The 56,115-nt window shown below is 59.0% G+C and carries 57 protein-coding genes (1 of these 57 only partly in view); 26 read left to right on the top strand and 31 right to left on the bottom strand.

What is annotated here, in order from left to right:
- A protein-coding gene (gene lnt, locus ACRESH_RS11080; RefSeq protein ID WP_431742031.1) for an apolipoprotein N-acyltransferase crosses the window boundary here: on the top strand, positions 1-829 show its 3' portion. It extends 689 nt beyond the left edge of the window; the window shows 829 of its 1,518 coding nt (coding positions 690-1,518); its start codon lies off the left edge, out of view; its stop codon occupies positions 827-829.
- Here the strand turns inward: lnt and ACRESH_RS11075 are convergent.
- Together ACRESH_RS11075 and ACRESH_RS11070 are read right to left on the bottom strand one after the other, a co-directional pair.
- Positions 826-1,587: a YdcF family protein gene (locus ACRESH_RS11075; RefSeq protein ID WP_431742030.1), complete on the bottom strand. Its 762-nt coding sequence runs from the start codon at positions 1,585-1,587 to the stop codon at positions 826-828. The genes lnt and ACRESH_RS11075 overlap by 4 nt on opposite strands.
- A 121-nt stretch (positions 1,588-1,708) precedes the next feature.
- Positions 1,709-2,026, bottom strand: coding sequence for a hypothetical protein (locus ACRESH_RS11070; RefSeq protein WP_431742029.1), 318 nt, complete (start codon positions 2,024-2,026; stop codon positions 1,709-1,711).
- Between the two features lie 239 nt (positions 2,027-2,265).
- Here ACRESH_RS11070 and leuS point away from each other — a divergent pair, with 239 nt between their 5' ends.
- From leuS to ACRESH_RS11045, 5 genes are all read left to right on the top strand, one after another.
- The gene (leuS, locus tag ACRESH_RS11065) at positions 2,266-4,872 is read left to right on the top strand and encodes a leucine--tRNA ligase (RefSeq protein ID WP_431742028.1); all 2,607 of its coding nucleotides are present in this window, start codon (positions 2,266-2,268) and stop codon (positions 4,870-4,872) included.
- A 65-nt stretch (positions 4,873-4,937) separates the two neighbouring features.
- The gene (lptE, locus tag ACRESH_RS11060; RefSeq protein WP_431742027.1) at positions 4,938-5,546 is read left to right on the top strand and encodes an LPS assembly lipoprotein LptE; all 609 of its coding nucleotides are present in this window, start codon (positions 4,938-4,940) and stop codon (positions 5,544-5,546) included.
- 36 nt (positions 5,547-5,582) lie between these two features.
- On the top strand, positions 5,583-6,620 hold the full coding sequence (holA, locus tag ACRESH_RS11055) for a DNA polymerase III subunit delta (protein WP_431742026.1): 1,038 nt from the start codon (positions 5,583-5,585) through the stop codon (positions 6,618-6,620).
- 87 nt (positions 6,621-6,707) lie between these two features.
- Positions 6,708-6,872 (top strand): alternative ribosome rescue factor ArfA, encoded by a 165-nt coding sequence (arfA, locus tag ACRESH_RS11050; protein ID WP_431742025.1) that lies wholly within the window; start codon positions 6,708-6,710, stop codon positions 6,870-6,872.
- A 61-nt stretch (positions 6,873-6,933) separates the two neighbouring features.
- Entirely contained in the window at positions 6,934-8,250 is a 1,317-nt protein-coding gene (locus ACRESH_RS11045) for a lytic murein transglycosylase (RefSeq protein WP_431742024.1), read from the top strand.
- Positions 8,251-8,280: 30 nt separating this feature from the next.
- On the opposite strand, the gene ACRESH_RS11040 is transcribed toward ACRESH_RS11045, so the two are convergent.
- The 13 genes from ACRESH_RS11040 to ACRESH_RS10980 form a co-directional block, all read right to left on the bottom strand.
- Positions 8,281-9,192 (bottom strand): S66 peptidase family protein, encoded by a 912-nt coding sequence (locus tag ACRESH_RS11040; RefSeq protein WP_431742023.1) that lies wholly within the window; start codon positions 9,190-9,192, stop codon positions 8,281-8,283.
- Positions 9,193-9,373: 181 nt separating this feature from the next.
- Positions 9,374-10,372: a lipoyl synthase gene (lipA, locus tag ACRESH_RS11035; RefSeq protein WP_431742022.1), complete on the bottom strand. Its 999-nt coding sequence runs from the start codon at positions 10,370-10,372 to the stop codon at positions 9,374-9,376.
- 2 nt (positions 10,373-10,374) lie between these two features.
- A complete protein-coding gene (gene lipB, locus ACRESH_RS11030) occupies positions 10,375-11,022 on the bottom strand; it encodes a lipoyl(octanoyl) transferase LipB (protein WP_400171371.1) in 648 nt (215 codons plus the stop codon).
- The gene (locus ACRESH_RS11025; RefSeq protein ID WP_045199865.1) at positions 11,022-11,294 is read right to left on the bottom strand and encodes a DUF493 domain-containing protein; all 273 of its coding nucleotides are present in this window, start codon (positions 11,292-11,294) and stop codon (positions 11,022-11,024) included. The genes lipB and ACRESH_RS11025 overlap by 1 nt, the downstream gene beginning before the upstream one ends.
- A 76-nt stretch (positions 11,295-11,370) precedes the next feature.
- Positions 11,371-12,531, bottom strand: a complete 1,161-nt coding sequence (locus tag ACRESH_RS11020; RefSeq protein ID WP_431742021.1) for a D-alanyl-D-alanine carboxypeptidase family protein — start codon at positions 12,529-12,531, stop codon at positions 11,371-11,373.
- Between the two features lie 119 nt (positions 12,532-12,650).
- On the bottom strand, positions 12,651-13,646 hold the full coding sequence (locus tag ACRESH_RS11015) for a septal ring lytic transglycosylase RlpA family protein (protein WP_431742020.1): 996 nt from the start codon (positions 13,644-13,646) through the stop codon (positions 12,651-12,653).
- A complete protein-coding gene (gene mltB / locus ACRESH_RS11010; RefSeq protein WP_431742019.1) occupies positions 13,646-14,656 on the bottom strand; it encodes a lytic murein transglycosylase B in 1,011 nt (336 codons plus the stop codon). Before mltB ends, ACRESH_RS11015 begins: the two co-directional genes overlap by 1 nt.
- Positions 14,657-14,673: 17 nt before the next feature.
- Positions 14,674-15,777 carry a rod shape-determining protein RodA gene (rodA, locus tag ACRESH_RS11005; protein ID WP_431742069.1) on the bottom strand — a complete coding sequence of 368 codons (1,104 nt, stop codon included), beginning with the start codon at positions 15,775-15,777 and terminating at the stop codon, positions 14,674-14,676.
- Between the two features lie 38 nt (positions 15,778-15,815).
- Positions 15,816-17,705, bottom strand: a complete 1,890-nt coding sequence (gene mrdA / locus ACRESH_RS11000; RefSeq protein WP_431742018.1) for a penicillin-binding protein 2 — start codon at positions 17,703-17,705, stop codon at positions 15,816-15,818.
- 16 nt (positions 17,706-17,721) lie between these two features.
- Entirely contained in the window at positions 17,722-18,189 is a 468-nt protein-coding gene (rlmH, locus tag ACRESH_RS10995; RefSeq protein ID WP_010222895.1) for a 23S rRNA (pseudouridine(1915)-N(3))-methyltransferase RlmH, read from the bottom strand.
- A gap of 9 nt (positions 18,190-18,198) precedes the next feature.
- Positions 18,199-18,624 (bottom strand): ribosome silencing factor, encoded by a 426-nt coding sequence (gene rsfS / locus ACRESH_RS10990; protein WP_431742017.1) that lies wholly within the window; start codon positions 18,622-18,624, stop codon positions 18,199-18,201.
- A 44-nt stretch (positions 18,625-18,668) separates the two neighbouring features.
- Positions 18,669-19,325 carry a nicotinate-nucleotide adenylyltransferase gene (gene nadD / locus ACRESH_RS10985; RefSeq protein ID WP_431742016.1) on the bottom strand — a complete coding sequence of 219 codons (657 nt, stop codon included), beginning with the start codon at positions 19,323-19,325 and terminating at the stop codon, positions 18,669-18,671.
- A gap of 31 nt (positions 19,326-19,356) precedes the next feature.
- Positions 19,357-20,628, bottom strand: coding sequence for a glutamate-5-semialdehyde dehydrogenase (locus ACRESH_RS10980; RefSeq protein WP_431742015.1), 1,272 nt, complete (start codon positions 20,626-20,628; stop codon positions 19,357-19,359).
- Positions 20,629-20,820: 192 nt separating this feature from the next.
- On the opposite strand from ACRESH_RS10980, the gene ACRESH_RS10975 reads away from it, so the two are divergent.
- Together ACRESH_RS10975 and ACRESH_RS10970 are read left to right on the top strand one after the other, a co-directional pair.
- Complete coding sequence (locus tag ACRESH_RS10975) at positions 20,821-21,513, top strand: DNA-3-methyladenine glycosylase (RefSeq protein WP_431742014.1); 693 nt, start codon at positions 20,821-20,823, stop codon at positions 21,511-21,513.
- Positions 21,514-21,517: 4 nt separating this feature from the next.
- Positions 21,518-22,834 (top strand): bifunctional DedA family/phosphatase PAP2 family protein, encoded by a 1,317-nt coding sequence (locus ACRESH_RS10970; protein WP_431742013.1) that lies wholly within the window; start codon positions 21,518-21,520, stop codon positions 22,832-22,834.
- A 4-nt stretch (positions 22,835-22,838) separates the two neighbouring features.
- Here the strand turns inward: ACRESH_RS10970 and ACRESH_RS10965 are convergent, their stop codons facing one another.
- Genes ACRESH_RS10965 through ACRESH_RS10955 form a run of 3 tightly spaced genes read right to left on the bottom strand, consistent with a single transcriptional unit; the run spans position 22,839 to position 24,514 of the window.
- On the bottom strand, positions 22,839-23,429 hold the full coding sequence (locus ACRESH_RS10965) for an LON peptidase substrate-binding domain-containing protein (RefSeq protein WP_431742012.1): 591 nt from the start codon (positions 23,427-23,429) through the stop codon (positions 22,839-22,841).
- A 9-nt stretch (positions 23,430-23,438) separates the two neighbouring features.
- Positions 23,439-24,149 carry an LrgB family protein gene (locus tag ACRESH_RS10960; RefSeq protein ID WP_431742068.1) on the bottom strand — a complete coding sequence of 237 codons (711 nt, stop codon included), beginning with the start codon at positions 24,147-24,149 and terminating at the stop codon, positions 23,439-23,441.
- Positions 24,150-24,151: 2 nt separating this feature from the next.
- Positions 24,152-24,514, bottom strand: coding sequence for a CidA/LrgA family protein (locus tag ACRESH_RS10955; RefSeq protein ID WP_431742011.1), 363 nt, complete (start codon positions 24,512-24,514; stop codon positions 24,152-24,154).
- 169 nt (positions 24,515-24,683) lie between these two features.
- Here ACRESH_RS10955 and ACRESH_RS10950 point away from each other — a divergent pair, with 169 nt between their 5' ends.
- The 3 genes from ACRESH_RS10950 to ACRESH_RS10940 all read left to right on the top strand — a co-directional run bounded on the left by ACRESH_RS10950 (position 24,684) and on the right by ACRESH_RS10940 (position 27,617).
- Complete coding sequence (locus ACRESH_RS10950) at positions 24,684-25,139, top strand: MaoC family dehydratase (protein ID WP_431742010.1); 456 nt, start codon at positions 24,684-24,686, stop codon at positions 25,137-25,139.
- 88 nt (positions 25,140-25,227) lie between these two features.
- Positions 25,228-26,949 carry a C13 family peptidase gene (locus ACRESH_RS10945; protein ID WP_431742009.1) on the top strand — a complete coding sequence of 574 codons (1,722 nt, stop codon included), beginning with the start codon at positions 25,228-25,230 and terminating at the stop codon, positions 26,947-26,949.
- A gap of 26 nt (positions 26,950-26,975) precedes the next feature.
- Positions 26,976-27,617, top strand: coding sequence for an oxidoreductase (locus tag ACRESH_RS10940; protein ID WP_431742008.1), 642 nt, complete (start codon positions 26,976-26,978; stop codon positions 27,615-27,617).
- Between the two features lie 75 nt (positions 27,618-27,692).
- Here ACRESH_RS10940 and ACRESH_RS10935 read toward each other — a convergent pair whose 3' ends face one another.
- The 4 genes from ACRESH_RS10935 to ACRESH_RS10920 all read right to left on the bottom strand — a co-directional run bounded on the left by ACRESH_RS10935 (position 27,693) and on the right by ACRESH_RS10920 (position 31,944).
- Positions 27,693-27,980 carry a YceK/YidQ family lipoprotein gene (locus ACRESH_RS10935; RefSeq protein ID WP_431742007.1) on the bottom strand — a complete coding sequence of 96 codons (288 nt, stop codon included), beginning with the start codon at positions 27,978-27,980 and terminating at the stop codon, positions 27,693-27,695.
- Entirely contained in the window at positions 27,977-28,606 is a 630-nt protein-coding gene (gene ubiX / locus ACRESH_RS10930) for a flavin prenyltransferase UbiX (RefSeq protein WP_431742006.1), read from the bottom strand. The genes ACRESH_RS10935 and ubiX overlap by 4 nt, the downstream gene beginning before the upstream one ends.
- Complete coding sequence (gene mpl, locus ACRESH_RS10925) at positions 28,603-29,952, bottom strand: UDP-N-acetylmuramate:L-alanyl-gamma-D-glutamyl-meso-diaminopimelate ligase (RefSeq protein WP_431742005.1); 1,350 nt, start codon at positions 29,950-29,952, stop codon at positions 28,603-28,605. Before mpl ends, ubiX begins: the two co-directional genes overlap by 4 nt.
- A 66-nt stretch (positions 29,953-30,018) precedes the next feature.
- Positions 30,019-31,944, bottom strand: coding sequence for a sigma-54-dependent Fis family transcriptional regulator (locus ACRESH_RS10920; RefSeq protein ID WP_431742004.1), 1,926 nt, complete (start codon positions 31,942-31,944; stop codon positions 30,019-30,021).
- Between the two features lie 267 nt (positions 31,945-32,211).
- Between ACRESH_RS10920 and exaC the strand changes: the two genes are divergently transcribed.
- The 8 genes from exaC (at position 32,212) to ppa (ending at position 40,427) form a co-directional block, all read left to right on the top strand.
- Positions 32,212-33,732, top strand: a complete 1,521-nt coding sequence (gene exaC, locus ACRESH_RS10915) for an acetaldehyde dehydrogenase ExaC (protein WP_431742003.1) — start codon at positions 32,212-32,214, stop codon at positions 33,730-33,732.
- 109 nt (positions 33,733-33,841) lie between these two features.
- Positions 33,842-35,290 carry an ethanolamine permease gene (gene eat, locus ACRESH_RS10910; protein WP_431742002.1) on the top strand — a complete coding sequence of 483 codons (1,449 nt, stop codon included), beginning with the start codon at positions 33,842-33,844 and terminating at the stop codon, positions 35,288-35,290.
- Between the two features lie 51 nt (positions 35,291-35,341).
- Positions 35,342-36,736, top strand: a complete 1,395-nt coding sequence (locus ACRESH_RS10905; RefSeq protein ID WP_431742001.1) for an ethanolamine ammonia-lyase subunit EutB — start codon at positions 35,342-35,344, stop codon at positions 36,734-36,736.
- A gap of 11 nt (positions 36,737-36,747) precedes the next feature.
- Complete coding sequence (gene eutC, locus ACRESH_RS10900) at positions 36,748-37,569, top strand: ethanolamine ammonia-lyase subunit EutC (protein WP_431742000.1); 822 nt, start codon at positions 36,748-36,750, stop codon at positions 37,567-37,569.
- Between the two features lie 99 nt (positions 37,570-37,668).
- The gene (locus ACRESH_RS10895) at positions 37,669-38,127 is read left to right on the top strand and encodes an N-acetyltransferase family protein (RefSeq protein WP_431741999.1); all 459 of its coding nucleotides are present in this window, start codon (positions 37,669-37,671) and stop codon (positions 38,125-38,127) included.
- Positions 38,128-38,335: 208 nt separating this feature from the next.
- A complete protein-coding gene (locus ACRESH_RS10890; RefSeq protein WP_431741998.1) occupies positions 38,336-38,983 on the top strand; it encodes a DedA family protein in 648 nt (215 codons plus the stop codon).
- A 9-nt stretch (positions 38,984-38,992) separates the two neighbouring features.
- Entirely contained in the window at positions 38,993-39,808 is an 816-nt protein-coding gene (locus ACRESH_RS10885; RefSeq protein WP_431741997.1) for a zinc-dependent peptidase, read from the top strand.
- Positions 39,809-39,899: 91 nt separating this feature from the next.
- Complete coding sequence (gene ppa, locus ACRESH_RS10880; RefSeq protein WP_007933577.1) at positions 39,900-40,427, top strand: inorganic diphosphatase; 528 nt, start codon at positions 39,900-39,902, stop codon at positions 40,425-40,427.
- An 80-nt stretch (positions 40,428-40,507) separates the two neighbouring features.
- Here ppa and ACRESH_RS10875 read toward each other — a convergent pair whose 3' ends face one another.
- The gene (locus ACRESH_RS10875; protein WP_431741996.1) at positions 40,508-40,804 is read right to left on the bottom strand and encodes a DUF3077 domain-containing protein; all 297 of its coding nucleotides are present in this window, start codon (positions 40,802-40,804) and stop codon (positions 40,508-40,510) included.
- A 268-nt stretch (positions 40,805-41,072) separates the two neighbouring features.
- Between ACRESH_RS10875 and ACRESH_RS10870 the strand changes: the two genes are divergently transcribed.
- From ACRESH_RS10870 to ACRESH_RS10860, 3 genes are all read left to right on the top strand, one after another.
- The gene (locus ACRESH_RS10870; RefSeq protein ID WP_431741995.1) at positions 41,073-41,783 is read left to right on the top strand and encodes a LexA family transcriptional regulator; all 711 of its coding nucleotides are present in this window, start codon (positions 41,073-41,075) and stop codon (positions 41,781-41,783) included.
- Between the two features lie 389 nt (positions 41,784-42,172).
- Positions 42,173-43,378, top strand: a complete 1,206-nt coding sequence (locus tag ACRESH_RS10865; RefSeq protein ID WP_431741994.1) for a tyrosine-type recombinase/integrase — start codon at positions 42,173-42,175, stop codon at positions 43,376-43,378.
- A 61-nt stretch (positions 43,379-43,439) separates the two neighbouring features.
- Positions 43,440-44,174: a hypothetical protein gene (locus tag ACRESH_RS10860; protein ID WP_431741993.1), complete on the top strand. Its 735-nt coding sequence runs from the start codon at positions 43,440-43,442 to the stop codon at positions 44,172-44,174.
- Here ACRESH_RS10860 and ACRESH_RS10855 read toward each other — a convergent pair whose 3' ends face one another.
- Both ACRESH_RS10855 and ACRESH_RS10850 read right to left on the bottom strand, forming a co-directional pair.
- Positions 44,175-45,665 carry a YfjI family protein gene (locus ACRESH_RS10855; protein WP_431741992.1) on the bottom strand — a complete coding sequence of 497 codons (1,491 nt, stop codon included), beginning with the start codon at positions 45,663-45,665 and terminating at the stop codon, positions 44,175-44,177.
- A gap of 29 nt (positions 45,666-45,694) precedes the next feature.
- A complete protein-coding gene (locus ACRESH_RS10850) occupies positions 45,695-45,925 on the bottom strand; it encodes an AlpA family phage regulatory protein (protein WP_431741991.1) in 231 nt (76 codons plus the stop codon).
- Positions 45,926-46,416: 491 nt separating this feature from the next.
- On the opposite strand from ACRESH_RS10850, the gene ACRESH_RS10845 reads away from it, so the two are divergent.
- Both ACRESH_RS10845 and ACRESH_RS10840 read left to right on the top strand, forming a co-directional pair.
- On the top strand, positions 46,417-46,746 hold the full coding sequence (locus ACRESH_RS10845; RefSeq protein WP_431742067.1) for a hypothetical protein: 330 nt from the start codon (positions 46,417-46,419) through the stop codon (positions 46,744-46,746).
- Between the two features lie 54 nt (positions 46,747-46,800).
- Positions 46,801-47,769 carry a DUF932 domain-containing protein gene (locus ACRESH_RS10840; protein WP_431741990.1) on the top strand — a complete coding sequence of 323 codons (969 nt, stop codon included), beginning with the start codon at positions 46,801-46,803 and terminating at the stop codon, positions 47,767-47,769.
- A 448-nt stretch (positions 47,770-48,217) separates the two neighbouring features.
- Here ACRESH_RS10840 and ACRESH_RS10835 read toward each other — a convergent pair whose 3' ends face one another.
- Positions 48,218-48,565 (bottom strand): helix-turn-helix domain-containing protein, encoded by a 348-nt coding sequence (locus ACRESH_RS10835; RefSeq protein WP_431741989.1) that lies wholly within the window; start codon positions 48,563-48,565, stop codon positions 48,218-48,220.
- 132 nt (positions 48,566-48,697) lie between these two features.
- Here ACRESH_RS10835 and ACRESH_RS10830 point away from each other — a divergent pair, with 132 nt between their 5' ends.
- Positions 48,698-49,237, top strand: coding sequence for a DUF4339 domain-containing protein (locus ACRESH_RS10830; protein WP_431741988.1), 540 nt, complete (start codon positions 48,698-48,700; stop codon positions 49,235-49,237).
- Positions 49,238-49,410: 173 nt separating this feature from the next.
- Entirely contained in the window at positions 49,411-49,890 is a 480-nt protein-coding gene (locus ACRESH_RS10825) for a hypothetical protein (protein WP_431741987.1), read from the top strand.
- 111 nt (positions 49,891-50,001) lie between these two features.
- Here ACRESH_RS10825 and ACRESH_RS10820 read toward each other — a convergent pair whose 3' ends face one another.
- The 5 genes from ACRESH_RS10820 to ACRESH_RS10800 form a co-directional block, all read right to left on the bottom strand.
- Positions 50,002-50,658 (bottom strand): inovirus Gp2 family protein, encoded by a 657-nt coding sequence (locus ACRESH_RS10820; protein ID WP_431741986.1) that lies wholly within the window; start codon positions 50,656-50,658, stop codon positions 50,002-50,004.
- A 380-nt stretch (positions 50,659-51,038) separates the two neighbouring features.
- The gene (locus ACRESH_RS10815; protein WP_431741985.1) at positions 51,039-52,244 is read right to left on the bottom strand and encodes a hypothetical protein; all 1,206 of its coding nucleotides are present in this window, start codon (positions 52,242-52,244) and stop codon (positions 51,039-51,041) included.
- Positions 52,241-53,245 carry a nucleoid-associated protein gene (locus tag ACRESH_RS10810; RefSeq protein ID WP_431741984.1) on the bottom strand — a complete coding sequence of 335 codons (1,005 nt, stop codon included), beginning with the start codon at positions 53,243-53,245 and terminating at the stop codon, positions 52,241-52,243. Before ACRESH_RS10810 ends, ACRESH_RS10815 begins: the two co-directional genes overlap by 4 nt.
- A gap of 95 nt (positions 53,246-53,340) precedes the next feature.
- Entirely contained in the window at positions 53,341-56,010 is a 2,670-nt protein-coding gene (locus ACRESH_RS10805) for a type III restriction-modification system endonuclease (RefSeq protein WP_431741983.1), read from the bottom strand.
- 12 nt (positions 56,011-56,022) lie between these two features.
- Positions 56,023-56,115: transposase domain-containing protein (locus tag ACRESH_RS10800; protein ID WP_431742066.1), on the bottom strand; the 93-nt coding region annotated here is incomplete at its 5' end.

Below are 56,115 nucleotides of genomic sequence, written 5' to 3'. Positions count from 1 at the left end.
GCAGGGTAACGTCGAGCAGGAGCTGAAGTGGAACCCCGAACACGTCAACGCTCAGTTAGCCCTGTACCGGGACATGAGTTTCAGCTCCAAGCCGGTCGATCTGCTGGTCTGGCCGGAGACCGCGGTACCGGTCCTCAAGGATCAATCCCAGGGCTACCTGGACATGATGGGCAGTTTCGCCGCCGACCGTCATTCGGCACTGATCACGGGGATTCCGGTACGCGAAGTCGTGCACCAGCAACGTCGCTACTACAACGGCATTACCGTGACCGGTGAAGGCGACGGCACCTACCTCAAACAGAAGCTGGTGCCCTTTGGCGAATACGTGCCCTTGCAAGACATGCTTCGCGGCCTCATCGCCTTCTTCGACCTACCGATGTCGGACTTTGCCCGCGGCCCTGCGGATCAGCCGCTGCTGCAGGCCAAGGGCTATCAGATCGCGCCCTACATCTGCTACGAAGTGGTCTACCCGGAGTTCGCTGCGAGCCTGGCAGCCCGTAGCGACATCCTCCTGACCATCAGCAACGACACCTGGTTCGGCACCTCGATCGGCCCCCTGCAACACTTGCAGATGGCTCAGATGCGCGCGCTAGAGGCCGGTCGCTGGATGATTCGCGCCACCAACAATGGCGTCACCGGGCTGATCGATCCATTCGGACGCATCACCACGCAGATTCCGCAGTTCGAGCGCGGCATCCTCTACGGTGAAGTGGTGCCGATGCAGCAGCTCACGCCTTACCTGCAATGGCGCTCCTGGCCACTGCTGATTCTCTGCACGCTGCTGCTGGGCTGGGCCCTGCTGGCCAGCCGGATCGCCAAGACCGTTTAGTAGAACAGCCGGTAACCGAGCAGGCCGACTGCCTCATTGAGCAGTTGGCCGCTCTGCCAGATTGACTTGTTTTCCGGCAGCCAGCCGCCGAACGGCCGGGCATGCTCACGGCCGAGAAAGCCGACCGGCGCCGGCACCACGGCAAAACCCGCCTGCTCGAAGCTCCAGCGCGAGCGCTGCATATGCCAGGCCTGGGTCACCACGACCACACGCTTGATACCCTGAGGCAACAGGATCTGCGCACTCATCTGGGCATTCTCCCAGGTGGTCCGGCTGCGTTCCTCCTTCCAGCGCACACTCACGCCCAGATCACGCTGCAGTGCATCGGCCATCAGCTGTGCCTCGCTGGGCGGGGTGCCATAGTGCAAACCACCGCTGATCAACAGCGGCAGGCCCGAGGCCTTGGCCAACTGCGCGGCATACCGCAGGCGTTCCATGGCCACACCCGTGGGTTGGTCAACGAAGTCCCAGGCCGGGTCGCCGCGCTCGCGCCCAGCCCCAAGTACAACAATGGCATCAGCCTGCTTGGCCAGATGCGCCCATTGCTCATGACTCAAGGCCGGCTCGGTTTCCAGCACGCGCGCCGAATGCTCGACGACAATCGGCAGGCTCATCGCCCACAACCCCCCCAGCCCCAGGACAAAACACAGGGCAGACAGGCGCGGCCAGGAACGACGCAGCCACCAGGCCGCGATCAACAGCAGGAACAGCACGCCGGGCGGCAGGATCATTTGCTTGATGAAATAACGAATAGGCACAGGTCACCTCCATGGAGGTGCGCAGCCTAAGAGGATCGGCACCTGGCAACAATAGTCAGATGCCGATCATCTTGTTTTCCGAAGGGGGCGCACTCCACATTGCGCCTAGGAATCCGAGCGGCTACTTGAGTTGCCGCGTCCTGGATTTTGCCGTGGTGGTGGAGCGTGCCTTGTCCTTGAGCCAGACAACCCTGGCCGAAGGTGGCGGCTCCGCTGATAGCCGTGCACCAGCGCATCCATGCCTGCCCTCTGGAAGGGAGTCCAGATAGGCCTTTATCACATCGAATTCAGCGCGGCTAAGGCCACGCAACTCCAATTCAGCAGGCACTTCATCGCGTAACCGAACGGAGGCTCTGGCGATATCCAGGGCGAGCCCCAGACGATCGATCAGCCGTTCGTAAAGCTCCGGTTTTGTTGCTTGCAGCTGTGACTCTCCCATCCGTTCACCTCATTGAAGATAAAGTATCTTCCCCCACAAATGAGCTTAGCGTTACTCGCAAAAGCAGCCGGACGCCGCGACCAACGGCCCGCAGCGCCGCAGGCGGTGCAATCAGGGTTTCCCTCGGTGGACAGGGGTCATGTATGCTAGGGCGTTCACCATACTTGACACCGGATTGCCGATGCAGCGGATTGATCGCTGCCTGGATAAGGTCTCCCATTTCTCAGCGCAAAGTAGCCATGCACGAACTCTATCAGCCCCGCGAAATCGAAGCCGCCGCCCAGTCTTACTGGGACGAGCGAAAGTCTTTTGAAGTCAGTGAACAGCCAGGCAAGGACGCGTTCTATTGCCTATCGATGTTCCCGTACCCAAGCGGCAAGCTACATATGGGCCACGTGCGCAACTACACCATCGGTGACGTAATCGCCCGTTACCAGCGCATGCTCGGCAAGAACGTCCTGCAGCCAATGGGTTGGGACGCCTTCGGCATGCCGGCGGAAAACGCCGCGATGAAAAACAACGTCGCCCCGGCCAAGTGGACCTACGAAAACATCGACTACATGAAGACCCAGCTCAAGAGCCTGGGCCTGGCCTTCGACTGGTCGCGCGAAGTGACCACCTGCAAACCGGATTACTACCGCTGGGAACAATGGCTGTTCACTCGCCTGTTCGAGAAAGGCGTGATCTACCGCAAAAATGGCACCGTGAACTGGGACCCGGCCGACCAGACCGTACTGGCCAACGAGCAGGTCATCGACGGCCGCGGCTGGCGTTCGGGCGCGCTGATCGAGAAGCGCGAAATCCCGATGTACTACTTCAAGATCACCGACTATGCCGACGAGCTGCTGGAAAGCCTCGACGAGCTGCCGGGCTGGCCTGAACAGGTCAAGACCATGCAACGCAACTGGATCGGCAAGTCCCGCGGCATGGAAGTGCAGTTCCCCTTTGATCAGGCCAGCATCGGCCACGCCGGGGCGCTGAAGGTCTTCACCACCCGCCCTGATACCCTGATGGGCGCCACCTACGTGGCCGTTGCCGCCGAGCACCCGCTGGCCACCCAGGCCGCCCAGGGCAACCCCGAACTGCAAGCGTTCATCGATGAATGCAAGAGCGGCAGCGTCGCCGAAGCCGATGTCGCCACCCAGGAGAAAAAGGGCCTGGCCACCTCGCTGTTCGTCGAGCACCCGCTGACCGGTGAAAAGCTGCCAGTATGGGTCGCCAACTATGTGCTGATGCACTACGGTGATGGCGCGGTAATGGCCGTTCCGGCCCACGACGAGCGCGATTTCGAGTTCGCCAAAAAATACAACCTGCCCTTCAAGGCCGTAATACGCACCAGCCTGGGCGACGAAGTCGCCGCAGAATGGGATGCCGCCTGCGGTGAGAACGGTCAGTTGATCAACTCCGGCGAATTCGACGGTCTGGACTTCCCAGGCGCCTTCGACGCCATCGAAGTGGCCCTGATCAAGAAAGAGCTGGGCAAATCGCGTACCCAGTTCCGCCTGCGTGACTGGGGCATCAGCCGCCAGCGCTACTGGGGCTGCCCGATCCCGATCATCCACTGCCCATCCTGTGGCGATGTGCCGGTACCGGAAGACCAGTTGCCCGTTAAGTTGCCTGAAGACGTGGTACCGGATGGCGCCGGTTCGCCACTGGCACGCATGCCTGAATTCTACGCGTGCACCTGCCCGAAATGCGGCACTGCGGCCAAGCGCGAAACCGACACCATGGACACCTTCGTCGAGTCGTCCTGGTATTTCGCCCGTTACGCCTCGCCGAACTACGAGGGCGGCCTGGTCGACCCGAAAGCGGCCAACCACTGGCTGCCGGTAGACCAGTACATCGGTGGCATCGAACACGCCATCCTGCACCTGCTCTATGCACGCTTCTTCCACAAGCTGATGCGTGACGAAGGCCTGGTCACCTCCAACGAGCCATTCAAGAACCTGCTGACCCAGGGCATGGTCGTTGCCGATACCTACTACCGCGTAGCCAGCAACGGCGGCAAGGACTGGTTCAACCCGGCCGACGTCGAGGTCGAGCGCGACGCCAAGGCCAAGATCATCGGCGCACGCCTGAAAACCGACGGCTTGCCGGTCGAGATCGGCGGCACCGAGAAGATGTCCAAATCCAAGAACAACGGCGTTGACCCGCAGGCAATGATTGATGCCTACGGTGCTGACACCTGCCGCCTGTTCATGATGTTCGCCTCGCCGCCAGACATGAGCCTGGAATGGTCCGACTCCGGCGTCGAAGGTGCCAACCGCTTCCTGCGTCGCGTCTGGCGCCTGGCCCATACCCATGTAACCCAGGGCCTGCCGGGCAAGCTGGACGTTGCCGCCCTGGACGATGCGCAGAAGGTGATTCGCCGTGCCATTCACGCGGCCATCAAACAGGCCAGCACCGATGTCGGCCAGTACCACAAGTTCAACACCGCCATCGCCCAGGTGATGACCCTGATGAACGTGCTGGAAAAGGCCCCGCAAGCCAGCGAACAGGACCGCGCCCTGCTGCACGAAGGCCTGGAAACCGTCGCTTTGCTGCTGGCCCCGATCACCCCGCACATCAGCCATGAATTGTGGCACCGCCTCGGTCACCAGGGTGCGGTGATCGATGCTGGCTGGCCGGTGCTGGACGAAAGCGCCCTGGTTCAAGACAGCATCGTCCTGGTCATCCAGGTCAACGGCAAACTGCGCGGACAGATCGAAATGCCGGCCGCGGCTAGCCGCGAGGACGTCGAAGCCGCTGCCCGCAGCAACGAAAACGTGCTGCGTTTCACCGAAGGCCTGAGCATCCGCAAGGTCATCGTGGTACCGGGCAAGCTGGTCAACATCGTCGCCAACTGACAGGAAGACCGGCCCGCATGAATAGCGGGCCGGTACACAGAATCGGCCCACAAGGGAGCAACAAGATGATCAAACGCAATCTGCTGGTAATGGGCCTGGCCGTGATGCTCAGCGCCTGCGGTTTCCAGCTGCGCGGTACCGGCACCAACGAACTGGCGATCAAGGAACTGGACCTGAGCGCGCGCAACGCCTACGGCGAAACCGTCACCCAACTGCGCCAGGCCTTGCAGAGCAGCGGTGTCAACGTCCACGCGGGTGCGCCTTACAAGCTGGTGTTGACCAACGAGGCGGAAACCCAGCGTGCAGCCACTTATGCTGGCGGCTCGGGACGCTCGGCCGAGTATGAGCTGACCACCGTGCTGAGCTACAGCATTGAAGGCCACAACGATACCAACCTGCTCAACGACAAGCTCGAAGTGCGCAAGATCTACGTGCACGACGGCAACAACATCACCGGCTCCCAACAGGAAGCCACGCAGACCCGCGCAGAAATGCGCCGCGATCTGGTGCAGAACATGCTTGTGCGCCTGCAACTGCTGACCCCAAGCCAGCTCGACGGCCTGCAACAACAAGCCGACGAGCGCGCCAAGGCCCAAGCCGACGCCCTGGAAGCGGCCCGCCGCGCCCAGGACGAGACGCCCCAGCAGTCGCCCCTGCAATTGCCGATCAACTGAGCCTGAACGGGGCACTTCAGTGCCCCGCCTGCGATCATGAAACTCGCCCCTGCCCAGCTCCACAAGCACCTGCAAGGCAGCCTCGCGCCGGTCTACGTGATCAGCGGCGATGATCCGCTGCTATGCCAGGAAGCCGCCGACGCGGTGCGTGCTGCCGCGCGCCAGCAAGGTTTCGACGAGCGCCAGGTGTTCAGTGCCGATGCCAACTTCGACTGGGGCACCCTGCTCCAGGCCGGTGCCAGCCTGTCATTGTTCGCCCAGCGCCGCCTGCTGGAACTGCGCCTGCCTTCCGGCAAGCCTGGTGACAAGGGCGCTGCGGCGCTGATCGAATACTGCTCGCGCCCCGCCGAAGACACCTTGCTGCTGATCAGCCTGCCCAAGCTCGACGGCAGTGCGCAGAAGACCAAGTGGGGCAAAGCACTGATCGAGGGTCAGCAGGTTCAGTTCGTGCAGATCTGGCCGGTCGACACCCAGCAACTGCCGCAGTGGATCAACCAGCGCCTGTCCCAGGCCGGACTATCCGCCCAGCGCGATGCGGTAGACCTGATTGCCGCCCGGGTCGAAGGCAACCTGCTGGCCGCTGCCCAGGAAATCGAGAAGCTCAAACTGCTGGCCGAAGGCAATCAGATCACCGTCGAGACCGTGCAAGCAGCGGTGGCCGACAGTGCTCGTTTCGATGTTTTCGGCCTGGTCGATGCGATTCTCAATGGCGAGGCGGCCCATGCCCTGCGCATGCTCGAAGGCCTGCGCGGCGAAGGGGTCGAGCCACCGGTGATTCTCTGGGCCCTGGCCCGGGAATTACGCCTGTTGGCCGGCCTTGCTCAGCAGTACAGCCAGGGCGTGCCGCTGGACAAGGCCTTCAGCCAGGCTCGGCCACCGGTCTGGGATAAACGCAAACCGCTGATGAGCAAGGCCCTGCAACGCCATTCGGCACAGCGCTGGAGCCAACTGTTGCAAGATGCCCAGCGCATCGATGCGCAGATCAAGGGACAGGCCCAGGGTTCGCCCTGGACCAGCCTGGCGCGCTTGTCGTTGCTGATGGCGGGGCAGCGCCTGGCTTTGCCGGCCGAATGAAACCATCGCGGTGAGACGACCCGACTTGTCCCGTGATAGTTTCCCCCCTATATTGCGCCCCACACCCAACCCACAGGATCCCCTGTCATGAGCAAAAAGCCTGCAAAGCCGGGTCCCAACAAGGCCAAATCAATCATCGCCCAACCCCTGTTCCGCAGCCGCCAGGAACAAGCAGGCAAAGGCAAAGGCAGCTACCGCCGCGAAGCCTTCCAATCGAGAGATTGGGAGGCTTCTTACTTTTGGGCTGCATAAAAGCAAGAATTCGACAGGCATGGTATGGTCATCCCCTGACCTGAAATACCTGGACCTGTGCATGCCCTTTTGTCTTTCCCGTCGCTGGCAACCTCGCCAGCTGATTGCTGCCTCCAGCCTCATCCTGCTTGTCGCCTGCGCGGAAAAACCCACCGCCGCCGATGCGCTGCCGCTGGCGCCTGCCCAGCCCGCCCCGGTCGTGAGCGTGCCGAACCCCGCTGTCGACACCAGCACTGAAATTCAACCGTTGCAAACCTTTGCCCAATGGCAAGCGGGCTTCCGTCAGCAAGCCATGCAAGCAGGCATCAACGCCAGCACGTTTGACCGTGCCTTCTTCGGCGTCACGCCGGACATGGACGTGATCAAGGCCGACCGTAGCCAGCCGGAATTCGCCCGGCCGGTCTGGGAGTACCTCGACGGCGCCCTGTCGCCCCTGCGCGTGCGCAATGGCAAAGGCCTGCTGGAAAAACACGCGGCCCTCTTGAGCCAGATCGAACAGCGCTACGGCGTCGATCGCAATGTGCTGGTCTCGGTGTGGGGCATGGAAAGCAATTTCGGCCAGTTCCAGGGCAACAAGTCGGTGATCCGCTCACTGGCAACCCTGGCCTATGAAGGCCGCCGTCCGGCCTTTGCCCAGGCGCAACTGATCGCCGCGCTGCAGATCCTGCAAAACGGTGACATCCAGCCCGATGCCATGAAAGGCTCCTGGGCCGGGGCCATGGGCCAGACCCAGTTCATCCCCACCACCTACAACACCCATGCGGTGGACTTCGACGGCGACGGCCGCCGGGATATCTGGAACAGTTCCGCCGACGCCCTGGCCTCCACCGCACATTACCTGCAGCGTTCCGGCTGGAAACGCGGTGAGCCATGGGGCTTCGAGGTGCAGCTGGCACCGGGCTTCGATTACTGGCTGGCCGATGGCGCCCAGCGCAAGAGCGTGTCCGAATGGATGCAACTGGGCCTGAAGCTGCCAGCCGGCGTGCGCCTGCCAGCCGGTAGCGAGCAACTGTCCGCCGCCCTGCTGCTGCCCGCGGGATATCGCGGTCCGGCGTTCCTGGTGCTGGACAATTTCCGCGCGATCCTGAGGTACAACAACTCTTCTTCTTATGCCCTGGCTGTAGGCCTACTCGGTCAGCGTTTTGATGGATCGGGCTACATTGCTGGCCCTTGGCCAAAAGACGACCTGCCGCTGAGCCGCAGCGAGCGCGTCGAGCTGCAGACGCTGCTCAGCGCCAGGAACTACGACGCTGGCGCCGCCGACGGCATTATCGGTGCCAACACCCGCAAAGCCATTCGTACTGCGCAACAGGCACTGGGTTGGCCGGCCGATGGCTATCCGACCCATAAGTTGCTGGAAAATCTGCGCCAGCGCTAAATGAAAACGCCCCTGTTCAGGGGCGTTTTTTTATTCTGCGAACAGATCTTGCTGCAATTGCAGGCACCGCCGATCAGCGTCCAGGTACACCTGCACCCCCAACGGCAAGGCGAGATTGGGGTCACAATGGCCACTGCGCCAGCCGGCCAGCACGGGAATCTGCAACGGCTCGAACATCTCCCGCAATAGCGGTGTCAGTGCCTGCACTGTCAGGCCAGCAAAATCACCGACCAGCACACCGCGCAGCCCTTCGAACTTGCCGGCCAGGCGCAACTGGGTCAACAACCGGTCGATGCGGTACAGCGGCTCGTTCACATCCTCGATAAACAGAATGCCATCCCGACAATCGAGTTCTGCCGCTGTACTCAAGGTTGCGCAAAGCATCGCCAGATTGCCACCCATCAGCCGCCCTGACGCAGCGCCAGAGACGATTGTGCTCAATGGGTGGCTATCCGGGTGCTGCAAGGTGTCGCCACAGCGCAAACGCCCACTGAGCAGCTCGAAGAGTGAGGAAACGCTTGCTGTCTGCTTGTTTGCCAGCAACTCGGACTTCAGCATCGCCCCATGAAAGGTCACGAAACCGGCATGCCGGGCAATTGCGCTGTGCAACGCGGTGATATCGCTGTAGCCGACAAACGGCTTGGGATGCTTGCGCAACAAGGCATAGTCGAGCCCCTCAAGCAGGCGCATACAGCCGTATCCACCACGCAAGCAGATAATTGCATCCACATCATCCGCTGCGAACGCCGCATGCAGGTCCGCCAGCCGCGTCGCATCGCTACCCGCCAGATAACCTTGGACTTCGGTTACCCCAGGGTAGATCCGGCATTGATAGCCACGCGCTTCGAACCACTGAATCGCTTTGAGCGTATCGAGCGGGGCCGGCCCGGCTGGCGCAATGATTGCGATACGGCCATTGCCAGGCAGCACCTTTGGAAGCATTAAACTGCTTGATTGCATCTCTGGCTGCTTATCGAAGGGAAGATTCATCCAGACGACTCCTTGTTTGGACTTGAGCATCAACCCTAGCGTTGTTGACGGTCAAATGGCGTGCGGAAAAATTCCGGAAACAAAAATGCCGATGCCGCTGGCAAGCGGGCATCGGCATTGGACACAGCCGGGATCAGAGCTTGATCTTGGCCTCATGTGCCTGCTGGTCAGCATGGTACGAAGAGCGCACCAAAGGACCGGAAGCAACGTTTTTGAAGCCCATCTTGTGACCTTCTTCGGCGAACCAGGCGAAGGTATCCGGGTGCACGAAACGCTGTACCGGCAAGTGGCTGCGCGATGGCTGCAGGTACTGGCCCAGGGTCAGCATGTCGATGTTGTGCTCGCGCATGCGCTGCATCACTTCGATCACTTCTTCGTCGGTCTCGCCCAGGCCCAGCATCAGGCCGGACTTGGTCGGTACGTGCGGCACCAGCTCCTTGAACTTCTGCAGCAGGGTCAGCGACCACTGGTAGTCGGAGCCCGGACGTGCGGCCTTGTACAAGCGCGGGACGGTTTCCAGGTTGTGGTTGAAGACATCCGGCGGGGTCTCGGCGGTGATCGCCAAGGCCACGTCCATCCGGCCACGGTAGTCCGGCACCAGGGTTTCCAGCTGAACACCCGGCGACAGCGCGCGGATTTCACGGATGCAGTCGGCAAAGTGCTGGGCACCGCCATCGCGCAGGTCGTCGCGGTCCACCGAGGTGATGACCACGTACTTCAGGCGCAGGTCGGCAATAGCGACGGCCAGGTTCTTCGGCTCGTCCACATCCAGAGGCTTCGGACGACCGTGGCCAACGTCGCAGAACGGGCAACGACGGGTGCAGATGTCCCCCATGATCATGAAGGTCGCGGTACCGCCGGAGAAGCACTCACCCAGGTTCGGGCAAGAAGCCTCTTCACAGACGCTGTGCAGCTTGTGCTTGCGCAGCAATTGCTTGATACGGTCGACTTCCGGCGAAACCGGGATACGCACGCGGATCCAGTCAGGTTTCTTCGGCAACTCGTCGGTCGGGATGATCTTTACCGGGATACGCGCGACTTTCTCCGCGCCACGCAGTTTGACACCCGCCTCGACCTTGGGCCGTGGCGCCGGTGTCACGCTTTGCACTGGTTCTTGCACAACAGTAGTCATATTCAGAAGATTCCGCCCGTAAGGGTCGTCTGCTCAGCATAGTCGAGGTGCTTGACCAGCTGCCCGCGCAGCCTTGCCCTTACCTCAGAGAGTTCGATCGAGCCTGCCTGGTCGCGCAGCTGGGTCATGGCCAGCCCCGCATACCCGCAGGGGTTAATCCGGCGGAATGGCGCAAGGTCCATGTCCACGTTCAAGGCAAGGCCATGGAACGAACAGCCATTGCGAATCCGCAGGCCGAGGGAGGCGATTTTCGCCCCATCGACATAGACGCCTGGAGCATCGGCCTTGGCCGCCGCCTCGACGTCATAACTGGCCAGCAACTCGATCAGGCAGCGTTCGATCCGGGACACCAGATCACGCACGCCAAACCCGAGCCGGCGTACATCCAGCAACAGGTAAGCCACCAGCTGGCCAGGACCGTGATAGGTCACCTGGCCGCCCCGATCGGTCTGCACCACCGGGATATCGCCGGGCACCAGCAGGTGTTCGGCCTTGCCCGCCTGGCCCTGGGTGAACACCGCAGGGTGCTCCACCAACCAGACTTCGTCGCAGGTTTCAGGGCCACGCTGGTCGGTGAACCGCCGCATGGCCTCGAGCACCGGCTCGTAAGGCAACAATCCCAGATCGCGAAAGCCGAGGCTGGCCGGCATCAGAGCACCATTTTCACGATTCCGGTCGCACGCAGGGCGCTGTTGATATCGTGCAGCTGGTCTTCACCGGTAGCAATGATGTGCAGTTGCACCGTGGTGTACTTGCCTTCCTTGCTCTGGCGCTCGGCCAGGGTGCTCATGTCGACCGTGGCGTACTTCTTCAGGATCTCGATGACCGTATCCTTGAAATTGACCACGGTGTCACCGATCACCTTGATTGGATAATCGGCGCAAGGGAACTCGATTTTGTGCGATTTGTCAGCTTCGGTCATGGCAGTAACGGCCTCGTAAGCCGTGGCAACAACAACGCCCCCGCGTGAATTGGCGGAGGCGTGGCAGGTCACGATATCAGTTGAACAGCCCGTAGAAGAATAGCCGAATGCTATCCCACACCCGGCCGAAGAAACCAGCCTCCTCAACAGCGTCCAGCGCGATCAGATCGGCGCTGTGTACAACGTTGTCATCCAGTTTGACTTCCACTTTACCGATCACGTCACCTTTGGCGATTGGCGCGGTCAGTTGAGGGTTCATGGTCATGCTTGCAGCCAGTTTCTTCAATTGGCCTTTAGGCAAAGTCATGCTCAGGTCTTGGGCCAGACCGGCCTTAACCTGGTTGGTAGCACCCTTCCAGACTTGAGCCTGGGCAAGTTCGGTGCCCTTCTGGTAGAAGGTCTGGGTTTCGAAGAAACGGAAGCCGTAAGTCAGCAGTTTCTGGGTTTCGGCAGCACGGGCTTGCTCACTGTTGGTACCGAAGACCACAGCGATCAGACGCATGCCATCACGCACAGCCGAAGACACCATGCAGTAGCCCGCTTCGTCGGTGTGACCGGTTTTCAGACCGTCGACGGTCTTGTCGCGCCACAGCAGCAGGTTGCGGTTAGGCTGCTTGATGTTGTTCCAGAAGAACTCTTTCTGCGAGTAGATCGCATAGTGAGCAGGATCTTCGTGGATGATTGCCCGCGCCAGCACGGCCATGTCGTGAGCCGACGAGTAGTGCTCGGGGTTCGGCAGGCCGGTCGGGTTCATGAAGTGGCTGTTGGTCATGCCCAGGTCGGCGGCAGTCTTGTTCATCATGTCGGCGAAGGCGTCTTCGCTGCCGGCGATGTGCTCGGCCAGGGCGACACTGGCGTCGTTACCCGACTGGATGATGATGCCGTGCAGCAGGTCGCTGACGCTGACCTGGGTGCCGACCTTGATGAACATCCGCGAACCACCGGTGCGCCAGGCGTTTTCGCTGACGGTCACCGGATCGTTCTCGCCGATCTGCCCGCGACGGATGTCCAGGGTCGCAATGTAGGCGGTCATCAGCTTGGTCAGGCTGGCCGGCGGCAAACGCTCGTCACCATTGTTCTCGACCAGGATATTACCGCTGGAAGCTTCCATGAGCACGTAGGACTTGGCTGCCAGTTGCGGCGGCGACGGCATCATCTGCTCTGCCGCAAAGGCGGCAGGGGTGATCATCAGCGGTACAAGCAGGCAAAGGCGTTTGGCAAAGGTGGTGATGTTCATCCGTCTCTCGAAATGGCTAATGGGCTCATGCCCTTTTGGGCAAACCGTGTTGCGAGCAAAACCGCCATTGTACATGGCTGTTCTGCCCGCTTGCATGACAAACCGACCAGTCCCCCCGATCAGTCTGCCGTGACGACTTTCGCCGGACCGAGATTGGCCAGACGCACACTGTCCTGCATCTGCTGGGCTTCGCCTTGGCTATTGATCGGCCCCAGGCGTACCCGGTGCAGGGTTTGCTGATTGCGCACGACCGAACTGATGAAGACCGGCGCGCTGACCATGCCGCTCAGCTTGGAGCGCAACAGTTCGGCTGCATCCGGGTTGGCGAAGGCGCCGACTTGCAAGTAAAGACCATTACTGGCCTGACCACTGTTGTTGGCAATCTGCACCGGCACTACCGCCGCGGCATGCTGTTGCGGGGGTGGTGTCCATTGCTCGACGGCGCCGGTGCTGACAGACAACGCCTGGGGCTGGGCAACCTGCGGCTGATCCAGCACCATCGGCGCCGGCTGGCCACGCTGGGCCCACCATTGTTTCGGGTCGATACCCTCGACGCGCACCCGCGCCGTGCCGGTCTCGGCGTAACCGAGTTTCTTCGCCGCAGCATAGGACAGGTCGATGATACGGTCCGAATAGAACGGGCCGCGATCGTTGACCCGCAGGATCACGCTGCGATGGTTGTCCAGGTTGGTGACCTTGACGTAGGCCGGCAGCGGCAGGGTCTTGTGCGCCGCGCTCATGCCGTAGAGGTCATAGACCTCACCGTTGGCGGTGTTCTGCCCGTGGAACTTGGTGCCGTACCACGACGCCGTACCTTCGGCGCGGTAGTTGCGCGACTCCTGGATCGGGAAGTAGGTCTTGCCCAGCACCGTGTAGGGGTTGGCCTTGTAGTTACCGGTATGCACGGTCGGCGTGGCGTCGGGGATCTTCGCGACATCGACGTCCCACCACGGCGCGCCGTCCTTGTGCGCACGGTTGATGTCCAGGCCTGGCTTGGCCCGCACCACATTGGTGCTTTGCGGCGTCGGTTTGCTCGAAGAACAGCTGACCAGCAACAGGCCCAAGGCCGCACAGCCGATCAGTTTGAGAGAGGTATCAGAAAACAATACGCGCATTACTTGGCGCCCCGTGCTTGAACCAGCAGGTCCGATAGCTGATGTACCGCCATCGCGTACATCACGCTGCGGTTGTAGCGAGTGATCGCGTAGAAGTTTTTCAGGCCCAGCCAGTATTCGGGGCCGTTGTCGCCTTCAAGCCGGAATGCGGTGACCGGCAGATCGTCGCGCAGCGCATCATGACTTGACCAGCCCAGTGCCCGCAACTCCCCGGCCGTCTTGACCGCCTCAATACCAAGGCTCAGCCCCTCATCGACGCGCGCGCCACTGACCGTGGCGCGGCTGACCACGGGTTCACCGGCAACCCAGCCATGACGTTTGAAGTAGCTGGCAACACTACCGATGGCATCGTCCGGGTTGTTCCAGATATTGATGTGACCGTCACCGTCGAAGTCCACCGCATAGGCGCGAAAGCTGCTGGGCATGAATTGCGGCAGGCCCATGGCGCCGGCGTAGGAACCCTTGAGGGTCAGCGGGTCGACCTGCTCTTCACGAGCCAGCAGCAGGTACTCGCGCAGTTCTTTACGGAAGAACTCGGCGCGTGGCGGGTAGTCGAAGCCCAGGGTCGAGAGAGCATCGATCACCCGATAGTTGCCGGTGTTGCGGCCGAAAAAGGTTTCAACGCCGATAATCGACACAATCACCTGGGCGGGGACACCATACTCCTGCTCCGCGCGGGCCAGGATCGCCTCGTGCTGGCGCCAGAAATCCACGCCACGGGCTACCCGGGCGTCAGTGAGGAACATCGGACGGTAGTCCTTCCAGGGCTTTACCCGCTCAGCCGGACGGGAAATGGCATCGAGGATCGACTGCTTGCGTTTGACATCGCGAAACACATCGATCAACTGCTCGTCGGCAAAGCCATAATCGCGGGTCATCTCACCGATGAATTCGGCTACCTGAGGCGAGCCATCGTAGTCCCCGGCGGTCGCTTGCTGGCCACCACCGAGCAGGCCGAGCAGGCCAACCCAGGGCACACAACGAGCTGCCCAGCCACGCATTGCTTGCATGTAATTCTTCACCTTATTCAAACCTGCGCAATCCATTTGCGATGCGTATGGATCGACATTAAAACTCCAAACGCTGACAGCAGCGTCACCAACGAAGTTCCACCATAACTAATGAAGGGCAGCGGCACGCCCACCACGGGCAACAAGCCGCTGACCATCCCGATATTGACGAACACATAAACGAAGAAGGTCATGGTCAGGCTGCCGGCCAGCAGCTTGCCGTAGAGGGTCTGGGCCTGGGCGGTAATCACCAGGCCGCGGCCAATCAGCAACAGGTAGATCAGCAGCAGCGCGCAGATGCCAACCAGGCCGAACTCCTCACCCAACACGGCGATAATGAAGTCGGTGTGGCTTTCCGGAAGGAAGTCCAGGTGCGACTGGGTACCCAGCAACCAGCCCTTGCCAAACACACCACCGGAACCGATGGCCGCCTTGGACTGGATGATGTTCCAGCCGGTGCCCAACGGGTCGCTTTCCGGGTCGAGGAAGGTCAGGACACGTTGTTTCTGGTAGTCGTGCATGACGAAGAACCACATGGCTACGGCCACTGGCACCGCTGCAGCGAGCACACTGAAGATCCAGCGCCAGCGCAGTCCACCCATGAACAGCACGAAGGCGCCCGAGGCGAGAATTAGCAAAGCTGTCCCCAAGTCAGGCTGGCGCACGATGAGGATGAACGGCACGCCAATCATGATCAGGCTGATCATTACATGCTTTAGGTGCGGCGGTAGTGAACGCTTGGCCAGGTACCAGGCAATGGTGGCCGGCATGATGATCTTCATGAATTCCGAGGGCTGGAAGCGGATAACCCCGGGAATGTTGATCCAGCGTGTGGCACCCATGGCGTTGTGGCCCATGACATCCACCACCACCAACAGGATCACCCCGCAGATGTAGGCCAAGGGCACCCAGCGCGCCATGAACCGCGGCTCCAACTGGGCGATGACGAACATCGAGACCAAGCCGATGCCGAAGGAACTGGCCTGTTTGAGCAGCAGGTCCCAGTTCTTGCCACTGGCCGAATAGAGGACGAACAGGCTGCCGGCCGCCAGGGTCAGCAGCAGGATCAGCAAGGGACCGTCGATATGGATACGTTGCAGGAAGCTGGCGCGGCGGCGCATCACATCCTCGCTGGAGAGCATGCGATCGAAATTACTCATCACGGGGCCGGTTCCTGGGCAATGGACGGGTTGGCGAATTCAGGCTTCAGATGGCCGTCAGGGCCGAGCAACCAGGCGTCCATGACCTGCCGCACCACAGGCGCGGCAACACCGGAACCGGACTCACCGTTCTCAACCATCACCGACACCACGATCTTCGGGTTGTCTGCCGGGGCGAAGCCGACGAACAGCGCGTGGTCGCGGTGACGCTCCTGCAGCTTGTTGCGGTCGTACTTCTCACCCTGCTTGATGGCCACCACCTGAGCGGTACCACTCTTGCCGGCAATCCGGTACTGCGCACCGACCGAAGCCTTGCGCGCGGTGCCTCGGGCGCCGTGCATCACCTGTTCCATGCCATGGGTGACCTTGTTCCAGTCGGACTTGTCACGCAGGACGATGTCGTCCATAGGGTTGTCATCCACCGGCGGCAGGCCTTCGATGGTCTTGGCCAGGTGCGGTCGGTTCCACTTACCCTTGCTGGCGATCAGCGCGGTGGCCTGGGCCAGCTGCAATGGCGTGGTCTGCATGTAGCCCTGGCCGATACCGAGGATCAGGGTTTCGCCCGGGAACCAGGCCTGGCGGCGGGTGGCGCGCTTCCACTCGCGCGAAGGCATCAAACCCGGCGACTCCTCAAACATGTCCAGCGCGACCTTCTGACCGATACCGAAGCGGTTCATGTAGCGGGACAGGCGATCGATGCCCATCTTGTGCGCCAGGTCGTAGAAGTAAGTGTCGTTGGAACGCATGATCGCCGTGTCGAGGTCGACCCAGCCGTCACCGCTGCGGTTCCAGTTACGGTATTTGTGATCGTAATTGGGCAGTTGGTAGTAACCGGGGTCGAACACCCGGCTCGACGCCGTCACCACACCACTGTCCAGACCGGCGATGGCCACCGCCGGCTTGATCGTCGAACCTGGCGGGTACAGCCCGCGCAGCACGCGGTTGAACAGCGGGCGGTCGATGGAATCACGCAGTTCGGCATAGGCTTTGAAGCCGATGCCGGTGACGAACAGGTTCGGATCGAAGCTTGGCTGACTGACCATCGCCAGCACTTCCCCAGTGTTCGGGTCGAGCGCGACAATGGCGCCGCGACGCCCGGCCAGCGCGGCCTCGGCAGCTTCCTGCAACTTGATGTCGAGACCCAGGACAATGTCCTTGCCAGGGATCGGGTCGGTGCGTTTGAGCACCCGCAATACTCGGCCACGGGCGTTGGTCTCGACCTCTTCATAACCGACCTGGCCATGCAGCTCAGGTTCATAGAAGCGCTCGATACCGGTCTTGCCAATATGATGGGTTCCGCTGTAGTTGACCGGATCAAGGGACTTCAGCTCTTTCTCGTTGATCCGCCCGACATAACCGACCGAATGAGCGAAATGCGCCCCCTGCGGGTAATGCCGGACCAATTGGGCAACCACCTCGACACCGGGCAAGCGGAACTGATTCACGGCAATCCGGGCAATCTGTTCCTCAGTCAGCTCGAACAGGATCGGCACCGGTTCGAACGGCCGACGCCCCTGGCGCATGCGCTTCTCGAAGAGGGTACGGTCGTCCGGGGTCAGCTCTAGCACTTCGACGATTACTTCGAGCACCTGCTGCCAATTGCCGGAACGTTCCCGGGTCATACTCAGGCTGAAGCTGGGCCGGTTGTCGGCGATGATCACCCCGTTGCGGTCAAAGATCAGCCCGCGGGTCGGTGGAATCGGCTGCACATGCACCCGGTTGTTTTCCGACAGGGTCGAGTGATAGTTGTACTGGATCACCTGCAGGTAATACAGGCGCGCGATCAGCACGCAGATCAGCAGGACGATCGCCACGGCACCGACCACGACGCGACTGCGCACCAGACGGGCGTCTTTCTCGTGATCCTTGAGGCGAATCGGCTGCGTCATTGAAAGGCTTACAGGTTCATTTGTGGTAAGGGTGCCCGGACAACACAGTCCAGGCGCGGTACAGCTGTTCGCCGATCAGTATCCTTACCAATGGGTGCGGCAGGGTCAGCGGCGACAGCGACCAGCGCTGTTCGGCACGTGCGCAGACTTCCGGCGCCAGCCCTTCCGGGCCGCCGACCATGAAATTCACGGTACGCGAGTCCAGCCGCCAGCGGTCCAGCTCGACCGCCAGTTGCTCGGTGCTCCAGGGCTTGCCATGGACCTCCAGGGTGACAATCCGTTCCCCTGGCTGGACCTTGGCCAGCATGGCCTCACCCTCCTGACGAATCAGGCGGGCGACATCAGCATTCTTGCCCCGGGTATTGAGCGGTATTTCCACCAGCTCCAGCGACAGCTCCGAGGGCAGGCGCTTGGCATACTCATGCCAGCCGTCCTCGACCCACTTGGGCATGCGCGAGCCGACCGCGATCAGACGCAGACGCACGAGGCTTCCTTATTCCTGGTCTTTATTGAGCTTGGTGAAGAACTCGTGGGTGTTTTCCGGGCTGTGGTGTTTGCCATCGGCCGCACGGCTTTGCTCAGCACCTTTCCACAGACGTTCCAGGTCGTAGAACTGACGGGCAGCGGCAGTCATCATGTGCACAATGACGTCGTCCAGGTCCAGCAGGACCCAATCGCTGTCGCCCTTGCCTTCTTCACCCAGCGGGCGCACGCCCTGGGCTTTGACCATTTCGCGTACTTTGTCCAGCATCGCGCCGATCTGGCGGTTGGAGGTACCGGTGGCGATGATCATGAAGTCGGTGATGCTCTGCTTGTCGCGAACGTCGATGACCAGGATGTCCTGGGCCTTGACATCTTCCAGGGCAGCAACAGCTACCTTGACCAAATCTTCACCTTTAATCATTTCTTGCTTGCTCATATAAAACTCATTCAACTCGTAGGTATGAGGCGCTGTCAGCGCACTCAGTTCGGCGCACGGTACAGGTTGTGCGCATCGATATAGGCCAGTACTGCGTCCGGCACCAGAAACCGCACCGACTTGCCGCTGGCCAGCAGCTGTCGGATCTGCGTGGCCGACACCGCAAGCGGCGTCTGCCAGACGAATGCAATATGTCCCGCCGACCCAACCAGAGCCTGCGGATCACTGACTGTGCGTGCGGCCAACAGGTTGCGCAGGGCATCCGGTGGCTCGACGTCGGCATCCGGGCGTTGCAGCACCAGGATGTGACAGTGTTGCAGCAATTCTTCCCAACGGTGCCAACTGGGCAGGCCGCAGAACGCGTCCCAGCCCAGCAGCAGAAACAGCTGGTCCGAAGCGGCCAGTTCGGCGCGCATCAGTTCAAGTGTTTCGATGGTATACGACGGCGTGTCGCGCGCCAGTTCTCGCGCATCCACCGACAATCTCGGCACGCCTTCGACCGCACAGCGGACCATTGCCAGACGGTCCTGGGCCGATACTTGCGGTGTGTCCCGGTGCGGCGGGCGGGCATTGGGCATCAGCCGCAGTTCGTCCAGCGCCAGCACCTCGGCCACCTCAAGCGCGCTGCGCAAGTGACCGATGTGGACCGGGTCGAATGTCCCGCCGAGCACGCCGATGCGCCGGGCGGGCGACATCGTCATGACTGCAGCGAGCGGTTTGCGCTCGGCCAAGTCAGAGCGACTCCTGCCCGCGCAGTTGACCGTCGCCGATCACCACGTATTTTTCACAGGTCAGGCCTTCCAGGCCAACCGGGCCGCGGGCGTGCAGTTTGTCGGTGGAAATACCGATCTCCGCGCCCAAGCCATACTCGAAACCGTCGGCAAAGCAGGTCGGGGTGTTGATCATCACCGAGGACGAATCGACCTCGGCAGTGAACCGCCGGGCCTGGCCCTGATGTTCGGTGACGATGGCATCGGTGTGGTGCGAGCCATAATGATTGATGTGTTCGATGGCCTGATCCAGACCGTCGACCACGCGGATCGACAGGATCGCCGCCAGGTATTCGGTGTTCCAGTCTTCTTCAGTGGCCGGCACTGCATCGATAATCTGGCGGGTGCGTTCACAACCGCGTAGTTCGACGCCCTTTTCCCGAAATTGCCGGGCCATTTCCGGGAGGAAGTCTGATGCAACCGACTGGTCCACCAGCAGGGTTTCCATCGCCCCACAAATACCATAACGGTAGGTTTTGGCGTTGAAGGCAATGCGTCGAGCCTTTTCCAGCTCGGCATGTTCGGCCACATAGACGTGGCAGATACCGTCCAGGTGCTTGATTACGGGTACCCGTGCATCACGACTGATGCGCTCGATCAGGCCCTTGCCGCCACGCGGCACGATCACATCGACATACTCCGGCATGCTGATTAGCGCGCCCACAGCCGCGCGATCGGTGGTTTCCACTACCTGGACCACGGCCGAAGGCAGCCCGGCTTCAGCCAGGCCGCGCTGGATGCAGGCGGCAATGGCGCGGTTGGAGTGAATGGCCTCGGAACCCCCACGCAGGATGGTGGCGTTGCCCGACTTCAGGCACAGGCTGGCAGCATCGATGGTCACGTTGGGCCGCGACTCGTAAATGATCCCGATCACGCCCAGCGGCACGCGCATCTTGCCGACCTGAATACCCGAAGGCCGGTAGCTCATGTCGCGGATCGCCCCGACCGGGTCCGGCAGGCTGGCCACCTGGCGCAGGCCGACGATCATACCGTCGATACGCGCAGGGGTCAGCGCCAGGCGCTCAAGCATAGCTGGCTCCAGGCCATTGGCGCGGCCAGCGGCCAGGTCCAGCTCGTTGGCGGCAGTCAGCTCGGCGCGGGCTGCGTCCAGGGCATTGGCCGCGGCCTGCAGTGCACGGTTCTTCTGTGCGGTGCTGGCGCGGGCGATGACGCGGGCGGCCTCACGGGCAGCGCGACCCAGGCGGGTCATATAGTCAAGAACGGACTCAGTCATGGGCTCAGTGTCTTGGCGAAGGGGAAATCGGCTGATTATAACTGGCACGCCGCCCCACGCCCAGCGGTGACAGGCGGATGGTCGAAAACAGTCCGAAATCGGCGCCGCGGTGCGGCCCCGGCTCACCTGTTCAGCATCGATTAAGACAGAAATTGCTATCATCGCCGGCCTGACCACCGCGAAACCGCCAGCATGCCCGACTCAGCCCCCTGCCCGCTTCAGGCCCTACCCGACAGTTTCTTTGATCGAGACGCCGTGGAACTGGCCAGGGCCCTGCTGGGCAAGGTCATCCGCCACCGCCACGGCCCTTACTGGCTGTCGGCGCGAATTATCGAGACCGAGGCCTATTACCTGAGCGACAAGGGCAGCCACGCTTCGCTCGGCTACACCGAAAAGCGCAAGGCGCTGTTTCTCGATGGCGGACACATCTACATGTACTACGCGCGCGGTGGCGACTCGCTGAACTTCAGCGCCCACGGCCCGGGCAATGCCGTGCTGATCAAGTCGGCTTATCCCTTCGTCGATGCCATCTCCGACGCCAACAGCCTGGCGCAGATGCAACTGAACAACCTCGACGCCAGCGGCCAACCCCGCCCCGTCGAACGCCTGTGCGCCGGCCAGACCCTGCTGTGCAAGGCCCTGGGCTTGAAAGTGCCACATTGGGATGGCAAGCGCTTCGACCCCGTGCAACTGTTTGTCGAAGACTGCGGTATCAATGTGAAACACATTATCCAGACCACCCGCCTGGGCATCCCCACTGGCCGCGACGAACATCTGCCCTACCGTTTCGTCGACGCCGACTTTGCCCGCCTTTGCACACGGAACCCGCTGCGCCGGGGCCAAGTCGAAGGCCGGGACTACTTTCTACTGACACAAGGAAACTGACACGATGGGCCAATGGCTCGACAGCCTTACCGGTTGGCTTGGTGCCAACCCGCAATGGCTTGGCTTGGCGATTTTTCTGGTGGCCTGCGTGGAGTGCCTGGCCATCGCCGGGATCATCGTGCCGGGCACCGTAGTGCTGTTCGGCGTGGCCGTGCTGGCCGGCAGCGGTGCCCTGTCGCTGGGCGAAACCCTGATGCTGGGGTTCTTCGGTGGCCTGCTGGGTGACGCCATCTCCTACACGCTGGGACGCAAGTTTCATCAGAACATCCGTCGCCTGCCGCTGTTGCGCCATCATCCAGAATGGATCGGTGGCGCCGAGACCTACTTCCAGCGCTACGGCATCGCCAGCCTGCTGGTCGGTCGCTTTATCGGTCCATTGCGCCCAATGCTGCCGATGGTCGCCGGCATGTTCGACATGCCCCTGCCACGCTTTATCGCCGTCAGCCTGCTGGCCGGTGCCGGTTGGTCGGTTGCTTACCTGCTGCCCGGCTGGGCAACTGGCGCGGCCATGCGCTTGCCGCTGCCCGAAGGGTTCTGGCTCGATGCGGGCGTGATTACCGCAAGCCTGGCGTTGCTGGTCGGCATCAGCATCAACTGCAGTCTGCGCAGCCTGCGCCGCGGTACCCGAGTGATCGCCGGCCTCAGCCTGCTGGCCGTGACCGCGCTATTTATCGGCTGGCCGTATTTGCATGAATTCGACCAGGGTTTGATGACCCTGATCCAGGAACACCGCAGCAACGTCATCGATGCCAGCGTGGTACTGATTACGCGCATGGGTGATTTTCGCACCCAGTTCTTCCTCGGCGGCTTGCTGACCGGTCTGTTGCTGCTGGCACGTCAATGGCGTCCGGCGATCTTTGCCGGTACCACCCTGATCGGCACGGCCCTGGCCAACGGCAGCCTGAAATGGCTGTTCGCCCGCGCCCGCCCGGAAGTCCTGAGCGATCCTTTGACTACCTACAGCATGCCCAGCGGTCACAGTTCGGCAGCGTTCGCCTTTTTCCTGGTGCTGGCGGTCCTGGCTGGCCGTGGCCAGCCAGCGCGCATGCGTCTTACCTGGATCTTGCTGGGTTGCTTGCCGGCGCTGGCGATTGCGCTATCAAGGGTGTACCTGGGCGCACACTGGCCAACCGATATCCTCGCGGGAGCCATGCTCGCTTGCTGCATCTGCGCCACCAGCCTGACGCTGATTCAGCGCCGCGAGCCGATCACTGCCCTGCCGTTGAAAGTCTGGTGGTTGGTTTTGCCGGCATGCGTTGCCTTGCTGACCTTCTTCAGCCTGTATTCATTGCCACACGCCCTACTGCGCTACCAGTACTGAGGTGTCAGGCGAGCAACTCGCCCTGCAGCCGATCGAGCAATGCCTGGATGGCGTCCAGGCGTTGCTTCGGGGAATCGATGGCCAGCAGGTCGAGCTTGTCCTCTTCGACAAAAGGCAACAAGTAGGCCAGCTGGTTAGCCAGTGCCTGCTGGCCTGTGACCGCCACCGGCATGCCCAGGGCTTCGACCATCGGATGCTCGCCCAGGGCTTGCAGCAGCGCCAGCAAGTCGTGATGGTCATCCTCAAGTGGCACATCGCCCTGTTCCGGCAACCAGGACACCTCGGCGACGAGCAGTTGGTCTTTCTGCACCTCGAAAGGCCCGACGCGAAAACGCCGGGTACCCTCGACACGAATGCCGAGCAGCCCATTGTCCTGCTGTTGAAAGTCACGAATCACTGCCTCGCAACCTATCTGGGAAAAGCCCGTTGGCGCGCTGCCAACCTGCTGACCTTCGAGAATGCACACCACACCGAAGCCGCCGCCCTGCTTCATGATGCGGCCGATCATGTCGAGATAGCGCGCCTCGAAGATCTGCAAATCAAGGAAGCAACCTGGAAACAACACGGTATTTAGCGGAAACAGGGGTAACGTCATTGCAACTCCTCAAGCAACCAGGCTGACCGCCAGCGGCAGGAACACCGCCGTGGCAACCCCCATCAGGCTCATCGCCAGGGCCGCGAAGGCCCCGCACTCATCACTTTCCTGCAGCGCCACTGAAGTGCCCACTGCGTGGGCAGTCACGCCCAGGGCCATGCCCCGCGCTTCCGGGCTGTGTACACCACAACGCGACAGCAGCCCGGGACCGAAGATCGCGCCGATCACCCCGGTGATCAACACGAACACGGCCGCCAGGGCGGCCACGCCACCGATCTGCTCAGCCACCAGCATGGCGATTGGCGAAGTCACCGACTTAGGCGCCATGGTCATCAGGATCATGTGCTCGGCGCCAAACCACCAGCCCAGCACCAGGCAGGCGCCCGTTGCCACTACCCCTCCGATTACCAGAGTAGTAAAGGTCGGCCAGAACAGCTGGCGAATCCGCCGCAGATTGAGATAAAGCGGCACAGCCAGCGCCACGGTCGCCGGACCCAGGAGGATACTCATGATCTCGGTACTTTTGCGGTACTCGCTGTAAGTCAGGCCACAGGCGAGCAGTACGCCAATGACTACCAGCATCGACACCAATACCGGCTGGAGGAAAATCCAGCGGGTCTTCTCGTAGGCAGCCAGCACCAGCTGGTACGCCCCCAGGGTGATGCCGATACCGAACAGCGGATGGTGAATGACCGCGTCCAGAGCGCCGCCCCAGTCCAGGCTCATGGCTGCTCCTCGCGCTTGATCTGACGGGCGATGAGCTTTTGCATCAAGACCCCGACAAAGGCCAGGGTGATCAGGGCCGAGATCACCAGTGCACCGACGATGGCCCAGAAGTCCGCGGCGATATCCGCGGCATAGACCATCACGCCCACTGCCGGTGGCACCAGCAGCAAGGGCAGGTAACGCAACAGACTGTTGGCCGCCTCGCTCAGCGGTGCGCCCACTTCACCACGTACCATGAGAAACACCAACAGCAGCAAAAGGCCGATGATCGGCCCGGGCAAGATGGGCACACTCAAGTGATTGATCGCCGTCCCAAGCAATTGAAACAGCACCAGCCAGGTCAAACCACGCAACAGCATAAGTATCTCCTTCGGGCCTGGCGGCCATTATAAGCACGCTAACGACCCGCCTATAACCTGATATTCGCCGAAAACATGCCGACTTGACCGCTGTGGGCAGGCGTGCTGATCTTAGACTTTCGAATCTGCCGAAGTCATAAGAAAACCAAAGACAATCTGGAGAGTCACAATGCCCTATGTAGCTGTTGCAGAGCTTTCGCAGTACGTTGGTAAGGAACTGGGACGTTCCGAATGGCTGACCATCGATCAAGACCGCATCAACCTGTTTGCCGAAGCCACAGGCGACTTTCAGTTCATCCATGTCGACCCTGTGAAGGCGGCAAAAACGCCATTTGGCAGCACCATTGCCCATGGCTTTCTCACCCTGTCGCTGATCCCAAAACTCATGGAAGGCATCCTGGTCCTGCCTGAAGGGCTGAAGATGGTGGTCAACTATGGGCTGGATAGCGTGCGCTTCATCCAGCCGGTAAAGGTCGACAGCAAGGTCCGGCTCAAGGTCGACCTGAGCGAAGTCACCGAGAAAAAGCCCGGCCAATGGCTGCTCAAGATCACCGCCACCCTGGAAATCGAAGGCCAGGAAAAGCCCGCCTACATTGCCGAGCCTCTGACACTCTGCTTCGTCTGAGGCGGCCCGGCACTGAAACAGCCCCTGCGGCTGTTTCAGCCAGCACATTGTGCGGCATACTCGGGGCCTTACCCGTCCGGACCCCGTCATGCGCCCACTTGTTCCTCTTGCCCTGACCTTGCTGCTCGCCGCCTGTGGCGATGGCGAACCGCTGTCTCCACCTGACGCCCGCCTGCCCGATGGCGGCCGCTTCCGCGGCCAGGTAGTCGATGGCCTGCTGCAAGGCGAAGGGCGCATCGACTACCCCAACGGCAGTTGGTATGCCGGCAACTTCCAGGGCGGCCAGTGGCACGGCCAGGGCGAGTGGCACGGCAGCAATGGCGAGGTCTACCGTGGCCAGTTCCAGCAGGGCCTGTTCCATGGTCTGGGCACCCTGATAACGCCGGGCAGCAGCTATACCGGCAGCTTCAAGCTGGGCCGTCGCGATGGCGAGGGCACCCTGAAAGAAAACGGCCTGTTATATCGCGGTCAATTCAAGGACGACCAATACAATGGCGCAGGGCATCTGGAACTGGCCGACGGCAGCCAGTACCAGGGCCTGTTTGCCCGTGGCAAACCCAATGGCGAGGGCATTCGCAGCGACGCCAGCGGCAACCAGTTCAGTGGTCACTTCGTCAGCGGCCAGCTCGAAGGCAGCGGCACCTTCAATAGCGCTGAAGGCGACCAGTACATCGGCGCCTTTCGTGACAATCGCCTGGAAGGCCGCGGCCGCTACGAAAGCGCCGACGGCGATGTCTGGATCGGCCAGTTCAAGGACGGCACGCTCAATGGCAAGGGTGAACTGATCGGTGCCGATGGAAGCCACTACAAGGGCAACTTTCAGGATTGGCGCTTCTCCGGCAAGGGTCGCCTGCAACTGGCTGATGGCAGCCTCTATGTCGGCGGATTCGACAACGATACCTATCAGGGCCAGGGTCGCCTGACCTTGACCGATGGCAGCAGCCAGGCTGGCTACTGGGTCAACGGCCAGCGCGTACGCGACGAGCAGGGCCGCCTGTTGCCTGACCCACTGGAACTGGCCTTGCTCAACCAAGGAAGCCTGCTGGAACAGGCACTGAACAAGGTTGTGCCATCGACGCCAGAGATCGAACTGTACAGCCTGGCCCTGGCCGGCGACGGCACGCAAAGCGTGTTTCTGCGCGAAGCCGATTATGTCGGCAGCTTGCTCAAGAGCCGCTTTGGCGCCGTGGGCCAGGTCAGTCTGGTCAATCACCGCGACCACTTGGCCGACCGGCCGCTGGCAACCCGCGAGAACCTTGCCCGGGCCGCACGCACCCTGGCCGAGCGTACCGGCCCCGAAGACCTGGTGTTCATCTACCTGACCAGCCATGGCAGCCCTGAACACGAACTGGTACTGGACCTGCCACGCATGCAATTGGCCGACCTGCCTGCCGATGCCCTTGCCAATTCCCTGGCGCCACTAAAAGACCGCGACAAGGTCATTGTCATCTCGGCCTGTTACTCGGGGGGATACATTGACTCGCTCAAGGACAACAAGACCCTCATCATGACCGCCTCGCGCGCTGACCGCGTGTCTTTTGGCTGTTCTGAAGAGGCCGACTTCACCTATTTCGGTGACGCGCTGTTCGCCCAGGCGCTGAACCAGACCGATGATTTGCGCCAGGCTTTCGACCAGGCCAAAGCCAGCATTGCCGAGCGTGAGGCAGCGGAAGGCTTCGATGCCTCCGAGCCGCAGATCTGGGCGCCCAGCGAGGTATTGGCACACTGGCAGCGGCTGCGTCAGCAACAGGCACGCAAAGCGTTACAGAGCAACGCGACAGGGCATGCAAAAAATGCCGGCAACCACTAAGCTGACTGTATCAAGGGAGAGACATCATGTACTTGACGCCTCAGCACATCCTGCTTGCCGGAGCCACCGGTCTTACCGGTGAACATCTACTCGATCGGCTGCTCAACGAGCCTACGGTCAGCCGAGTATTGGCCCCTACCCGCCGGCCATTGGCCGAACACCCGCACCTGGAAAACCCGGTCGGCGATCCCGCGCTGTTCCTGCCGCAGCTGGCAGGCCGTGTCGATATCGCCTTCTGCTGTCTGGGCACCACCATCAAGCAGGCCGGCTCCGAACCGGCCTTCCGCGCCGTCGACCTGGACATGGTCGTGGCCTTCGGCAAGCGTGCCCGGGAGATGGGCGCACGCCATCTGCTGGTGGTCAGCGCTATGGGCGCCGACCGCAGATCGCGGATTTTCTACAACCGGGTTAAGGGCGAGATGGAAGCAGCCCTGAAGGCCCAGGATTGGCCGCAACTGACCATTGCCCGTCCCTCTCTGCTGCTGGGTGATCGGGTGGAGCCGCGCCTGGCCGAACGGTTTGCCGGCCCCCTGTCGAAGCTGATTCCCGGCAAGTACCGGGGGATCGAAGCCTGCCAACTGGCCCGCGCGCTGTGGCGTCTGGCGCTGGAAGAGCAGGATGGGATTCGCATTGTCGAGTCCGACGAGTTGCGTAGACTCGGGAAGTAATCGCGGGCTTTAGGTGACTGGCAGGAGCGGATTTATCCGCTCCCATACGGTCCCGTGTGGCTTTGAGGTCGCCCGCTACAACCCGCCAGTAGCCTGAAACCCCACCCCCAATGCCGTCAACACCGACAAGGGTAGTAACAGGGTATCAAGCAAAGCGCTACCCGGCAGATCCAGCCCCGGGTAATGCGGGGCCTCGGCGCCGAAACGGTCCATGGCACAGCAACCACCCTGCAAAGCGTACAGATCCAGACGCGTCCCGCTGTAGACCAGCGGTGCACCCGGCTTGGCTGCATCGAGCGTGCGCACCGTGGCGCAACCGCTAACCAGCAAACCCAGCAGGGCCACACCAAGCAGTCGTTTCATTCATCCGCGCCGAAATGATGCTCGCCCCAACGCGGCAGCATGTCCTGGGGAATATTCAGCAGATTGAGAATCCTGGCGACGACGAAGTCGATCAGGTCGTCAATGGTCTGCGGCTGATGGTAGAACCCCGGTGCCGCCGGCAGGATCACAGCGCCCATGTTCGACAACTTGAGCATGTTCTCCAGATGAATGGTGGAGAGCGGCGCCTCACGCGGCACCAGGATCAGTTGCCGACGCTCCTTGAGGGTCACATCGGCAGCACGTTCGATCAGGTTGTTACAGGCACCGCTGGCAATTGCCGACAGGGTGCCCGTAGAGCACGGCACCACTACCATGGCCGCTGGTGCGCCAGACCCGGAAGCCACCGGGGACATCCAGTCTTCCTTGCCATACACGCGGATCTGCCCGGCGGCAGCGCCGGTGTACTCGGTCAGAAAGGCCTGTATCGTCTGAGGCTTGGCCGGAAGCGCCACATCGGTCTCGGTCGACATCACCAATTGCGCCGCCTTGGAGATCAGGAAATGCACCTCGCGGTCCTCGCGCACCAGGCAGTCGAGCAGGCGCAGACCATACTGCGCCCCCGAAGCCCCGGTCATCGCCAGGGTGATGCGATCCGGCCCGCTCATTTCAACGCCTCGGCCAGCTTGCCGTGCAGCCCGCCAAAGCCGCCATTGCTCATGATCACCACCTGGGTGCCGGGCTTGGCCTGGCTCTTGACCCGCTCAATGATTGCCTCAAGGCTGTCAGCGACCACGGCAGGTACCTTGCATTCGGCAGCGGTGGCCGCCAGATCCCAACCGAGGTTAGGCGGTGCGTACCAGATCACCTGATCAGCGTCGTTGACGCTTTCTGGCAAGCCATCGCGGTGGGCACCCAGCTTCATCGAGTTGGAGCGCGGCTCGATCACTGCGATCAGCGGTGCATCGCCGATGCGCTTGCGCAGGCCGTCGAGGGTGGTGGCGATAGCCGTGGGGTGGTGGGCAAAGTCGTCATAGATAGTGACACCCTGCACTTCTGCGACTTTCTCCATACGCCGCTTGACGCTCTTGAACGCACTCAGCGCAGCAATACCCATCGCTGGCACCACGCCGACATGGCGAGCGGCGGCCAGGGTAGCCAAGGCGTTAGCCACGTTGTGCTGACCGGTCAGCTCCCACTCGACCACGCCCTGGGTTTCGCCTTCGAAGCTGACTTCAAAGCGCGAGCCGTCGGCGCTGAGCAGTTTGACCTGCCACTGCCCACCAACGCCTGTGGTCTGCACCGGGGTCCAGCAACCCATTTTGATTACTCGTTCCAGGGCTGGCTCTGTAGTCGGATGAATCACCAGGCCCTCACTGGGGATAGTCCGCACCAAGTGGTGGAACTGCCGCTCGATGGCTGCCAGGTCAGGGAAGATATCTGCGTGATCGAACTCAAGGTTGTTGAGGATCGCGGTGCGCGGACGGTAGTGAACGAACTTCGAGCGCTTGTCGAAGAAGGCGCTGTCATATTCATCGGCCTCGACCACGAAGAACGGCGTGCCGCCCAGGCGTGCCGACACCGAGAAGTTCTGCGGCACACCACCGATCAGGAAGCCCGGGCTCATGCCAGCATGCTCCAGCACCCAGGCCAGCATGCTACTGGTGGTGGTTTTGCCGTGGGTACCGGCCACCGCCAGCACCCAGCGTCCTTGCAGGACGTGATCAGCCAACCACTGCGGGCCCGATACATAGGGCAAGCCCTTGTTGAGGACGTACTCAACCGCCGGGTTACCCCGCGACAGGGCGTTGCCGATCACCACCAGGTCGGGCGCAGGGTCCAGCTGGGCGGCGTCATAACCCTGGGTCAGTTCGATGCCCTGGGCCTCAAGCTGGGTGCTCATGGGCGGATAGACATTGGCGTCGGAGCCGGTGACCTGGTGCCCGAGCTCTTTGGCCAGCACTGCCAGAGAACCCATGAAAGTGCCGCAGATACCAAGAATGTGAATGTGCATTATCGACCTCGCAAAACGTCGAGGCAGGGTAGCCCAGGGCGCAGGAATTCGCATCCTGTGTTTCGCTCAAAGGCTACGGGCGATACCGTGTTTGCGAAGTTTTCGATATAAGGTATTGCGGCTGACCCCCAACTGCGCCGCCACATGGGTCATGTGCCAGCGTTGCTGTTCGAGCACGCTGAGCAAGGTGTTGCGCTCGGCGCTGTCCAGCGGCGGAGCGGGGTCATCCACAGCCACGGCAGGCTTGATTGGCGTCGGCGTGTGGCGCACCACAGCCGGCAACTCGGAAAACTCGATGCGACCGCCTTCGCACAGCGCCACCAGCGTGCGCAGAACGTTGCGCAGCTGGCGCACGTTGCCCGGCCAAGCAAACTCAAGCAAGGCCCGCCGGGCAGCAGGCTCGAGGCTGACCGCTTGACCGCCCGCCTCTTCGGCGAGGATAAAATCGAGCAACTGGGACTTGTCACTGCGCTCACGCAAGGCCGGTAGTTCAACTTCCAGACCGTTCAGGCGGTAATACAGATCTTCGCGAAAACTGCCATCCTCTACCCGCTCCAGCAGGTTACGGTGCGTGGCGCTGATAATGCGCACGTTGACGGCCTGCGGCTCGCCGCCGATCGGCACCACCATGCGATCTTCCAGCACCCGCAGCAGGCGGGTCTGCAGGGCCAGGGGCATGTCACCGATCTCATCCAGCAACAAGGTACCGCCGTCGGCCTGCTGCAGCTTGCCGCGCATGCCCTCCTTGCGCGCACCGGTGAAGCTGCCACCGCGGTAACCGAACAGCTCGCTCTCGATCAGACTTTCCGGAATGGAGGCGCAGTTCAAGGCGACAAAAGCACGGTCGCGGCGCTGGCTGGCCTGGTGCACGGCTTTGGCGAAGGCCTCCTTGCCGCTGCCGGTCTCACCATTGATCAACAAGGGAACGTCGCGTTCGAACACGCGCACGGCACGACGAAATTCATTCTGTAGTAGCGGATCGAGCAGGCAGATCGCCCCACCTTTTTCCACCTTGGCCGCCGGTGCCGGCGCTGGCAACGAAGGTTGCACTGGCGCACGAGCCTGGCCACGCAGGCTGGCGAACAACAAACGGCCATCGCGGGTGCGCAGCGGCCAACTGGTGCTGGCCTGTGCCGTGGCGCGGCTGAACAACTCATCCAGGGCACAGTCGAAGAACATCTCCACCGGCTTGCCTAACACGCCGCCACGAATGGTACCGAGCAGGTTCAATGCGCTCTGATTGACCGCACTGATCCGCCCCTCGCCATCAAAGGCCAGCAACCCTTCGCTGAACAGGCCGACCGATTCGGCCTGCAAGTGAAAGCGCAGCAGCCACTGGTTCTCGAAATAACGCAGGAAATAACAACTCTCGATCATCTTCGCCGAGAGGTTCACCAGGGCCATGGTGTGGAACTGACTCTGGCGCGATACATCCGGGCGAGCCGAAGAGACATCGAGCACCGCCAGCAGCTCGCCGTGCGGATCGAACACCGGACTGGCCGAGCACGTAAGGCCAGTGTGGCGGCCACGGAAATGTTCGTCCTGATGGATGGTCAGTGCCTGACGCTCGACCAGGCAAGTGCCGATACCGTTGGTGCCCTCACAGGCCTCGCTCCAGTCGGCGCCCAACCACAGCCCGGCGCGCTCGAAGATACGCCGCTCAGTGGATGCAGTGACACAATTGAGGATCACCCCGCGGGCATCGGTCAGCAGCACCGCGTGCCCTGCTCCGGACAATTGCTGGTGCAGGCTGTTCATTTCACTGCCGGCAATCTGCAGCACCTGCTGCAGGCGCTCACGACTCTCCAGCACGCGACCATGCTCCAGCACGGTCGGCGCCACACTCAAGGCCGGGTCCAGATGGTAATCCTCAAGACAGCGCAGCCATGAACGGGCAATCGACGGATCGCTGCCCGGCCCCTGCATCTGTGCCTTGCCCTGGGTCACCGTGAGTACTTGCCGGGCGTGCCGGCTGAGATGATTGTTCTGCACTTTTTTATTGTTCTCCGCAGACGAGATAGGCCCAGCATCCTCCACCCGCCCGCGCATTGCAATGCTGGCTTGACCGTTGGGTCACAGCCTGTGCCATTAACGGTACAAAGTGTCACCCATGCTGTACCGGCGCTGCCACACAGCCACCTTCCCTTGCCTGACAAAACCCCGCAACCCCTTGATTTTCATGACCCTGGCAACACTGGCCCAAGCCTTGCTCTATGCTTCATATCCTCCCCAACAAGCACAATAGCCAGGAGACACACCATGCGTTACGCACATCCCGGTACCGAAGGCGCCAAGGTTTCCTTCAAGAGCCGTTATGGGAACTACATCGGTGGCGAGTTTGTAGCTCCAGTCAAAGGGCAATACTTCGAAAACACCTCGCCAGTGAACGGCCAACTGATTGCCGAATTCCCGCGCTCCACTGCCGAAGACGTTGAAAAGGCCCTGGACGCTGCCCATGCCGCCGCTGACGCCTGGGGCACGACCTCGGCCCAGGCGCGCTCGCTGGTCCTGCTGAAAATCGCCGACCGCATCGAACAGAACCTCGAGCTGCTGGCCATCACCGAGACCTGGGACAACGGCAAGGCCATCCGCGAAACCCTCAACGCCGACATCCCGCTGGCCGCCGACCACTTCCGCTACTTCGCCGGCTGCCTGCGCGCCCAGGAAGGCGGCGCAGCAGAAATCGACGGCAACACCGTGGCCTACCACCTGCATGAGCCGCTGGGCGTGGTCGGGCAGATCATCCCGTGGAACTTCCCGATCCTGATGGCCGCGTGGAAACTCGCGCCAGCCCTGGCGGCCGGTAACTGCGTGGTACTCAAGCCGGCCGAACAGACCCCGTTGGGCATCAGCGTGCTGCTGGAAGTGATCGGCGACCTGCTGCCACCTGGCGTACTCAACGTGGTCCAAGGCTATGGCCGCGAAGCCGGTGAAGCCCTGGCCACCAGCAAGCGCATCGCCAAGATCGCCTTCACCGGCTCGACCCCGGTGGGCTCGCACATCATGAAATGTGCGGCCGAGAACATCATCCCGTCGACCGTGGAACTGGGCGGCAAATCGCCGAACATCTTCTTCGAAGACATCATGCAGGCCGAGCCTGCCTTCATCGAGAAAGCCGCCGAGGGCCTGGTGCTGGCCTTCTTCAACCAGGGCGAAGTATGCACCTGCCCGTCGCGGGCGCTGGTGCAAGAGTCGATCTACCCGGCGTTCATGCAAGAGGTGATGAAGAAGATCAAGCAGATCAAGCGCGGCGATCCGCTGGATACCGACACCATGGTCGGCGCCCAGGCCTCCGAGCAGCAGTTCGACAAGATCCTCTCGTACCTGGAAATCGCCGAAAAAGAAGGTGCCGAGCTGCTGACCGGCGGCAAGGTAGAAAAACTCGAAGGCAGCCTGGCGACCGGTTACTACATCCAGCCGACCCTGCTCAAGGGCACCAACGAGATGCGCGTGTTCCAGGAAGAGATCTTTGGCCCGGTGGTCAGCGTCACCACCTTCAAGGACGAAGCCGAGGCGCTGGCAATCGCCAACGACACCGAATTCGGCCTCGGCGCTGGCGTCTGGACCCGCGACATCAACCGCGCCTACCGCATGGGCCGCGGTATCAAGGCGGGCCGTGTATGGACCAACTGCTACCACCTGTACCCGGCCCACGCCGCGTTCGGTGGTTACAAAAAGTCCGGCGTCGGCCGTGAAACCCACAAAATGATGCTCGACCACTACCAGCAGACCAAGAACCTGCTGGTCAGCTACGACATCAATCCGCTGGGCTTCTTCTAACCCGCAAACAGAGCGGTCCCCGTCCGGGACCGCTCTGGCTCGCTTCCTGCAAGACCATCACCAGAGAACCGGCATCCGCCGGGAACGATAAAAAAAACAGGTGAACCCTATGCCAAGCGATCACACCGGCAGCGCGCCGGCCGGCTCCTCTGTCGACTTCGAAAAAGTCGGCACCGACTATTTCCAACAACGTGAACTGAAAAAAGGCGCGGCAGGCTGGGTGCTGCTGGTCGGCCTGGGCGTTGCCTATGTGATTTCCGGCGACTATGCCGGCTGGAACTTTGGCCTGGCCCAAGGCGGCTGGGGCGGCATGTTCCTGGCCACCTTGCTGATGGCCACCATGTACCTGTGCATGTGCTTCTCGCTGGCCGAGCTGTCCTCGATGATCCCCACCGCCGGCGGCGGCTACGGCTTTGCCCGCAGCGCGTTCGGGCCCTGGGGCGGGTTCCTGACCGGCACCGCGATCCTGATCGAATACGCCATCGCCCCGGCAGCGATTGCCGTGTTCATCGGCGCCTATTGCCAGTCGCTGTTCGGTATCGGCGGCTGGATGATCTACCTGGCCTTCTACATCATCTTTATCGGCATCCACATCTTCGGCGTGGGTGAAGCACTGAAGCTGATGTTCATCATCACCGCCGTGGCAGCCATTGCCCTGGGCGTGTTCCTGGTGGCCATGGTGCCGCACTTCGATGTCAACAACCTGTTCGACATCGCCCAGACCGATGCCGTTGGCGCCAGCAGCTTCCTGCCGTTCGGTTATGTCGGGGTGTGGGCGGCGATCCCCTATGCAATCTGGTTCTTCCTCGCGGTCGAAGGCGTGCCGCTGGCCGCCGAAGAAACCAAGAATCCCAAGCGTGACCTGCCTCGCGGCCTGATCGGCGCCATGTTGGTGCTGCTGGCCTTCGCCCTGCTGATCCTCGTGGTCGGGCCTGGCGGCGCCGGTGCCGAAGCCCTGAAAAGCTCGGGCAACCCGCTGGTCGAAGCACTGGCCAAAGCCTATGGCGGTTCAACCTGGATGGGCGGCTTCGTCAACCTGGTGGGCCTGGCCGGCCTGATCGCCAGCTTCTTCTCGATCATCTACGCCTACTCGCGGCAGATCTTCGCCTTGTCGCGTGCCGGCTACCTGCCGCGCAAACTCTCGGAAACCAACAAGAGCAAGGCACCGGTACTGGCCCTGGTGATCCCCGGGATCATCGGTTTCGGTCTGTCGCTGACCGGCCAGGGCGACCTGCTGATCCTGGTTGCGGTGTTCGGCGCTACGCTGTCTTATGTACTGATGATGGCCGCGCACATAACCCTGCGGATCAAACGCCCGAAAATGGAGCGCCCATACCGTACGCCGGGCGGGATCTTCACCTCAGGCGTAGCGCTGGTGCTGGCCTGCATCGCCGTGGTCGCCGGCTTCCTGGTTGATCCGCGGGTGGTGGTTGGCGCGGCAATCATCTATGGCGTACTGATTGCCTACTTTGCGTTCTACAGCCGGCACCACCTGGTCGCCGGGACACCGGAGGAAGAATTCGCCGCGATCCAGAAGGCCGAAGAGGCCCTGCACTGATCAATGCCACCTGCGCCGCAGGCCAGGCCTGCGGCGTTCTGGAGATTCTGTATGGCAAGTTTTGTACACACGGCAGGTCAGCAGACCTACCGCTTTGAAAGCCTCAAAGAAGTGATGGCCAAGGCCAGCCCAGCACGCTCGGGCGATTTTCTCGCCGGAGTCGCGGCCAGCAACGATGGCGAACGGGTTGCGGCGCAGATGGCCCTGGCGGACATCCCGCTCACACACTTTCTCAGCGAAGCACTGATTCCCTACGAAGACGATGAAGTCACCCGACTGATCATCGACACCCACGATGCCAACGCCTTCGCCCCGGTCAGCCACCTGACCGTCGGCGGGCTGCGCGATTGGCTGCTCAGCGACCGGGCCGATGAAGCCAGCCTGCGCGCCCTGGCGCCCGGGCTGACCCCGGAGATGGCCGCCGCCGTATCGAAGATCATGCGCGTGCAGGACCTGGTGCTGGTGGCGCAAAAGATCCGTGTGGTCACCCGCTTTCGCGGCACCATGGGCCTGCGCGGCCGCCTGTCGACCCGCCTGCAGCCCAACCACCCGACCGATGAACCGGCCGGGATCGCCGCGAGCATCCTCGACGGCCTGCTCTACGGCAACGGTGACGCCATGATCGGCATCAACCCGGCCACCGACAGCATCGCCTCGATCTGCACCCTGCTGGAAATGCTCGACGCCATCATCCAGCGCTACGACATCCCCACCCAGGCCTGCGTGCTGACCCACGTGACCACGTCGATCGAAGCGATCAACCGTGGCGTGCCGCTGGACCTGGTGTTCCAATCGATTGCCGGCACCGAGGCGGCCAACGCCAGCTTTGGCATCAACCTCAATGTCCTGCAAGAAGGCTACGACGCCGGCCTGAGCCTCAATCGCGGTACCCTCGGGCAGAACCTGATGTACTTCGAAACCGGTCAGGGCAGCGCGCTGTCGGCCAACGCCCACCATGGCGTCGACCAGCAGACCTGTGAAACCCGCGCCTATGCCGTGGCCCGCCACTTCAAGCCGTTTCTGGTCAACACTGTAGTCGGCTTCATCGGCCCGGAGTACCTGTACAACGGCAAGCAGATCATCCGTGCCGGCCTTGAAGACCACTTCTGCGGCAAGTTGCTCGGCGTGCCTATGGGCTGTGATATTTGCTACACCAACCATGCCGAAGCCGACCAGGACGACATGGACATGCTCCTGACCCTGCTGGGCGTTGCCGGGATCAACTTCATCATGGGCATCCCCGGTTCCGACGACATCATGCTCAACTACCAGACCACCTCGTTCCACGATGCGCTCTACGCCCGCCAGACCCTGGGCCTGAAACCGGCGCCGGAGTTCGAAGCCTGGCTGGCGCGCACCGGCATCTTCACCCAGGCCGATGGCCGCGTGCGTTTCGGTGACAACCTGCCCCCGGCCTTCCGCCAGGCCCTGGCACAACTGGGATAAGCGAGGCAACCATGGACAACACCCCACAGCCTGACAACAGCGCCAACCCCTGGCTGGAACTGCGCCGCCTGACCCCGGCGCGCATCGCCCTGGGCCGCACCGGCACCAGCCTGCCGACCGGCGCCCAGCTGGACTTCCAGTTCGCCCATGCCCAGGCCCGCGACGCCGTGCACCTGGCCTTTGATCACCAGGGGCTGCGCAGCCAACTGAGCGAGCGCCAGCGCGACAGCCTGCTACTGCACAGCGCCGCTGCCGACCGCCACAGTTATCTGCAACGCCCCGACCTGGGCCGGCGCCTGCACCCGGATTCGGCGCAACAGCTGCGCGATCATGCCCAGGCCAACCCTGGCGGGGTCGACCTGGCCATCGTCATCGCCGATGGTCTTTCGGCCCTGGCGGTGCACCGCCACACGCTGCCGTTTCTGACACGCTTTGAAGAACAGTCTGCCGCCGACGGCTGGTCGACGTCGCCGGTGATCCTGGTGGAACAGGGCCGGGTAGCCGTGGCCGACGAAGTGGGCGAGCTGCTCGGGGCGAAAATGACCGTGATCCTGATCGGCGAGCGCCCGGGCCTGAGTTCCCCTGACAGCCTTGGCCTATATTTCACCTACAACCCCAAAGTGGGGCTGACCGACGCCTACCGCAACTGCATTTCCAACGTGCGCCTGGAAGGACTCAGCTATGGCATGGCCGCCCATCGCCTGTTGTACCTGATGCGCGAGGCGTGCCGGCGGCAGTTGTCCGGGGTGAACCTGAAGGATGAGGCCCAGGTGCACACCCTGGACTCAAAGGACCAGGCGCCCGCACGCGGAAATTTCCTGTTGAATAAATGAGGGCTGCTCGTAGATTGCGTTTTCTAAGTTTTCTCAGGCAGCATCTGCCAAGGCTGCCGGCGATTTGCCGCAACTTCCATGGACCCTGAGGGCCTACTTATGCGGATCATCAAAGCAACCCTGGACCATCTGGACCTGCTTGCCCCGCTGTTCGTCAAATACCGCGAGTTCTATGGCCAGTTGCCGTACCCGGACTCCTCCCGCTCATTCCTGGAGAAGCGCCTGGAACGGGGTGAATCGATCATTTACCTGGCCCTGGCAAACGATGACGACAGCAAGCTGATGGGTTTTTGCCAGCTCTACCCGAGCTTCTCGTCGTTATCGCTCAAGCGCGTGTGGATCCTCAACGACATCTATGTCGCCGAAGACTCCCGACGCATGTTGGTCGCCGACCACCTCATGCGCGAAGCTAAAAAAATGGCCAAGGAAACCAACGCTGTGCGCATGCGGGTCTCTACCAGCAGCGACAACGAAGTGGCGATGAGGACTTACGAATCCATCGGCTTTCGTGAAGACACCGAGTTCAAGAGCTACATCCTGCCGATCAACTCGGATTGATGCGCCGCAAAGGCAGGCCTGGCACCTGCCTTGCACTTCTTTGGTAATCCGCCGCTACAAACTGCGCAGGCACAATCTTGTCGCCGCCGTATAATGCGCCTCCTCAAAATGTGTGAAACTTTACCCATCACTCGGGTAGCGGCGGATCGCATTCGCACTGCCAGTCATCGCATACCCCCGACCGGGTCAAAGAACACAGGTGCTGTACATGGATTTCAACCCGCTGGACCTCATTCTGCATCTCGACACCTACCTCGATTTGCTGGTCAACAACTATGGCCCGTGGATCTACGCGATCCTGTTCCTGGTGATTTTCTGCGAGACCGGTCTGGTGGTCATGCCGTTCCTGCCGGGTGACTCCCTGCTGTTCATTGCCGGTGCGGTTGCCGCTGGCGGCGGCATGGATCCGGTGCTGCTCGGTGGCCTGCTGATGGCCGCGGCCATCCTCGGCGACAGCACCAACTATGTGATAGGCCGAACGGCTGGTGAACGGCTATTTCGCAATCCCAATTCGAAGATCTTCCGTCGTGACTACCTGCAGCAGACCCACGACTTCTACGAGCGCCACGGCGGCAAAACCGTCACCCTCGCGCGCTTTTTGCCGATCCTGCGCACCTTTGCGCCGTTTGTCGCCGGCATTGCTAAAATGCATTACCCACGCTTCCTCGGCTTCAGCGTCGCCGGCACCATACTCTGGGTCGGCGGCCTGGTGACCCTCGGCTACTTCTTCGGCAACGTACCCTTCATCAAACAGAACCTGTCGCTGATGATCGTCGTGATCATCCTGCTGTCGCTGGTGCCGATGATCATTGGCATAGTGCGCAGCCGTATGCAACGCACCGCCAAGGTCCAGTAAGCCCTGGCCATGTGGTCACTGAGCGCCTGGCGCCGTCGCCGTACCCTGGCACGCCACCCCATCGACCCGCTGCGCTGGCAGCGGGTTCGCGAGCGCCTGCCGATGCTCGACGGCCTGAGCGCCGACGAAGACCACTGGCTGCGCGAAGCCTGCGTACTGTTTCTGCATGACAAACACCTGAGCGCCCTGCCCGGCGTTGAGCTGGATGGCGAGCAACGGCTGTTTCTCGCCGCCCAGGCCCAGCTGCCGCTACTGCATCTGGGTGAGTTGAACTGGTACCAGGGCTTCCACGAAATCGTGCTGTACCCCGACGACTTCCTCAGCCCCCAACGCCACCGCGACGCCAGCGGCGTGGAACATGAATGGAACGGCGAGCACAGTGGCGAAGCCTGGCAACAAGGCCCGGTGATCCTCGCTTGGCCCGGCGTACTGGCCAGCGGCGGCTGGGAGGGCTACAACCTGGTCATCCATGAACTGGCGCACAAGCTCGACATGCTCAACGGCGACGCCAACGGCCTGCCGCCGCTGCACAACGACATGCGTGTCAGCGACTGGGCCAAGGCCATGCAAGAGGCCTACGACGACCTCAACCGCCAACTCGACCGCAACCCGGACGCCGAGACCGCCATCGACCCTTACGCGGCGGAAAACCCGGCGGAGTTCTTCGCTGTCACCAGCGAATACTTCTTCAGCGCCCCCGACCTGCTCAACGACGCCTACCCCGCGGTGTACCAGCAGCTGCGCGGTTTTTACCGTCAGGATCCGCTGGCCCGCCTGCAGCATTTGCAGCACATCCACCCGCATTACCGGCAGACGCAGGACTGACACTGCCGGACATCAGGGCGGACGTGGCAAGCACGGTGGAATGTGCCTATAATCGCGACCAATTTTTGGCCAAACATGGGGGCACTGCCCAATGAGCTACAGCAAGATTCCGGCTGGCAAAGACCTGCCGAACGACATCTACGTCGCCATCGAGATTCCAGCCAACCACGCCCCGATCAAATACGAGATCGACAAGGACAGCGATTGCCTGTTCGTTGACCGTTTCATGGCCACCCCGATGTTCTACCCGGCCAACTACGGTTACATCCCTAACACCCTGGCCGACGACGGTGATCCGCTGGACGTGCTGGTTGTTACCCCGTACCCGGTAGCCCCAGGCTCGGTTATCCGCGCCCGTCCGGTTGGCATCCTGAACATGACCGACGACGGTGGCGGCGACGCCAAAGTCATCGCCGTACCGCACGACAAACTGTCGCAGCTGTACGTCGACGTCAAAGAATACACCGACCTGCCAGCCCTGCTGATCCAGCAGATCGAGCACTTCTTCGCCAACTACAAGGATCTGGAGAAGGGCAAGTGGGTCAAGATCGAAGGCTGGGACGGCGCTGACGCCGCCCGCGCCGCGATCACCAAGTCGGTTGCTGCCTACAAAGGCTAAGCAACCCCTGACAAAGAGCCCCGCTGATGCAGGGCTCTTTGTTTAAGGAGCAACCCCACAGGCAGTTGATCCCACAACCCTCAGGTCGTCTTCATTCCCAAGCTCACATCATCAATGATCGCCTTGGCGAATTCGCTCAGATAAAAAGCGGCCCACATCATGTCGCCGTCTTCATCCACGAGACCCGTCAGGATCAGCTTGTGTACACAACCAAGCACGGTTGAAGCCTGCTCCAGCGCGTAGTCACACGGCACACCCGGCGTAATGCGAAACAGCCCCATGGGCGATTGCTGGCTGCAGATGAAATTCACAACACCTGCCGTCTCGCCGGTTTCGGCTCGCGAATCCTTGTTCATGGCATAACGCACAGCTGCCATAACTAGCTGCATCTATTATCTACTCGGGCTCTCACACCCGGTCGCCAATGAAACGACCCGAGGAAACTAGCTCTGTAGCGCCTTTACAGCAACAGTGAAAAGGCGGCAGCGTGCGTAGGATAGTTCCGAAAGCGGTCCAAGTTGAATTTTTTGAAAGGAAACCTTACGCAACCCTAGGCATTGCCTGTAAAACCAGGCCATTTCCCGCCATCAAAATGAACTTCGTGTTTATTTCCCTGGATGCATAAGGGCACTAGACTCAGGTCTCATGAATACCTCCGGTGATCGTCTCAAAACCCTTCTGCACGAGTGCGGCCTGTCGCCTTCCGATTTTGCGGCACAGCGCAAAGTGACTCCGCAGCACGTCAACAACTGGTTCAAACGGGGTGTGCCCTTGGCCCGTCTCGATGAAATCGCCGAGCTGCTGTGCGTCTGCAGCAAGTGGCTGCGCAGCGGCGAAGGCCCCAAACATCCCAACCCCTTGCCGCGCCTGAATGCTGCACCGCGCAAACCTGGTACAGAACTCGCGGAACAGAGCCTGCTTGCCGCCAACAGCGCTGATGACATCCAGTTGCCGTTCTACAGCATGCAATCCAGACAGCTCAGCCCCATCGCCAACCGCTACCTGCGCCTGCCCATTCGCGCACTTGATGCCCTCGGTGTCGATCCAGACCTGGCGCTATGCGTGAGCATGCCCGCGGGTAACATGAGCCCGTTGCTGCCACGTGGCAGCACCCTGGCCATCGACTGTGGCCTGAAACACGTCGTCGAAGGCGAGCTCTATGCCTTGCTACACAACGGGCGCTTGTGCATCAACAGCCTCAGCCAGCGCGCCAACGGCACCTTGAGCCTGCACAGCCACGACAGCGACGAACACCCCACCGAAACCTACAGCCCGGCGCAGCTCAAGAGCCAGAAGCTGAGCGTGCTTGGCTGGGTGTTCTGGTGGGGGCATTTGCGTGACAGCCGCCCGGTTTGAGCGGCTGCGGGTGATTTTTTGCTGGGCATCCGCCGCGAGACTCAGTATGCTACGCCGCACATTTCGCCCCGGCTGCCTAGCACGCCTGCGGGCCTGGCGCGGCAACACACTGCCTGTCCGCCACCTCCCGGCCCCAGCGCCGGAGCAATGATTTTAAGGCGGTTGCGGCTTACCATAAATTAGCCAAGACCGTCCCCTAGGAGCCGGCCACAAGCCGGCTTTTTAATTGTCCGAAATAATCCTATCCCATCCGATAATCCACCTGATAGCCTAGATATTCCGGGGCTTTAGGCATTCCCCTGTCCGATAGTGTTCAATGCTATCTGACCTCATCCGACGATGAAGTGGGGGGACAGATGGGGGGACAAAAGGACGACAGGGGAATAACAATGGGTAAGCTGAATCCGAAACAAGTCGAAAACCTGACCGAGCCAGGTACCTATGAAGATGGCGATGGGCTTCGCTTAGTCGTCAAGCCAACGGGGCGCAAATCCTGGCTACTTCGCTTTCAACTGGCAGGTCGTCGCAGAGAGATGGGCTTGGGCTCCTTTCCTGAAGTGAGCCTCAAGAAAGCCAGACAAGAAGCCAGCGCCAAACGCAGCCAATTGAGCGACGGTGTAGATCCTTTAGCCGCCCGCGACATCGAACGCGCTGCCCAACGCGAGGCGCAACGAACCAACGAGGCGAAACAGCTGAAGTTCGAGACACTCGCGAAAGAGTACTGTGAAGCGCATGGAGGCACTTGGTCAGAGAAGTGGCGTAAAGGCTGGCTGCGGAAGCTGGAGCTGTATGCCTTCGACCACATTGGCAAACTATCAGCCGAGGAAATCGGGACTCCCCAGGTGCTCAAAGTGCTGCAACCGATCTGGGCCAGCAAAACCCGAACCGCCGACGAGGTACGGGGTCAGATCGAACAGGTTCTGGACGCTGCCAAGGCACGTAACCTGCGAGAGGGTGAGAACCCTGCTCGCTGGCGTGGGCACTTAGACAATCTGTTGAGTCGTGCTGAAAAGAAGAAGGCTCGGAAACGCGAACACTTTGAAGCTTTGCGGTGGCAGGACGTGCCAGCGCTGATGACCAAGCTCAGCAAAAACTCCACACCGCCATCTTGGGCTGCTCAACTACTGATCATGACCAGCGCACGCGCCCACATGGTGAGGTTTGCTCGTTGGGATGAGTTTGATTTGGCAGCTAGCACCTGGTCATTGCCAGATGAACGAATGAAGATGCGAATAGCCTTTGTAATCCCACTTGCCGAGGAGGTCGTAGAGCTTGTGAATAGAATTCCGCGAGATGAAAGAAGCGCCTATCTATTCCCTGGCCAGGGCAAGACAGGGGTGATGCATGCAAACGCGGTCCGAACACTCCTGCATGGCATGGGATACAAACACATTACCCGACACGGTTTTCGATCCTCCTTTCGGGACTGGGCCGGAGAATGTACCCATTACCCACGCGAGGTCTGTGAGATGGCACTGGCGCATGACGAGCGTGATCAGACCGAAGGGGCGTACTCTCGCTCAGACTTCTTGGATAAGCGACGCGTACTGATGGCCGACTGGGCACGCTTTTTAACTTTACCATCAACTGCCTAGTTTATTAAAAAAGCGACCAAATCATAAAACCTCTAAATCGCAAAAAGACACAAAAGAAATCATGCCACCATCAGATAACTGGACAGAAAAGCCTGTAAGCGCACTTGAGGTGCTTGAAAATGCAACCGTTGAACAAACGATAATTGAGCTTTTAGATAGCCTGCAAGAAACCGAGGGCGTTCTGCGCCCTGGCTCCAACATACAACCAAAGCTAGCCGCAATTTGCATAGCACTGGATGATATCAGCTTTACAAAAACTGACTTAGTTTGGATTCACGGTGACATTGCAATGGATCATGGCACATGGCACAGACAAACAGAAAGCGCTCATGAATTGGCCTGCATCTATGCAGCCATGATTACAATTGAGCAAAAGAAAGAAAATATAGCTAGAACTATTTCCGCCATCCAAAAAGCAGCATATTTTTCTGGCCTAGCTGCAGGGTACTCCCACCATAGAAAAACCGTGGCTGTAGAGAAGGCCAGGAAAGCAGGACTTACAAAGGCCGCTATCTCCGCTGAAATAAACAACCAACTAATAAAACTTCTTAAGTCGAAGCGACCGCGAAATGGTTGGCCTGGCGCTGGTAATGCCGCGAAATTTCTTGCACCGTTACTGCTTGAGTTTATAACCGAAGAATTAAAAGCAAAAAAAGCAGATTTGGGTTCAGTTCAATCCGTCATTCATAACAGCATCGAAAATGATAAAAATGTTCGACAAGCTTATATTAAAACCGCAAACGCACGACAAGCAACGCTTACAAAAAATGCTTCCAAGACACCCTCTCTTAAATAGTCAAAAGCCAAGCCCATTCATTGCCCCTCTCTTGGAGTAAAGGAAGAGGCTATGGCTGCCGCCGTAGTTGAGCCCAATTAAACGCTCGCCTCGCGGTCCAAAACATTTTTTTATTGCCCCTCGATCCGCCAACACATTCAGCGCATCATCCAGTCGTTTTTTTTCACGAAGGCGATTCGGACCATATTGGAGCACTATATTCTTCTTTATGAATGGACAGCTTGGAATGTATTTACTACGCAGCCAATCAACGAGACAATTGATGTCATCTTCTGCCCTCGACTCAGCATCGAACAGCTTTAAAAATTCGCCCGAATACCAGAGACCAACACTTATCGCAATATTTAGCGTCTGAAGAGATACATCTCCATCAAACCGTTCAAAACAATGAAACAGCGCGGCTAAACGAGCAATGTTGTCTGCCAGTTTTGAGGCATGATCACTTGCTGCTCTCATTCGTCCAGTCGGATTAATCTGAGACTCAATTTCATTACTCAATATTACCCAGCGCTGTACAGCTTCATGTGAAAACTCAATGACTTTTCTTCGTGGTTTTTCACTACCTAGTAGCTCAACGTTCCTTTCGACATATTCACAAAGCCGCTCAGCAAACCTTTCAGAATGTTCTGTATTAGTGGTTACACCCTCAACCTGACGACTGCCTTGAGTTGACTTAGGCTGACAGACCAGAAAGCGAGCCCAAAGACCTGAACCACGAGAAGCTTCACCACGCATCTGTATATAATTTTTAAAAGCACTTTCCTGTACCATTACAGACACTGTAAGCCGAGCATCATCGAGTTGGAAGCTCTCGACGGTCGCTCGATCAACTGTAATTGAGTCTCCACTCCATAAGGAGTTCTGTTTAGGCAAGTCGTTCAAGGCGGGACCATTTAACACGCCAGAACCTTCACCAGAGATCAATCCTGCACTTGGAAAATCCTGATACAAGCCCCGAAAAAGCGCTTGCGAAGTCGTATCATCATAGAGCATTTTAAACTTTTTAGGTTTTTCGGGAATTGCCTTTGAATGTTCATAAAGCAGCTGCTCTTCATCCGTTGTCTCCTGCCCCTTCGAGGCGCGAGCAGCGATTGCTTTCTGAATTGCCTTATCTTTAACTCCCCATATTTTAAATTTAATCTTCCATGCTAAATAGTCTTTTTCATAACGGTCGGCCATCTGCTTTTGGTATCGCCGAACCCCTGCAAGAAAAATATTTTCAACCGTGGACTTTCTCTCCCCCGAATTTGCTATCGTCAGGATCATCAAAGAGCAAGGAACAATACCGCCTCTTGGTTTTTGTACATCAAACAACCCTTGCAACCCCACAGACAACGCAGTGAGCGCAGCAGAAAATATTAATGGTGTCGGCGCCTTAACATTCGCTCGCACCTCATCTACCGCTGCATTAGTCAGAGGCAGCCCAATAAGACTAGGAAACATATTTTTATCAATAAGTGACGCGGCAAAACTTAAGCCGTGATTAATCATCGTTCATTCTCTCTCAACTACTTTCGGCATCAACAATCTTTATGACTCAATTTTGACTCAATCCACTCGGACACGTCCGCCTCAAACCATCCGACTGCTGCACCGCCTAGGCTGACGGGGCGTGGAAACGATCTGTCATACCTAGGCGACTTCTCGTTAAGTCGGTCGTAAATGGTTGAGCGACTTAAACCCACCCGGTCTAGTACGTGCTTCAACCGAAGAATCCTCACGGCTGGTTTACTGCTGTGTTCGCTGATCATTGCAATGCCCTCTGAAAACGTTGAGCCAATTTATCCGGAAGGTCCCTACGTGTCCGTAAAGTGCTTAAAGTTACGCTTTAAGGCTCCAGCTGACTCAGTGCAAGCCAGTAACCACAAGGCCTACAGCGATTTTTGAAAAAACACTCCGCGAGAACTGAGCAAACAACGTTGATCCAGCATGGGCATATTTGGCTGCTATTCCTGCTACCAGTAGCAGGAATAGCAGTAGCCACACCGTGAAATAGGCTCGCCACCAGCACAGTGGCCTAATGGGCAAATCGATCATGACTCAGCACGGTAGCCACACCTTTTACCCTGACGGCCCATCGGCCTTCCTCCAGAGCCAAACAGCAGAACCTTCCCCAGCAACTTCAAACAATCAATTTTCAGACCTGAATCATCTCTGTGAACCGCCTTACCGTATTAACTGCGGTAGGGGCTTTGTTGTGCCTGCTTTTTGCTCGGCACGTTTACCACTGGAGGATTTGCGTATGTATACCCCCTGCCCAAGCTGTAACTCTGGGCGTGTCGTCACAAAAGATATCGGTAAGCAAACAGGTAGCTTGATTGGTGCAGTTGGCGGCGCAGTCAGCGGCGGCGCAAGCGCCCTGTCAGGAGCGCAGGCTGGTGCGATGGTAGGTGCCATCGGCGGGCCGGTAAGCATCGCTATTGGCAGTATCGTCGGGGCACTGATCGGCGGCGTATTCGGCGGAGTCGCCGGAGGAGTTGCGGGGGCCACACTTGGGGAGCATGTGGATGACAAGGTGCTGAACAACTACCACTGCCTACAGTGCAACTACAGCTTCAGCGTTAACCGCTGATTCGCCACGTATAGGCATCTTTTGTCTAGCTATTACTTGCAAGGAATCTTTTTCATGGCTCATCTCATCGAACAAATGGCTTATGTCGGTGCTACCCCTTGGCATGGTCTGGGCAGTCGCCTTACTGAAAAACAACCGTTGGAAATCTGGCAGCATGAAGCAGGTATGAACTGGCAGATCCAAGAAAGCCCCGTTCACTACAAGGCCGATTCAATCGGCCCCCTTGGCACGATCCATTCCTTCCCAGAGCAAAAAGTGCTGTATCGCTCGGACACCAAAGCCGCGCTGTCGGTGGTGTCACAGCGTTACCAGGTGGTACAGCCCCGTGATGTCCTGGAGTTCTATCGCGACCTCACAGAGGTGTCCGGCTATGAACTGGAAACGGCGGGAGTACTCAAAGGTGGGCGCAAGTTTTGGGCGCTGGCGCGTACCGGGCAAACAGCTGCGTTAAAGGGTAATGACCAGGTCAATGGCTATCTGTTGCTGGCCACCTCCTGCGACGGCACTCTGGCGACCACCGCCACCCCGACGACTGTGCGCGTGGTGTGTAACAACACCCTGGCGATTGCCCTGGACGGCACAACCCGCGCCATAAAGGTGCCGCACAGCACCCGCTTCGAACCTCAGGCAGTGAAGAAACAGCTCGGCGTCGCCGTCTCCCAGTGGGATACCTTCATGTGTCGGATGCGAGCACTGGCTGAGCGCAAGGTGCAATGGCACGAAGCGCTGGGGTATTTCATGAACGTTCTGTGCGAGACCAACCCCAACAGCCAACTCCCAGCAGTGCTGCCTAACGAACGAGCGCTGCGTAAAGTGCAGGCCCTCTACGAAGGCCAAGGGCGTGGTTCGACACTCACCTCCGCGCAGGGCACCGCCTGGGGATTGCTCAATGCAGTGACGGAGTACGTCGATCACGAGCGACGAGCTCGCAGCAATGAATACCGCATGGATTCGGCCTGGTTCGGGCAAGGGGCACAAATCAAGCAACGGGCGCTGACAGCGGCGCTAGAACTTGCAGCCTAGTTCTTGGTTCCACGGTTTCATCTTCGCCCTTTAAACGCCTGATCAGCTGTGTGTTGATCAGGCGTTGTACCGGCTGAACGCCCTCACTAGCCCAGCCTCATAGGAGACCCTATGGCCGAGTATTGTCTGATCTGTAATTCAACAGCTGTCATATCAAAAGATGCCATAACAACCGTGGTGCTGCTAACCGGAACACTGGAAAGCTTCCTACTCGGCATGAAGGACGCGCAAACCGATCAGCCCGAAGCCGAACAGAACAGTTTTTTACGGCAGGCTCTCGCCCGGATAAGACAGGGCGTGTCGCGCGCCACCTCGGACTACCTGGCTACGATGGTCTTTGCCCAAGACATGCAGAAATACCAGTTCAGGCACTACGACTATCTCTGCCTACGTTGCGGTGCCCTGTTCGATCAAGGAGCGAGCAGTGGAGGACTCGCGCCGACTGCCATCATCCCTTCTTCAACCGCTCCGCCAAGCGCTCAATCAACTCCACGACCATCTGCCGGTCCTCATGATCCAACTGCATCAGCAACCGACTAATCCGGGTCGCCTGATCGTCCGGACGTGAGCTGGCTTCGGTCAACAGATCCGCCACCTCGCAGCCAAATATGCTGGCGAACTCCATCAACCGTTCAATATTGGGCACGACCACACCTCGCTCAATGCGGGAAACGGCTTCGTTGCCGATGCCCAAGCGTTCGGCCACCTCTTCCTGCGTCAAGCCACTGCGAATGCGTTGCTTAGCAATCGCGCGGCCCACCACGCCCGCCAAAAACTTCTGATCAGTCTCTATCACAGCCCCTCCCATCTCAACCTAGATGGTTGGGCATCACCTCATTGACATGAAGAACTTGCCAGGTTGAAAATCAACCTAGAAGATTGAAATCAATTTGTTTATGTCCACATCAAACAAAACAAGGAATCTCCCATGCCGGAAGCAGCAAGCAGCGAGCAATGGTTTTACGAAGAGAAAGGCCAGCGCCAGGCTGCCAATGAGCTGCAAATCATCGACCTGATTCGCTCAGGAAAACTGACCTATGGCAGCCTCATTTGGAAGAAGGGTTTGGAAAACTGGATTCAACTCGAAAGGACGGGGTTTCTACAGCATCTCCAAGCAACGTCTCCCCCGCCACTTACAGGCGCCAGTGTTAATAACACGCTGGTGTGGCTGCTGGCCTTCGCGCCTCTGCTTGGTTACCTCTTGGAAGCCTTTGTCGCGGGCGCCACGGGGGGCGGTCAGAGGGCGCTAAGCGAAGGCCAGTACTGGTATCTCACCGTGATTTTGAATATCGCGTTGAGCCTGTTCGATGAAAAGCGTTTGAAGAACGCGGGCCACGACACCCGCCATTTCAAGGGCTGGGTCTTTATCGTACCGGTCTACCTGTACCAGCGCGCCAAAATGCTGAAGCAGAACTTGGCGTACTTCATCGTGTGGATTGCCAGTTTCGCACTGACTCTGTTTGTCTGACCCCACCGAATTAGCCTTGCGGTGCTTTTGGCTAGTGCTGGAAGCACTCCACGGAATTTTCAGATGCCTCTGTTAAAAACAACAGGTTGTGGATAAGTCCAACTTTTTCCTGGAAAGCCGCATTACCCAAAGTAAAAAACCAACTTGATCATCAGCCACAAAGGAATTTCAGCATGAACATTATTAAAACTATTGCCCTACCATTGCTATTAGCAAGCACGACTACATACGCAGCCAGCTACTGTGATAGCAAACCGACTCAACAAGCGATAAATAACTGCTACAAGCAATCTGCATCAACATATAAAAAAGCGGTTGATAAGTCACTCTCTGAACTATTAGAGATGCCAGGGCAAAACGCGCAGTCAAAAGCAGTAATAATGCAAAACCAAAAGAAGTGGGAGTCCCAAGTTCAAAACTCTTGCAGTGATTTTGCCTGCTTTGAATATCAGTTCATTGGCCGACTAACTCAAATCAACAGACTCAAAGAACAGCAGAGTAAAATAAAGACCCGCACTAAAGCGATCGATCCCAATCAGTGTCTCAACGCTTGGATTGACGCCTACAGGAAAGAGGCCGGAGAGGATGCCACCGTCACTCAAGATCAAGGTATGGAATGGGAAGGCTGGTGCAGTGAAGGCAAGCTTCCTTAAAGCATGATGACTACTTGATCACACCCGTCTGGTAGGCAGCTGGGGACAACCCAAAGGCAGCCTACCGGAAGGGCGGGTTTTCACTCCGCTATATTTTTTCTTCTAGCTAGCTCAAATCCTGCTGCAACCAAACCCGTGCTGACCATCACCGTAAGCCTTGGTTGCAGCCTTGCAGAGGTAGCTCGCTCTTTCGAAGAGCTCATGCTGCCCCTCTGACCGAGCACGATCCAAGTAATACACTGGATTATCGGGTATATGGACGGCCCCGCCAATGGCCGCCACAGGGAGGCTCAGAGCACTTGCCCAAGCAGACTCCAACCGATGAAAAACATTATCGCTATTGGATTTGAAGTTTCCAAGTACTGTAAACGCGTCTCGGTTCAATAGAATCACCAAGTGGTAATGGGGCAAGCCATGTTGCCCCAACTCCCGGGCCCAGACGTACCGAACGTTACTACTATGAGCTTTGGGGTTAGTGAGGTGTGCCACACTTCGATTATGTCGAATTTTGGCTTTGAAGGACTCAATAAAACGCTCAATCACTTGATTCGTGTAAGCGAAGGCAGGAAGCGGAGGACCCAACGGCAACCGTAGGTCAACTCTAAACGCAAAGACTCTTGAGTATTGCTCAAGAGACCGTTTAATCGTCTCATCAAGACGATTAAGGTACTCCCGAATGAATGGGCCTTTATCTACCTGTATCGGTTTCCCCAAAAAACCTGGACCGTAATGAAAGCTAAGATTTGTATTGACAGGATGGCGAAGCATGTCGGGACTCCAATATATTAATCCATACATATGCCGACATCAGATTAGCTTTTACAGCACGCGCCAATCGCTCCTTTGCAGAGACGGCGCCTATGGACACCTAACACCTAACACCTAACACCTAACACCTAACACCTAACCACCAACACCATCCATCACATTTAGTTCAGGAGCCTATAGAGCACGATACATCATACTACCAATACCGAGCATAAAAACTATCACATTTAAAGTCTATACACAGACAAATAAGGCACCACCTAAAACCTTACCTATACTTTAAGCACTCTGGAAAAAAAGCATATTACCAGGGAGCGACGCCCCATCTTTTTAACTCTACCAAACCTCTATATCGCGCCCACCACACACCAACTACAAGATCAACAAGCCGACGACAAAATCTTCCATACTCCACCAAAATAAATACATACAGGGTGAGTCAACACTAAATACATTACATGAGCCAAGACCAACCCTAAAGTCACGACACAATAGACTGCTCGAAAAGCCCAGCGCTGCGTTTCTAATCTGGCTTCAAGCTTAGGAAAAATTCCACTGACGACATCTTTAACAGGGGCATAATTTTTTTCGATTTTTTCTTTTTTCCGCTTTATCTCATCATCCAGCGCATCCAAGGTATGAAGTTGGTTTCGCATAACGAGCCAGGTCAGTATCACGAAAACCCAGACTCCAACCAAAATGGCGGAGTTCACCCAGAAAATTGCATCGACTGTAGATGTCTCTTTCAGCTGCGTCGCCACGATGATAGTCGCTACAGGTATGCCTAATATTTGGTTTTGGACATCTGCAAATGTTTTGTGGATTTTCGCGAGTTCTTCCAGCTTAGCAGTCTCCATTTGGTCTAGGACTTTTTCATAGGAGAAGTCCGCCACGAACAACCGATATCCCTCATCGAACTGTTTGAGTAGCTCGGGTAACCGTTTGAGCAAGCCTGAGAATCGTTGTTGTGCGCTACTCGCACCACAGAGTTTTTGCACAGCTTTGGCCACTATAGTGAGCTTCTGCTCACGATGGGTGTCCTGATTGCAGCGAGCAATCAAGGCTTCCAAGCTTGCAATGTCAACCTCGGCGAGGTCCTGCACAGAGTACTGAAGCGGCACTATGAACTTACCGTCATCAATGTAAACCAGATCTTGGTTTTCTTTGTCGAGATAGGCCGCGCTTTCCTCCAGAAGCTTTATGAAGCGCAAAACATGGCGATATAGCTGAATCTGTTCCGGTGGGGCATTGTCGGTACAGGCCCACGCCTGGGGCAGCAAGTAGAATCGTGGCTCTTTGATACGACTGGATGGAAATGCGAGTACCTCCTCGAATCGCTCTGCCAAAAGGCCGACGCCAGTACGAGGATCATCAGCGTGCAGTCGGATGGTTTCGCCAACATTAAGCGACGCGGGTAGCCTTTCATCAAGTAATGAGATCCCGTACTGGCGAGGTTCGGCCAACAGATTTTGTAACTCATGCAGCTGATCTCTGTCCGCTATGGTGAGGCTACCTTCGCGGGTACCAGGAACGAAGGTTATAGCGCGATACAGTGCTACCAGCCGATTGAAGCTTTCCTGGCTCATTCGTCGATTTCTTCGATCAGTTCCTGGCGTAGCTGGGGTGGAATGTGGGTCAGCACAATGGAGTCAGTGTCTCGGTTATAGCGTAGATGACCTGAACGCACTGCTTTGCGGTCAAATGTCAGCTTCCAATAATCCGATTTCCCCTCGAACTTGACGAGACCTTTGATGGCTCGCCGGTCTGGAACAAATCCGTCCGACAGACCAAGCTCTTCGCTTGCAAGCTTGGTTTGAAGCGTTTCAGGTGCATCAGGCCACAAGTGATTGGAGAGCGCCTCCAAGCTTACCGGGGTGTCTTTGCCCAAACCAGTGAGGTACTGGTGTGCCTGTTCTAGAAACTCATCGCGCCGGGCCGGCTCCAGCTCCTGTTCGGAGGCAAATTGCTCCAGTCCAGTTACCAGCTTCTTGCTTTCCTCCAAAGCCAGGATCAGATCGTTGCACCCTAGGAAGAGCTTGAAGTAATTCGCGATATCGCCTCGACCTTTCAGAAAGCTGATATACCGTTCTGCGCCTCCCTGCCATGCCGTCAAGTCTACTCGACCGGCCACGCGCAGCTGGCTCATGTCTAGGTGAACACTGTCGATAACCTCCAGGCCCTCAGTGATCGCTGTGCCTACTACTTCTGTCACGATAGCGACGAGCAGATACTCTGTGCCCTCTTTGCTGATCTTTGCGATTAAAACAAAGCCCCCCGTTGCCAACTGCTCGACACTGGCTCGGGACTGGAGATGTGTCATTAGCCTATTGGACAGAACTAGAAAGTCACTTTCCCCTTCAAGGATGTGCTGACGAATGAATCGCTGCACAGGGTATTCGTCTTCGTTCTCCTCAAAACGACCATAACCTTTCCCGGCGCGCTCCGAATAAAGCTTGTGCAGGTGGTCTATAAGCCTTTGCACGGAAGGGTTAACCGGTAGCTCCGTGGGGCGCAGGTCGACGTCTGCCTCGCGCTGGTGGGCCTCTTTAATCAGCTTATGGACAATGCAGTTAGTAATTTGAGGCATAACCAGTTCCCTTGGATTGTTATAAATATAAATTCGAGAATTGTGCCTCACACGATGCATTGAGCAACAACGCACCGGCGGCCAAATAGTTCCCGCTACACCACCAACTCCATCAATTTCCCATAGCCATCCACCACTTGGTACTTCACCTGGTCAGAGGTGATTTTGGCGAAGAATTTGCGGGCGCAGGCGATTTTGGATTTTTCGATGTCGCGCAGCTCAAGTGAGGACATTGAGCCCTTGGTTTCGGCGACGAAGTAAACGTGCTTCACCTTGCCTTCCTGGAAGGCAATCGCCCAGTCTGGGTTGTAGTTGCCGACAGGGGTCGGAATAAAGAAACTCTTCGGTAGCTTGGCATACACCGCGACTTCAGTGCTGGCGTCCAATTCCTGAACGAATTTCCGTTCGATGTTGGAGTCGGTGAACACGTAATCGTAGACGTGGTGCTTGGCTTCGAAAGCCTTACTGAAATCATCTCGCGGCTTCTCGGCGGTGAATATGTCGGAGCTGTGGGTCTCGTCCACCGGATCGTAAGCGATGTGCTCAACGATGGCCGTGGCTTTCTGCTCGTTGATTAAGGTACCAGCCCGGGCGATGAAGTCTTCCGGGTTGGTCTTGTACTGACTGAAGACGGCAAGATTTAAGCGTTTGAGAATGCTAGCAATGGTGTTGCGCGTCAGCTGAGTGGCTTCCGCCAGGTTACCGATCAGGTCGTATTTCACTGCAGAATGAACGGAGTGCGTGTACTTCTCGGTTGAGCTTTCAGCGACCTTGAAGGCCGTACCACTCTTCATATCGTCGAAGCTGGCATTCGCCAATTGGGTGCCACGTTCGATGATGTACTGCATTGGCTTAACACGCAGTTCCGCATCCAAGGCCCCCACGCACTTATCCACCAGCTCGCCGGTTTCAAAGTGAACGGTGTACGCCGCTTTGCGGTTGATCTTGTTCCACAGCGCCTGAAACTCTTTCTTCTCGAAATTCGAGTTCAGCGGATTGAGCTTGGCTTTGCGGTCGTTGCCGATCTCAGGCATTTGCGCGGAGCTGAACACACTATCGATCAGCTGGAATACCTGCTCGGCATAAGGTTGCAGTTCTGCTGGCAGCTCGGCCAATTGCTCTTCACGCTTGGCCTCATGGTAAGCGTCGGTGATCTGATCGCTCTCGTCGGTGTAGTCGTTCTTCAGCAGGTATTTGTAGATCTGCTTGGCCAGTTGCGGCGTAACTTCTACATCACCGCTGGAAGTCTGCAAGACCTTACCAGTGAAGTATTTCTCATCTGCGATACGCGGCCGCGCTGACAGCGACTCACTGATGTCTTTCTGCAGCGCACTGACGAAATCCTTGTAGCTTTCGCTGGCCACTACGGTCAGTTCGTTGATCTCGTGTACCGTGGCTGGGTTGTCCATACGCTCGCCCAACTGATTCACGGACAAGCGCATGCCGCGACCTACTTCCTGACGGCGGGAGACAGTGTTATCGCTGTGTTTCAAGGCGCAGATGACGAAGACGTTGGGGTTATCCCAGCCTTCGCGCAATGCCGAGTGAGAGAAGATAAAACGCACCGGTTCATCGAAAGACAGCAGGCGCTCCTTATCCTTGAGGATCAGATCGTAGGCATCAACGTCATCAGTCTCGGTAGCCTTCTTACCTACCGAAGGATCGACTAAGCGCTTGCTCTTCTTATCGATAGAGAAGTAGCCATTGTGCGTCTGACGGGCTTGGATGCCTTTGAGGTAGCGGTTATAGGGCGTGTCTTCTAGCGTCATCACATCGGTAAGGTAGGCGTTGTATTCCTCTTCGAAGATCTGCGCGTACTCTCCCACCACTTCACCGGTTTCATCGTATTGGCGGTACTTGGCCACTTCGTCGATAAAAAACAGTGACAGCACCTTAATGCCACGGCTGAACAGCAGCATCTCTTTCTGGAAATGTGCCTTGACTGCCTCTCGGATCTGGATGCGCCGCATCGCGGCTTCATCCACGTTGCCCACGGCATCGCCAGCGACCAACTCGACGCCATTGGTGAAGCTCAATGTATCGATACGCGCATCGATATCGGCAACTACATAGCCCTTGTACTGATCCAGCCCACCGGACAGGTCATATAGGTTGTCGTTGCGACCGAGCTTGCGCATCACACGCTTGATGACGTTGCTCTGCTTAACCTCAAACTCAACCCGCGCCATGGGCGGCTTGTTGCTGGAGACTTCGATATCCTGCAGAAACAGGTAGGCGTTGGTACCGGTCAGGTTTTTGATCGTTATGCCGCGCACATTGATCTTCTTCACCAGCTTTTGGTTGTAGGCGTCCAAAGCGTCGAGGCGGTGGATCTTGTTGTACTCAGTTTTGTGGGTGGCCGAGAAGCGCACGATCATCAGCGGGTTGAACTCACTGAAGGAAGCTAGCGTCTTGGCACCTTCCATCTTCTGCGGCTCATCGAGAAACAAGATTGGCCGGTTGGCCTTGATTACGTCGATGGGCTTACGAGACTGGAAGTCATCAAGCTCGTCATAGATTCGACGGTTGTCCTTACCCGTTGCGTTGAACGCCTGGGTATTGATTACCATCACGTTGATGCCCGCATCCGAGGAAAAGCTCTCCAGATTGTGCAACTGCTTGGAATTGTAGATGAAGAATCGCGCCTTCTTACCGTAGCTCTCCAGGAAGTGTTCGGCGGTGATCTGCAGCGACTTGTACACGCCCTCACGGATGGCAATGCTCGGAACAACAACGATGAATTTGCGTAAGCGGTTGGGGAACACACCTTGCTCAGGTCAGCCCGACATCCATTGATGCGGTAGCAGTTGGTCGATCTCACTGGCCTTCTGCGTCGGCAACCGCGTCAGCACGTCCTTGAGATAGGCATA

This window comes from Pseudomonas sp., from assembly GCF_050739775.1.
Classification (GTDB): Bacteria; Pseudomonadota; Gammaproteobacteria; order Pseudomonadales; family Pseudomonadaceae; genus Aquipseudomonas.
This window is presented reverse-complemented; position numbering and strand designations above follow the sequence as displayed.

Excerpts from the sequence above, each read along its gene's own strand:
- nadD (WP_431742016.1), bottom strand. The coding sequence starts at position 19,325 with ATGACGATGTCGCCCGCCCGGCGCATCGGCGTGCTCGGCGGGACATTC.
- ACRESH_RS10865 (WP_431741994.1), top strand. The coding sequence starts at position 42,173 with ATGGGTAAGCTGAATCCGAAACAAGTCGAAAACCTGACCGAGCCAGGT.
- ACRESH_RS10895 (WP_431741999.1), top strand. The coding sequence starts at position 37,669 with ATGCGGATCATCAAAGCAACCCTGGACCATCTGGACCTGCTTGCCCCG.
- ACRESH_RS11025 (WP_045199865.1), bottom strand. The coding sequence starts at position 11,294 with ATGACCGAAGCTGACAAATCGCACAAAATCGAGTTCCCTTGCGCCGAT.
- arfA (WP_431742025.1), top strand. The coding sequence starts at position 6,708 with ATGAGCAAAAAGCCTGCAAAGCCGGGTCCCAACAAGGCCAAATCAATC.
- holA (WP_431742026.1), top strand. The coding sequence starts at position 5,583 with ATGAAACTCGCCCCTGCCCAGCTCCACAAGCACCTGCAAGGCAGCCTC.
- ACRESH_RS10975 (WP_431742014.1), top strand. The coding sequence starts at position 20,821 with ATGCCCGACTCAGCCCCCTGCCCGCTTCAGGCCCTACCCGACAGTTTC.
- ACRESH_RS10980 (WP_431742015.1), bottom strand. The coding sequence starts at position 20,628 with ATGACTGAGTCCGTTCTTGACTATATGACCCGCCTGGGTCGCGCTGCC.
- mpl (WP_431742005.1), bottom strand. The coding sequence starts at position 29,952 with ATGCACATTCACATTCTTGGTATCTGCGGCACTTTCATGGGTTCTCTG.
- ACRESH_RS10905 (WP_431742001.1), top strand. The coding sequence starts at position 35,342 with ATGGCAAGTTTTGTACACACGGCAGGTCAGCAGACCTACCGCTTTGAA.
- ACRESH_RS10870 (WP_431741995.1), top strand. The coding sequence starts at position 41,073 with ATGAATACCTCCGGTGATCGTCTCAAAACCCTTCTGCACGAGTGCGGC.
- ACRESH_RS10970 (WP_431742013.1), top strand. The coding sequence starts at position 21,518 with ATGGGCCAATGGCTCGACAGCCTTACCGGTTGGCTTGGTGCCAACCCG.
- eat (WP_431742002.1), top strand. The coding sequence starts at position 33,842 with ATGCCAAGCGATCACACCGGCAGCGCGCCGGCCGGCTCCTCTGTCGAC.
- ACRESH_RS10890 (WP_431741998.1), top strand. The coding sequence starts at position 38,336 with ATGGATTTCAACCCGCTGGACCTCATTCTGCATCTCGACACCTACCTC.
- ACRESH_RS10855 (WP_431741992.1), bottom strand. The coding sequence starts at position 45,665 with ATGATTAATCACGGCTTAAGTTTTGCCGCGTCACTTATTGATAAAAAT.
- ACRESH_RS10945 (WP_431742009.1), top strand. The coding sequence starts at position 25,228 with ATGCGCCCACTTGTTCCTCTTGCCCTGACCTTGCTGCTCGCCGCCTGT.
- mrdA (WP_431742018.1), bottom strand. The coding sequence starts at position 17,705 with ATGACGCAGCCGATTCGCCTCAAGGATCACGAGAAAGACGCCCGTCTG.
- ACRESH_RS10850 (WP_431741991.1), bottom strand. The coding sequence starts at position 45,925 with ATGATCAGCGAACACAGCAGTAAACCAGCCGTGAGGATTCTTCGGTTG.
- rodA (WP_431742069.1), bottom strand. The coding sequence starts at position 15,777 with ATGCGCCGCCGCGCCAGCTTCCTGCAACGTATCCATATCGACGGTCCC.
- ACRESH_RS11045 (WP_431742024.1), top strand. The coding sequence starts at position 6,934 with ATGCCCTTTTGTCTTTCCCGTCGCTGGCAACCTCGCCAGCTGATTGCT.
- ACRESH_RS10845 (WP_431742067.1), top strand. The coding sequence starts at position 46,417 with ATGTATACCCCCTGCCCAAGCTGTAACTCTGGGCGTGTCGTCACAAAA.
- rsfS (WP_431742017.1), bottom strand. The coding sequence starts at position 18,624 with ATGAGCAAGCAAGAAATGATTAAAGGTGAAGATTTGGTCAAGGTAGCT.
- ACRESH_RS10955 (WP_431742011.1), bottom strand. The coding sequence starts at position 24,514 with ATGCTGTTGCGTGGTTTGACCTGGCTGGTGCTGTTTCAATTGCTTGGG.
- lipB (WP_400171371.1), bottom strand. The coding sequence starts at position 11,022 with ATGCCGGCCAGCCTCGGCTTTCGCGATCTGGGATTGTTGCCTTACGAG.
- lptE (WP_431742027.1), top strand. The coding sequence starts at position 4,938 with ATGATCAAACGCAATCTGCTGGTAATGGGCCTGGCCGTGATGCTCAGC.
- eutC (WP_431742000.1), top strand. The coding sequence starts at position 36,748 with ATGGACAACACCCCACAGCCTGACAACAGCGCCAACCCCTGGCTGGAA.
- ACRESH_RS10965 (WP_431742012.1), bottom strand. The coding sequence starts at position 23,429 with ATGACGTTACCCCTGTTTCCGCTAAATACCGTGTTGTTTCCAGGTTGC.
- ACRESH_RS10885 (WP_431741997.1), top strand. The coding sequence starts at position 38,993 with ATGTGGTCACTGAGCGCCTGGCGCCGTCGCCGTACCCTGGCACGCCAC.
- ACRESH_RS11020 (WP_431742021.1), bottom strand. The coding sequence starts at position 12,531 with ATGAACATCACCACCTTTGCCAAACGCCTTTGCCTGCTTGTACCGCTG.
- lipA (WP_431742022.1), bottom strand. The coding sequence starts at position 10,372 with ATGACTACTGTTGTGCAAGAACCAGTGCAAAGCGTGACACCGGCGCCA.
- mltB (WP_431742019.1), bottom strand. The coding sequence starts at position 14,656 with ATGCAAGCAATGCGTGGCTGGGCAGCTCGTTGTGTGCCCTGGGTTGGC.
- ACRESH_RS10940 (WP_431742008.1), top strand. The coding sequence starts at position 26,976 with ATGTACTTGACGCCTCAGCACATCCTGCTTGCCGGAGCCACCGGTCTT.
- leuS (WP_431742028.1), top strand. The coding sequence starts at position 2,266 with ATGCACGAACTCTATCAGCCCCGCGAAATCGAAGCCGCCGCCCAGTCT.
- ACRESH_RS11040 (WP_431742023.1), bottom strand. The coding sequence starts at position 9,192 with ATGCTTCCAAAGGTGCTGCCTGGCAATGGCCGTATCGCAATCATTGCG.
- ppa (WP_007933577.1), top strand. The coding sequence starts at position 39,900 with ATGAGCTACAGCAAGATTCCGGCTGGCAAAGACCTGCCGAACGACATC.
- ACRESH_RS10825 (WP_431741987.1), top strand. The coding sequence starts at position 49,411 with ATGAACATTATTAAAACTATTGCCCTACCATTGCTATTAGCAAGCACG.
- ACRESH_RS10810 (WP_431741984.1), bottom strand. The coding sequence starts at position 53,245 with ATGCCTCAAATTACTAACTGCATTGTCCATAAGCTGATTAAAGAGGCC.
- ACRESH_RS10950 (WP_431742010.1), top strand. The coding sequence starts at position 24,684 with ATGCCCTATGTAGCTGTTGCAGAGCTTTCGCAGTACGTTGGTAAGGAA.
- ubiX (WP_431742006.1), bottom strand. The coding sequence starts at position 28,606 with ATGAGCGGGCCGGATCGCATCACCCTGGCGATGACCGGGGCTTCGGGG.
- exaC (WP_431742003.1), top strand. The coding sequence starts at position 32,212 with ATGCGTTACGCACATCCCGGTACCGAAGGCGCCAAGGTTTCCTTCAAG.
- ACRESH_RS10820 (WP_431741986.1), bottom strand. The coding sequence starts at position 50,658 with ATGCTTCGCCATCCTGTCAATACAAATCTTAGCTTTCATTACGGTCCA.
- ACRESH_RS10860 (WP_431741993.1), top strand. The coding sequence starts at position 43,440 with ATGCCACCATCAGATAACTGGACAGAAAAGCCTGTAAGCGCACTTGAG.
- ACRESH_RS11070 (WP_431742029.1), bottom strand. The coding sequence starts at position 2,026 with ATGGGAGAGTCACAGCTGCAAGCAACAAAACCGGAGCTTTACGAACGG.
- ACRESH_RS10875 (WP_431741996.1), bottom strand. The coding sequence starts at position 40,804 with ATGGCAGCTGTGCGTTATGCCATGAACAAGGATTCGCGAGCCGAAACC.
- ACRESH_RS10840 (WP_431741990.1), top strand. The coding sequence starts at position 46,801 with ATGGCTCATCTCATCGAACAAATGGCTTATGTCGGTGCTACCCCTTGG.
- ACRESH_RS10815 (WP_431741985.1), bottom strand. The coding sequence starts at position 52,244 with ATGAGCCAGGAAAGCTTCAATCGGCTGGTAGCACTGTATCGCGCTATA.
- ACRESH_RS10935 (WP_431742007.1), bottom strand. The coding sequence starts at position 27,980 with ATGAAACGACTGCTTGGTGTGGCCCTGCTGGGTTTGCTGGTTAGCGGT.
- ACRESH_RS11015 (WP_431742020.1), bottom strand. The coding sequence starts at position 13,646 with ATGCGCGTATTGTTTTCTGATACCTCTCTCAAACTGATCGGCTGTGCG.
- ACRESH_RS10830 (WP_431741988.1), top strand. The coding sequence starts at position 48,698 with ATGCCGGAAGCAGCAAGCAGCGAGCAATGGTTTTACGAAGAGAAAGGC.